Here is a 47,886-nt window from a genome sequence, read left to right on the forward strand (position 1 = left end):
CCAGCTCAACAGCCGCCCTCGACAAACCCTCGGATTCCGTACACCATCAGAAGCACTCGATGAGGTGTTGCGATAACCGCCTGAATCCGCAGGCAGTTCCGGACGTTCCACCAGCCTCGGACCGGCACGGCCACTAGACCTTCCGCGGGCTCCGCGCCGGCCGGTTCGGTCAGCGCGGTATGCGGCAGTAGCGAACATTTCGTTGGTGCTCGACCACGGTCGGCAGCCATGAGCAGCCTTGCGCCCATCGAGGCCCGAGTCATGATTCGAACGACGTCGACGACATCTCGCCAACGCGGAATTGGCACGTCAGTAGGCGAGGTCGGATCGATCGGCGGGCGAGGTACGCGCAGCGAGGGTCCGGAGCCGGGCAAGACCAGCCAGCACCTCAGCACGGTTGCCCGACCGTTTCATCCACTGCGGCAGCCGGGACGCCATCGATATGCTGCGCAGTCTGCGGCTGCGCTCACGCAGTAGCGCACCGGGTCCAAATGCCGGAGCGCGTTAGCGATCTGACTGCATCATCGAAGAATCGCATGTCCCGAGCCTTGACACCAACGGATTCGGAGCGTCGAACTCGCACGGGCGATGCGGGGAAATCAACATGTGCGTGCGCCCGGCCGGCCTCGGATAGACACCGTCAGTTGATCTTCCGCCGCATAGCGCTGGCCGGTTCGGTCAGCGCGGTATGCGGCATACAGTGCGGTGTCGGAGCATGGTCCAGCATCGCGGAGTGCACTCTCATCCTTTGCAGAACGAGCACACGCAACGTGGTCCTCCTGAACAGGACGAGCAAAATACGCCTTCAGGATCCCTGTATGCCTCGACTGCTGCGGCATCATGTTCGAGCAGGCAGGCATCGCACCAGATAGAGATATCGACGGTGTCGGCGGTGACTTCGAGCAGTCGCGCAACATCCACTCGGGCCACTGCTCGCGCCTCCGACACAGTGCGGCCCTGAGTCACGCTGTGCACCCCCTCGGGCAGCCCGTACACCTCTAGAACCCACATGCTCTCGGACAGTGCGGCGGTCGCAGGGTAGGTATTGACGCTCATGCTGGCATTCCCTCCTCTGCGCTCAGCCGAGCCGGAACTCCGATCATCGGCCCTTCGCCGTTTCCCTCGTTCCATACGGTGCGCGAGAAACCATCTTGGCCGAGCGGGATCTCGCCGACGATCGAGAAGAACTCGGCGAGACCGCGCGGGAGTGCGGCCGTGGCGCGGCGAAGTGGTTCGGGGCGTTCGGGTTCCATCATGAGCAAGAACAGCGTGTCCTGAAGAAGTGACGGCACGACCACGAGGATACGACCGGGCGCGATCCCGGTGAGCCCGCAGCATTTCCGCCGGGGATCGTCAGTCGGTGAGCTCGATGACCGCGCGGGGCTGCCACGGGAGCGGGCCGCTGGGGAAGCTGAAGCGCACCAGGCGATGTGCGCCGGACGTCTCGAAATGGCCGATGAACGGGGGTAGCAGACCCGAAATCACCTTGTCCAGCAGGCCGTTCACGTGGCTGAAGCTCGGGCGCATGCGCACCTGCCAGGCATCCACCGAGCCGGCGGGGACGTCGACCCGGACGCGCTTCTCCACCTTGACCTCCAGCGGCCAGTGGATCGAGAACGCCAGCCACAGATCGAGTTTGGTCTTCGCGCCGGGACGGAAGTCGAGCCCGCGCAACAGGGTCAGCCCGCCCAGCAGGGGCATCACCCCGCGCGGGAAGGGCGCGAGTTTGCCGCCGAACTGCATGTGCTGCGTGCCGATGAAGTAGCCCTCCTCACGTGAGACCATCCTGCCTTCGAAATACGAAGCCGCCTGGTAACTTTCGGCATCCATGCGCCCGCCGGACCGGCGGATGCGCTGTTCGACCTTCGCGCTGTACGCATCCGCGGAACCCGCCTCGAGGCAGGACACGTAGGCGTCCCCGTCCTGTTCGACCAGACCGATGATCCGGCCGCCTTCGGGATCATCGCCGAGCCTGATCCGGTAGAGCGACTTCTCACCGTCGGCGATGACGGGATCACGGAAGGGGCTGTTCATGGCATTCCTTGTCGTCGAGACCGATCAGGTCTGAACTTGCTATTCACATAGTAGAGCTATTCGAATAGCGTGACAATTTCCAAGCAGCCAGTCGACGAATCCGCCCAGGTAGGGCATCGAATTCACATCGAATGCTTGACAGCAATCAGCCAGGGAATAGTATAGCTATCCAGATATCGCCCGAATTCATCGGTCGTCCCCCGGCAGCGCGGCGACGACCGCGCCCGCCGAGAACGGGTGCGCGGGACGTCTACGGTCATCGCCCCGGGCACCGCTCCGCGATGGCGATCCCCGCGGGATCCATTCTGTGAACAGGTCATTCGCCCTTCGAGGGAGTGATTCCATGCTGGCAGTTGGTTTCGAACGGTTCGGTGGGCCGGAAGTCATGACCCTGCTGACCCTGCCCGAACCACATGTTGGACCGGGACAGGTCCGGATCAAGGTCGAGGCGGCGGATATCAATATCGCCGACGCCGACGCGCGGTCGGGAGCCATCGCCCGGCAGCTGCCGCAGTGGTATCCGGTGCACACCGGACCCTATGTGGTGGGCTGGGACGCGGCCGGGGTCATCGACGAGGTCGGGCCCGGCGTGGAAGGGCGTCTGCTGTGCGGCGACGCGGTGATCGCGCTCGTGCATCCCCGACTGGCCTGCGGGGCGCAGGCGGAGTTCGTGATCGCCGACGCGGCGTCGGTGGTGCACGCCCCACGTGGCAAGACACCCGTCGCGGCGGCGACGCTGCTGATGAACGCGCTCACCGCGCGCGCGGCGCTGGATTCACTGCGGGTCGGCGAGGGGTCGATCATCGCGGTGACCGGCGCCGCGGGGGCGGTGGGCGGGTTCGCGGTCGAACTCGCGAAAGCGGCCGGCATTCGGGTGATCGCGGACGCGACGCCGGATGACCGCGAACTGGTCACCGCGCTCGGGGCGGACATGATCGTCGAGCGCGGGCCGGGGCTCGCGCGGGCCATTCTCGCCGCGGCCGGGCCGGTGGACGGCGTCATCGACACCGCGATGCTCGACGACGCCATCACCCCGGCGGTTGTTCCCGGCGGATCGATCTTCTCGGCGTGCGGGTTCACCGGCAGGCCGGGTGACGGGATCCGCTGGACGTATCGCCCGGAGTACGAGTTGCTCAGCGCTACAGCGGAACTCGAGAAGCTCCGCGATGCCGCCGAGCGCGACGAACTCACCCTGCGCGTCGCGGCCACCTGCCTGCCCGGACAGGCGAGCGATGCCCATCGGCAGATCGAGGCCGGCGGCACCGGGGGGCGGCTGGTCTTCATCTTCTGAGGCCGTGCCAGATCCGGGCGACCGTGATCACCGGTTCTCGGTGGGAGGGGACAACCGCCATGACCATCCCGAACGCGAGATACCCACCGGCGGTGTCACTTCCGACAACACGGTCCGCCATCGAGCTCGAGCCGAACAGGAGGTGTATTCATGCCCGGACGAAACCGCACCCGGCCGCGCGCCGAGTGGGCGGGCCGGGTGCGGGATCGAGCAGATCGTTCTGCGTCAGTTGACCTTCGAGGCCAACGGGCCCGGTTACGAGTCGAAGTCGATATCGGAGAGGCGGTAGTACGCCGTGGGGACCTCATCCACCTGATGGCGAGGGTCCTGCGCCGCGTCGGTCTCGTTCTTCGTCGGCTCGGTGTTGGCCGGATCTGACATCACACACACCTCTTATTGCTCCGTGTTGCCCGGGAAAAGCTCCTGCCGAGTAGGTTAGCGAGACTCGGTCGCGATGCGGTAGAAATTCGCGGTCCCGTGTTGCGAAGACCGCTCGAGCAGGGGAAATCCGATCACCGTGTCGCGGTAGCCGGTTGCGTGCTGACACCGCGACCCGGGTGTCGGCTCGGAACGGGTTGGTAATGAAGGGCCACGCAGGCCATCACTCCCCCACCTCGTCCCGAGTCAGACTTCCCAGATGCCGCTCCCCAGAAACGCGTCCCACGCCGCCCCGGAGAACCAGAGCTCCGGCCCCGCAGGGTTCTTGGAGTCCCGAACTCCGACCCGGTCGGCCCGGTGACAGACCTCCACGCATTCCTGCACCCCCTGGCTATGGCTGCTCTTGAACCATTCAGCGCCACCTAGGTCCACGTTCACGCCTCGAACTCCTTCGCGATCTTCCTCAGCAACAACCGACTGTCCTCCGGGCTGGACGACGCGCTGTGCAGTGCTGCCGATACCGCACCATAGCGCTCGAGGTCGCTTTCCTTCTGGAGATAGATGTCGGCGGTGAGAACGCTCTCCACGTAGACGACCGGGGGTTCGGCGTTGCGGCCCTTGCTGTCCAGCCCGAAGTAGAGAATCACGAACGGGCCGGACAGCATCCCCAGGGGAATTCCTGCGGAGAACGGGAGCACACGAAGGGTGATGTTCGGGCGGGTGCCCGCATCCGCCAAGTGCCGCAGTTGTTTCGCCATGATCCGGGGACCGCCGACAACTCTCCGCAGGGCGGACTCGTGGAGTACCACATCGAAGTCGATCGGCTCCGTCTTCCGATTGATGATCATCTGTCGACGCAGACGCAGGTCGACGAACCGGTCGATGTCGTGGTCTGCGACGTCCACCAGATGACTGCGCGCCATCGTCCAGGCGTAATCCCGTGTTTGGAGCAGACCGGGGACCAGCTCTTGATACGAAACCAGCTGCCGCGCTGCGGCTTCCAGGCCGACATAGTGGTCGAACCGGCCGGGAATCAGGTCTCCGTATTCCTGATACCACGTCTTGGCGGCCGCCTGATCGGCGAGCCGCTTCATCGCGGCGGTGTCCTCCGCCGATCGCTCGTAGATCTCGCACAGGTGCACGACGATTCGGATGCGGACCTTGTCGGCTGTCCCCTTCTCCAGCCGGTGCAACGTGGAGGTCCCGATCTCGACGATCCGAGCGGCCTGGGCCATGGTCATGCCGATTTCTTCACGGTACTGACGTAGGAACCGCCCGAGTTGTCGGCGCGGCAGCGTGCTGTCTTCCTCGGCCATCGTTGACTACCCCCGGGTACACGGAATGGCTGGACCGCTTCGAACGGAACCAGTGTGACACCGAACCGGAAACGCCCCTGGCGAAATGGCAATTCTCGTTTGGAAATCCATTGAACGCGCACGGTGCGCTTACCAGCGGTGATGTCCTGCTCGGACTCCACTGACGTCCCCAGTCCGATCCGCCTGGAACGGCCTACCGAGGGAGCTTCGCGATGATGTCCGCCGCACTCCAATTTCTGCTTGTCCTCGCCGCCATGATCATCTGCCTCGCCACGATCGTCTGGGGGATCTCCGCCGAAAGTTCCCAAATCCCGCCCGCACCACAGGCTTCGGCTCTGGTCGCGGGCGGGCGGAACTTCCACCGGGTCCCCATGGCCAACACGCACCGGCTGCGCGGCCGGCATCGGGCCCGGTGACGAGGTGTACTCGCGCCTGTCCCACCACCGCATCCCGGCGACCGTCCGGTTGAGCCCGATCACGGTGAAAACGCTGCTGTGGCGGCATCGGAACTGCGTCGCGGGGGACTCGCCCGCGCCCTCCCCCGCCTCGTGCAACGCGCGCCGCCAGCTGCTCGCGATTCGTCGGGAGCGCGGGTGGACCTGGCCGGTGCCGCCGCGCGATCACGAACCGGTTGCGCGGCAGCGGGACTCGCATCGATGAGATCCCGGGCCCGGGCAACCGAGCCAGCGGCCGGAGGCCGGCTGCCGCCATGTTCGGCCCGGCTACCCGCGGGCGGGCTCGATCGTCCTGGATTCCACGATCGAGTCGAGCTCGACGGGGCTGCGGTAGCTGTAGTCGTCGCGGTCGAAGCGCACCGCCTTGCGATAGGTCTTCAGCAGCGACCAGGGGCGGATGTAAGGCGACTTGCCCTGGGAGTTGACGAAGTAGCTGTTGGAGCCCTCGCAGCGCGTTTCCAAGTAGTAGGACAGGTTTCGGCCGCTGCGCAGCATGTCGGCGTGGAAACGTTCCTGCGCCTCGGGCCGTACCTCCACGATCGACGCGCCGCGCCTGCGGGTCTCGTCGATCACCGTCGCGATGTGGCGCATCGCGTTCTCCACGAAATAGTGGAAGGCGGTGCCCGTCCAGGAATACGGGCCGATCATGATGAACCGGTTCGGGATACCGGCGACCGAGGTGCTGTAGTACGCCTTCAACTCCTCGGTGTTGTAGAAGACGCCGAGGTCGAAACCGTCACGGCCGATGACGGTTCCGGGCTTGTAGCTCTCCGGATCGGAGAACACCTCGTAGCCGGTGGACACCACCAGGGCGTCGACCTCGCGTTCGACGCCGTCGGCGTCGCGGATCCCGGTCGGGGTGATCTCGGCGATCCCGGCGGTGACGAGTTCGACGTTCTCCCGGTTCAGGGTGGGCAGGTAGTCCCCGCCCGCTCCCCCGCGAATGCAGACGATCCCGAAGTCGGGACGCAAGTGTTTGCGAATCTCCCTGTCCTTCACCTTGTATCGCACCCACCCGGCATATGCCCCGCGGCCGGCGAAGTCGATGACGCGCGCGCCGCCTCGCCACAGCGGTGCGGGCGTGTAGATCGCGATGCGCAGCCCGGCGTCGATCACGGTCTGCGCGATGCCGTTGGCGACCGCGGACCCGCCGGGCAACCCCAGCAGCTTCTGCATCCACGGGCGCAGCACGAAATCCGGTTTCGGCAGGTACACCTGCGGGGTGCGCTGATAGATGTCCAGCCGTTCGACCTGCGCGGCCAGCTTGGGCGCGATCTGCATGGTGCTCGCGCCGACGCCGATGATGCCGACCCGCTTGCCGGTGAAGTCGTAGTCGTGGTTCCAGTGCGCGGGATGCATGGATACCCCCGCGAACGACTTCAGCCCGGGGATGTTCGGCTCGGTCTTGGCATTGATGTACGCCCCGACCGCGCTGATCACGAACCGCGCGGTAATGATCTCCCCGGTATCCACGTGCAACCGCCACAGCCCGTGGTCCTCGTCCCATTCCTCGCGAACGATGGTGGTGTCGAACCGCATTCGACGGGGCAGATCGTAGTCCGCCGCGACTTCCCGCAGGTACTCCAGGATCTGGTCGCGCTTGGCGAAGAGCCGATCCCAGTCGGGTTTGCGCGCGAAGGAGAACTGATAGGTCGTGCTCGGGATGTCGCAGCCGGCGTCGGGATAGCTGTGGCTGAACCAGGTGCCACCGAGGCCGGCGATGCGGTCGACGATCAGGAAGTCCTCGACCCCGATCTCCTGGAGCTTCACCCCGGCACAGATGCCGCCGATTCCCGCACCGATGACGACGACCTCGTGCTGCGGCTGTTCGAGCGGACTGACGTGCTTCGTTCCGGATCCATTGGTACGGCTCATTTCGCGCCTTCCTCGGCGTGCTGATCGCTCGGCGCTGACGCGCCGATTCCATTGGTGTCGATCGACCGCAGTTGCGGTCGGCTCGTGCGCGCGACCTGGTTCACGCGCCGGGTGAACAGGGGCCCGATCCCCCCGATCCGGTAGGCGGTTCGCCACACGGGCGGGAACCACGTCGAGAACCGCAGCGGCAGCCGCGGGGTGACCGCGACCTTCCACACCACCCGGGTCCGGCCGTTCCCGAGATCGGTGAACGTCTTGTCCTCGCCGTACTGTCGCACCGCCAGGTACTGCATCCAATTGCCGCTCACCACACCGAAAGTGATGCGCTGATTGGGCACGTACCGCCAGAACTTCTCCCGCTCGACCCACAGGACGCGGAACGGCCCGAAGACCGACCCCATCTCGCGGATGACACCGACACCGCGAGCCGGCGAATCGTAGATCACCCCGAGCCCGGGGAACGGCAGCCACTTCCAGGCGTGATCGTCGTCGATGGCCGTCCACACCGCGTGCACCGGTGCGTCGAAATCCCGCTGCACGGTGAAGACCAGCGCCGCGGTGTCGAACAGTGTGTCGTCGACCGCGGGCACCGACGCCGGGTGCTGCGTGTGCAAGAACGAGGTAATGCCCATTGCTCATCCAATCTGTCTGGAAGTCAGTGCTTTTCGGCGAGTCGTCGCTGCATCGGGCCGCGCAGGCTCACCCGGTAGATCGCACGCCAGATCGGCGCGAAGATCGGCAGGGCGCCCACGCGCAGCGGCAGGCGCGGGGTCACGGCCACCGTCCAAACCAGGTCGGTGCCGCCGTCCGCGGTGCCGGCGAGGGTCATCTCCTCGGCGTAGTGCCGCACCAGCAGCACGTAGATCCAGGTGCCGCTGATCGCCCCGTAGCTGATGCGTTTCGCGTGTTCGTGACTCCAGAACTCCTCGCGCTGAATCCACAGGCCACGAAAAGGCGGGGTCACCGAACCCATTTCCCGGACCACCCCGGCACCGCGTTCGGCGGAGTCGTAGCGCACGCCGATACCGGGAAACGGCAGCCATTCGAACATGCGGTCACCGTCGAGGATCGACCACACCCGGTCCGGTGGCGCCGCGAAGGTGTGGGCGGTCCGGAAGACCAGGGAGGCGTTCTCGAAGACCGATTCGTCGATGGGCGGGGACGGTCGTTGTTCGCGCAGTGCCGAGCCGATGCTCATGATCCGGCCTCCTTCTCAGGGGTTGGCCGGGACCGCGGCCGCGCGGGGGTCCGAGCGGACCGGGCGGACAGCGGTGTACCGGTAGTGGTCGAGCGGGAAATGCCGGTTGCTCCAATACATTCCGGCCTGGGTCGTGGCCCGGAACGCCGGGCCGTCGCCCTGGTAGTTGATGTAGTACGTGCGGGACTCCGCACAGCCCTGCTTGAACAGGTAGGTGTTCTTGTTGCGGGCGTACATGCGCGCGAAGTACGCGTCATGGGGCTCATGCCGGATCTCCACGCGGGTCGCGTGGCGGCGCAGGGTCTCCTTGATCGCCCGGGCGCTGTGCGCGGCAGTGGCCTCGATCAGGGGAATCACCGAGCCCGGGGCGTAACCGTAGGGACCGAAGATGTGGAACATGTTGGGAAACGCCGGGACCGAGACACCCTCGTACGCCTGGTACCTGTGCCGGTCCCAGAAGTCGCCCAATTCGATTCCCCCGCAACCGTAGACGGGATAGGGCGGCGTCGCGCCCTTGTCCATGACCTGGAAGCCGGTGGCGGTGACCACCATGTCGAACTCGCGCAGCGTGCCGTCCTCGGTGGCGATCCCGTCGGCGGTGAACTTGGCGATCGGGTCGGTGACCAGATCGACGTGCGGCCGGGTGTAGGTCCGGAAGTAGGTGTTGGAGATCGACGGTCGTTTGCACCCGAGCCGATAACTCGGGGTCAGCGCCCGGCGCAACTCCGGATCCCGAATCTGGGTGAACAGATACGCTTTGAGCGCCCGCTCCCCCGTGGTCAGCGCGGCCGAGGTCACCCGCGGATAGTCCGAGAAGGCCAGGCCGATGCCGAGTCCCGCGTTCACCGCCACATTGCCGATCAGCCGGACGGCCTGCTGCACGGGCGCGAAGTCCAGCGCCCGGTTGCTCAGCGCGCCCATCGGGAAGTCCGGTTTGGGCGCGACCCAGATGGCGGTGCGCTGAAAGACCGTCAGGTGCTCGACCTGATCCGCGAGCTGCGGAATCACCTGCAACGCGGTGGCTCCGGTGCCGATCACCGCGACCCGCTTGCCGGCGAAGTCGTAGGAGTGATCCCACCGCGCGGTGTGCATCAGACGGCCGGCGTAGTCCTCGATGCCCGGAATCGCCGGTGGCTTGGGCTGTTCCAGGGCTCCGACGGCGCTCACCACGAACCGCGCGGTGATCTCGTCACCGTCGGTGGTGCGCACCCGCCACACGTCCTCGGCCTCGTCGAAGCGCGCCTCGGTGGCCCCGCAGCCGAGCCGCAGCCTGCCCCGCAGGCCCTGCTGGTCGACGACTTCCTCGGCGTAGCGCTGAATCTCGCTGCCCGGGGCAAAGAATCGCGACCAGTGCGAGCGCTGCTGGAAGGAGAAGTTGTAGATCGGGGAGGGCACGTCGACGGCGACGCCGGGGTAGGTGTTGGCGTTCCAGGTGCCGCCGACCCGATCCCATTTGTCGATGATCAGGAAGTTCTCGATCCCCGCGCGGCGCAGGGCCGTCCCGGTGCCGATGCCGCCGAAGCCGGCCCCGATGACGAGGACTTCGAAGTCCGGTGTGTTGCGCGAGTTCATGGTGCTGTGCCCCCTGTTCGTCGGTCCGGTCATGCCGCGGTGGTCCGATCCGCGAAGCCGCCCGCGTGGCTGTCGATCACGCCCCGGATGAACGTCCCGATCTCGGCGACCGCCGCCCGCGCGTCGGGCAGCAGGTCCGCGCCCGCCTGGAAGACGTGGATGGCGTTGTTCCACAGCTGCAGGGTGTGCGGGACGCCCGCCTCGGCGCAGCGTTCGGCCAGCGCCTCCGAATCCGGCAGCAGCACTTCGATATCGCTCACCTGGATCAGCGTCGGTGGCATCCCGGTGAAGTCGTGATTGACCGGTGACCACGCCGGATCCAGCACGCCGTCCCGGGCGAAGCCGATCAGTGCCGGAATCGAGAGCGCCCGGGCCGAAAGCATCGAATCGGTGCGGTCGTTGGGATGGGCGAACCGGATCGCGGGATCGAGGTCGGCGAAGGGCGCGATGGCCATGAGCCCGGCGGGCAGCGCCATGCCCCGCGCTCGAGCGGCGAGCGCGGCCATGAAGACCAGGCCGCCGCCGGCCGAATCACCGGCGAACACGATGCGTTCGGGCGCACGACCACCGTCGAGCAGATACCGGTACGCGGTCAGCGCGTCGTCGACGGTGTCGGTGATGTGGCCCTCGGGCAGCTGCCGGTAGTCCACGTTCAGCACCGGCAGGCCCGCCGTGCGGCCGATGCGGGCGGCGTGGCGGCGATGGCTGTTCAGGCCGCCGGCCACGAAACCGCCGCCGTGGAAGTACAGGATCGCGCCGTGCTCGATCTCGCCCGGCCCGGGATCGTCCCGGTGCCACAGCCATTCGGCACGGAAATCGTCGAACCGCACCATCTCCCGCCGGGTGCCGCGCGCCGGGCGCAGCGGCGCCGCGAAGACATCGACCCGGTTGGCGATACGGAAGGCCCGGTCGCCGCGCAGGAGCGGGCTCTCCCCGGCGACACAGACCGCGTGCAGCCCGGGGCGCAGAATCGCGCGCAGCACCGCGTTCGCCGCGCGCAGCCGCAGACTGGCCCGGCTGGAGAATTCGATGTTGACCTGTCCCGGCACGGCCGGATCCACGAAAGACATTGCGCCACCTGTCCTGCCGACGCCGTCGGCGATCCCGGTCATGCCGGCACCGTCGCGTCGGCGCGGGTTCTGTATTCGTAGTCGTCCAGGGGGAACCGGCGATTGCCGCGGCTCGCCTCGAAGAACCCGGACGGGCGCACATAGGTGGTGTCGCCCTGCGAGTTCCGGTAGTAGGTCGGGACGTGGCCGTTGAGATCGGCCAGGTAGTAGCGCAGCGACTCGCCCCGCTGATGCACCTGCCGGTGATAGGCGTCGGCGGCGTCCCGGCGGATCTCGCACCAGCCCGCGCCGCGCCTGCGCGTCTCGCCGATGGCGCGCACCGCGTGATCGGCGGTCATCTCGACGAAGGCGTGCCAGCCCGAGCCGGTCCAGGAGTACGGGCCGACCAGGGTCCAGCGGTTGGGCAGGCCGGGTACCGAAACGCTCTGGTACGCCTGCAATCCCTCCTCGTGATAGAACTTCGCCAGGTCGAATCCGTTGCGCCCCAGCACTGTCCCGGGCCGGTAGGTCTCCGGATCGGAGAACACCTCGTAGCCGGTCGCAAGAATGAGCGCGTCGAACCGGTGCAGGGTCGAATCGCCCGTGCGGACGCCGGTCGGGGTGATCTTCTCGATCGGCGTGGTCACCAACTCGACGTTGTCGCGGTTGTAGGCGCGCAGGTAACCGTTGGACATGGTCGGGCGCTTGGCGACCGGACCGAAGTCCGGGGTCAGGGCGGCGCGGGTGGCCGGATCCTTGATCACGTAGGTCAGGTAGCGCCGGTACAGCGATCGACAGACGGCGTCGAAGCGATCCATCACCGGATGCACGACCGACGACGGCGCGCCGATGGCGAGCCGCAACGCGAGGTCGATGACCACCAGCGCGCTGCCGTGCAGGAACGGCTGCACCCCGGGGACCGCGAGCACGCGGCGCAGCGCCGGCGGAACCGGGAAATCCGGTTTGGGCAGTGACCAGACGGGGGTGCGCTGGAAGACCGTGAGCCGGGCAACCTCCGGTGCGATGGCCGGAATGATCTGCACCGCACTGGCTCCGGTGCCGATGATGCCGACGCGCTTGCCGGTCAGGTCGTAGCCGTCGTCCCAGCTGCTCGGGCGCAGTACCTTGCCCTTGAACGTGCGCGCGCCGGGAATGCCGACGTCGACCTTGGGTCGCACGAACGCGCCGACCGCGCTGATGACGAAGCGAGCCGTCACCACCGACCCGTCCGCGAGGCGCAACTTCCAGTGGTCGGCGTCCTCGTCCCACTCCTCGCGCTCGACCTCGGCGCCGAACCGAACGCGTTCGTGGACGCCGAATCGGTGTGCGACCTCGACGTGGTACTTTTTGACCTCCGCGCCGAGCGGGAAGACCCGGGTCCAGTCCGCCTTGCGCGCGAACGAGTACTGGTAGGCCAGGGCCGGAATATCCACGCCCAGACCGGGATAGTGATTCTCGTGCCAGCTGCCGCCGACCTCGTCGGCGCGTTCGAGCACGATGAAGTCGTCGATACCCGCACGGCGCAGTTTCACCGCGGCCGCGATGCCGCCGGGACCGGCGCCGATCACGGCGACCTCGAACTCCGGCTTCTCGATGGTGTTCATGGCTGTCTCACTTCGTGATCAGGTTCAGCAGCGGCTGAACGCGAGGCAGGAGCCGGTCGGCGAGGTCGAAGGAACCCACGCTGCCCGCGACCCGGACCAGGCTCGGGGACAGGCGGAACATCCCGTAGCCGAACCAGGCTTCGGGATTGACCGGGACCACCGCGCGATTACGGCGAATCGAGCGCTCGATGACGCGGGCGACCTTGTCCGGGGTGGCGTACGCCAGGGACTGGACCCTACCCAGGCTCGCGCGCCAGGCTTCCTGCTCGTCGGCGTCGAGTCCGGCGCGGGTGCCGTGTGCGAGCAGATCGGTGCGGATGGCCCCGGGGCAGATGGCCGTTACCCCGATTCCTTTGGGGCGCAGCTCTACTCGCAGCGCCTGGGTGGCCATGAGCACCGCCGACTTGGCCGCGGCGTAGGCGGGGATGTAGCGAGCGGGGAAGAAGGCCGCGCCGGAGGACAGGTTGACGATGTGCCCGCGGACTCCGGCGTCGATCATCTGCCGGGCGAACACCCGCGAGCCGTAGATGACGCTCATCAGATCGATGTCGATGGTGCGCTGCCATTGCGCCGCACTGGTTTCCACGAAGCCGCCGGTGTCCAGAATCCCGGCGTTGTTGATCAACACGTGCGCGGGGCCGAACTCGCCGTACACCCACTCCGCGATCTTGTCCCACTGCGCTTCACCGGCCACGTCGAGCCGGAAGGCGTGCCCCCGGCCACCGTCGGCGGTGATCTCGTCGGCCGCCGCCAGCGCGGCCTGCTCGTCGATGTCGGCGATCACCACGCGGTATCCGGTCTCCGCCAGCAGGCGGGCGGTCTCGCGGCCGATGCCCGCGCCGCCGCCGGTCACGATCGCCGTCTTCATCGCGCACCGCCCAGCACGCGACCCGACAGGTTGACCGCGGTCTCCGCCAACGGCATTCGTGCCAGCCCGGTGACCCCTCGCATCACTCCGGGTGACAGCCGGGACAGGTACCACCCGGCCCAGGCTTCGATGCCGACCGGCACCGTGGCCAGGTTCCAGCGAATCGCGCGGTCGATGGCGGCGGCTACCCGGTCGGGCGAGCGGCCGAAGACCTGTTGTCCCCGAGCGAGTTTCGCCGCCCAGTCCGCCTCGGCGCCGGCATCCGCGCCCGCCCGGGTGCCGTTGGCCGACAGATCCGTGCGGATCAGGCCCGGGCAGATTGCGCTCACCCGGATGCCCTGGCCCGCGTATTCGGCGCGCAGGGCCTGGGTGCCCATCCAGGCCCCGGCCTTGGCGGTCACGTAGGACGGGCCGAGCGGGGTGGGCAGGAACGCGCCGACCGAGCAGATGTTGACGATCGCACCGCGCTTGCCCGCATCGACCATGCGCTGCACGAACACTCGCGAACCGAACAGCGGTCCCATCATGTTGATGGCGATCATGCGCCGCCAGTCGTCGCCACTCTGCTCCAGGAATCCGCCGGAGATCAGGATTCCGGCGTTGTTGACCACCACGTCGGGGACGCCGTGATCGCGCACGACCTTTTCGGCGAATTCCTCCCACGCGGCCGCGTCGGCCACGTCCAAGCGGCGGAACTCGGCGCGGCCGCCGATCAGCCGCGCCCGGGCCACCGTCGCGTTGCCGCCGGTCTCGTCGATGTCGGCGACGATCACGGTCGCTCCCCGGCGCGCGAAGCGCAGTGCGCTCGCCCGGCCGATTCCGCTGGCGGCCCCGGTCACCACGACCACCGTCATATCCGCCACCCCCGGCGCACGCTCGCGGTCAGATTCGAATGCGTCATGAATCGACTCCTTTGTCGTCAAAGCCGACCGCCCGCGAATGCCGAGTTGACATGCACTCAATTAGCGGACGGCTGTGTCATCAAACTAAACCGTCCCAGACAGTCGCGCAAGGGTGGATTCGAGCGGCGCGGTCGATTCCGCCGGGCGGGGCGGCGCATACGATGAGCTCGATGACCGAATCAGCCAAGCGCAGCCGCGGACCCGGCCGCCCGCGCGACGAACAGAACACCGAGCGGCGCCGGCGCGAATTGATCGCGGCCGCCTACCACGTGTTCACCACCAAGGGGTACGCCGCCGCCTCGGCCGCGGACATCGCCGCCGAGGTGGGCGTCGGCTACGGCACCTTCTACCGCTACTTCGACAGCAAGAGAGCGATTCTCGACCACGTGGTGGACTACGGCATCGACCGGCTGCTCAGCGAAATCGCCGGGGACGTCTTCGAACCCGCGCTGCTCGAGCACGAGTTCACCGTCGAGGAACTGATCGAGACCTGGTCCGGCGCGGTCGAGCGCATGTGCCACATCGCCGAATCCCACCCCGGGCTCATGCAGGCGATGCTGTTCGAACTGCCCGGCATCGACGAGGAGCTCAACACCCGCATCCTCGGACTCGGCGGCATCCTCGCCGCCACCGTCGGCCGATTCCTTTCCCGCGCAGTCGATTCCGGGCTGCTACGCGACGACGTGAACACCGAGGACGTCGGCTGGATGCTGCTCGCGCTCACGATCCCGCCGGTCATGCGGGCGCTACAGGGCGGCGGGGAAGCCGAACGCCGCAGGTACGTCGACACCGCCATGGCCGTGCTGACCCCCGGCCTGCGGAGTATGGCCGCGCCCGACTGAGCAGAGCCGAACCCAAGCCGGCATCGGCCGCGCCCGAGTGAGTGTGGCTGTGCCCGAGCGAGCATGGCCGTGGCCGTGGCCGTGGCCGAGCGAGCATGGCCGTGGCGGTGGCCGAGCGAGCATGGCCGTGGCGGTGCGGGTATGGCCGCGCCCGAGCGGGTATGGCCGCGCCCTGGTGAGCTTTGCCGTGCCGAGCGCTTTGCCGTGCCCGGGTTCGCAGCGTCACGGCCAATTAGCGGACGTGAGCGTCTGCTAACCTCGGTGCAGTCGCCGCGGGGAGGTAGTCGATGGCGAAGGACATTCCCACGTCCCGCGTGGAGCGCGGCGCCATTCTGGGCAAACTCGTTGCCGAGCAGGCGCTTCGGGGGGCGAGCCTGACGGCGTCCGCGCTGCTCGACTCCGAGCAGGAGCGCCTGGCCCGGACCGAGAAGGCGCTGATCGACGCGGCCGAGGACCTGGTCGCCGTGCTCGGCAGCATGAAGGGTCTGGCCATGAAGGCCGGGCAGCTGCTCTCGACCTTCGACGTGCTGGGCGCGGTCGGCGACCGGCTGTCGCCGAAACAGCGGGAACGCTTCCAGGACAGGCTCACCGCGCTCTACGACCAGTCCGCCCCGGTCGGCTTCGAGCGCATGCGCACGGTGCTCGACGGCGATTACGGCCGCCCGCTCGCGGAGGTGTTCGCCGAATTCGACGAGACGCCGCTGGGCGCGGCCTCGATCGGCCAGGTCTATCGCGCCCGCCTGCACGACGGCCGGGCGGTCGCGGTCAAGGTGCAGTATCCCGGGATCGATATCGCCATCCGCGCCGACATCAAGAACCTCGCGCTCATCATGCGCATGATGCGCGGCGTCGCACCCGCCGTCGCCGATCACGCCATTTTGCGCGAGATCAGCACGCATTTCGCCGAGGAAGTGGACTACCGTGCCGAGGCCGAGAACCACGCGGCCATGGCCGAGATGTTCGCCGGACACCCCTTCATTCGCATCCCCGATGTCGTCACCGAACTCTGCACCGCACGGGTTCTGGTCACCGAACTGGTCGAGGGGCTGCGGTTCGCGGAGATCACCGCGCTGCCCGAGGCCGAGCGCGACCGGGTCGGTGAGATCCTGCTGCGCTTCTACATGGGCACGATGATTCGCGAACGTCGTTTCACCGGCGACCCGCACCCGGGCAACATCCTGCTCGCCCCCGACGGGAAGGTCGTCTTCCTCGATTTCGGGCTGTTCAAGCGGATGGACGCGGCCGCCGTCGAGTTCGAGCTCGACTGCGTGCGGCGCGCGGCGGAGTACCGGGGCGACGATCTGCGCGCGCTGCTGGTCGATTACGGCCTGCTGGAACAGGATTCACCGGCGACGGCGGACATGTGCCTGCGCCTGATGCACGAGGTGTCGGGCTGGCTGCTCACCGACGCCGAGATCCGGATCGCGCCCGCGGATGCCGCGAACTCCCTGCTCGCCATCGTCGATCCCCGCCGCGGCTATTTCGAGAGCCTGCGCCGCGAGTACGCCCCCGCCGAGCACGCGATCGCCCGCCGCGTGGAGTACGGCACCCACGCCCTGCTCGGAAAACTCCACGCCACCGGCAACTGGTACCGCATCGGCCGCGAATGGTGCTACGCCGACGGCCCGGCCACCGAACTCGGTGTCCTGGAACATGATTGGCTGAACAACCGCCTCGCCGATCTCCCATGACGGGTGCGGCGACGACGCCGTACCCCGTGCGGGACGCCGTACCCCGTGCGGGACGCCGTACCCCGTGCGGGCAGCCACCGAACCTGAAGCCGGGACCGCCCGCAGCCGGGTACCTACGTCGAAAACGCCTGTGTCAGGCCAGTTTCGCGGTCAGGAGCGGGGCGAGAGTGCGCAGGATCGGGAGGGGGTCGCCGCCCAGGGGCTGGACGGCCACCTGGTCAGCGCCCGCGCGGACGTGAGCCAGGAGGTGGTCGGCCACCTCGTCGGGGGTACCGTGCGCCACCAGGGCGTCGATCAGGCGATCGGAGCCGGGCTGGGCGGTGTCGGCGTCGTCGAAACCGTAGCGGTGCAGGTTGTTCACGTAATTGCTGAGGCCGAGGTAGAAGCCGACCGTGCCGCGGGCCGTCGCGCGGGCGGTCGCGGGATCGGCGTCCAGCACCGCCTTGTGCTCGGTGACGATCAGGGCGTCGGGGCCGAGCTGGGCGCGCAGCGCGGCGGTGTGCTCGGGCACCGTCAGGTACGGCAGTGGACCGGCGGTGCGGTCGGCGGCCAGGCGGGCCACGCGCGGGCCGAGGGCGGCCAGGGCGCGGCGCTCGCGCGGCACACCGTGCTCGTCGAGCTGATCGAGGTAGTTCACCAGTGCGTCATAGGGCTTGGTGTACTCGGTGGCGTGTTCGGGATGGCCGATGCCGACCCCGAGCAGGAAGCGGCCGGGGTACGCCTCGGCCAGCCGGTGATAGGTCGCCGCGATGTCCTTGGCCGGGGTGGCCCAGACGTTGACGATGCTGGTGCCGACGGTGAGGGTTTCGGTGGCCGCCAGCAGCGCCTCGTAGCCCGCCCAGTCGGCGGCGGGCGAGGCGCCCACCCATATCGCCCCGTAACCGAGTGCTTCGAGCTCCCGCGCCAGCTCCGGCGTGGCCTGCGGGTACGCCAGCCAGACGCCGATCTTTCCCAGTTGTTGGTTCGCCATTCGCGGGGTAACACCCGCTGCCCGGCACCCATTCCCGACACGCGCGCGGCACGCCCGCCGGTATTGCGGTCACGGTGATCCCAAGGGTTCAGCCGGGCCGGTTACCGCGTGATACTGCGGATTGGTCCACAAGATCCCCGGGAGAACCATGACACTTGCGATCGGCTGGAAAACAGCCGACCGGCAGGCCGCCGCCACGGGCGCGCCTGCGGCTCGGCGCACGGGTCAGATCTGGCGCAGCCCCTGGCTGCTGCGTTCGCTGACGCCGCTGGCACTGCTGCTCGCCTGGCAGGCCGGCTCCAAGACGGGCGTGCTGTCCGAGGACATCCTGCCCGCGCCATCGGTGATTCTCGATGCCGGTCTGGAGGTGTGGCGCGGCGGCGAATTCGGCGACGCCGTCACGGTTTCCGGTCAGCGCGTCCTGCTCGGCTTCGCACTCGGCGCCACGGTCGCAGTGCTGCTGGCGGTGCTGGCCGCGTCAAGCCGGATCGGCGAATACCTGGTCGATCCGCCCATGCAGATGCTGCGGACGGTGCCGCTGTTCGGCCTGATCCCGGTGTTCATCATCTGGTTCGGCATCGATGAACAGCCCAAGATCTTCCTCATCGCGCTCGGCGTCGCGTTCCCGCTGTACCTCAACACCTACGCGGGCATTCGGCAGCTGGATCCGAAACTCGGTGAACTGTCCCAGGTTCTGGGTCTGACCGCGTGGGAGCGACTGCGGGACATCGTGTTCCCGGGCGCGCTGCCGAGCGTGCTGGTCGGGCTGCGGCAGAGCCTGGGCATCGCATGGCTGTCGCTGATCGTGGCCGAGCAGATCAACGCCAGTGCGGGCCTAGGCTTCATCGTCAACAACGCGCGCGAATTCCTGCGCATCGACATCGTCATCTTCGGCCTGCTGGTCTACGGCACGCTCGGCCTGCTCACCGACGCGCTCGTGCGCGCCATCGAGCACCGCGCGCTGCGCTGGAGCAGGCGATGAGCGCCCCGGCGACCGGACGCCTGGCCCGGATCCACGGTGTCGGAAAGAGTTTCGACGATCGCTCGGTGTTGCACGGGGTCGATCTGAGCCTGCGCCAGGGCGAGATCGTCGCCCTGGTCGGGCGCAGCGGCTCGGGCAAATCCACCCTGCTGCGGGTGCTGGCCGGGCTGGCCGGCGAGCACGAGGGCAGCGTCGAGATCGACGGCCGCGTCGCGGTCGCTTTCCAGGAGGCCCGGCTGGTGCCGTGGCTCTCGGTGGAGCGCAATGTCGCACTCGGACTGCCGGATCGGCGGCGGCGCGCCAAAGGCCAGGATCGGGCGCGCGCGGTGCTCGCGGAAGTGGGACTCGCCGATCGGGGTGCGGCCTGGCCCGTCACGCTCTCCGGCGGCGAGGCCCAGCGAGCCGCGCTGGCCCGCGCGCTCGTGGCCGAACCGGCGCTGCTGCTGCTGGACGAACCCTTCGGCGCGCTGGACGCGCTGACCAAGATCGCCATGCACGATCTGCTGCTGCGGCTGTTCGGCGAGCACGGATTCGGCGTACTGCTGGTGACCCACGATGTCGCCGAGGCGGTGACCCTCGCCGACCGTGTACTCGTCCTGGACGAGGGCCGCATCGCCCACGAGATCGACATCCCCCTGGAACGTCCGCGTCGCCACGCGGGGCCCGAAGGCGCCGTGTACGCGGCTCGCCTGCTCGAACTGCTCGGAGTCGAGCAGTAGTTCTCTCTCTATCCCCTGGAGAATCGCTGTGAAGAAGTTGTTCCGTTCGGCTGCCCTCGTGGTGGCCGCCACCCTGTCGCTCGCGGTCACCGGCTGCGGCAGCGACGACGCGCCGCAGGACACCGGCAAACCGGTCGACCTGAGCGCCGTGACGCTGAAAGTCGGTGACCAGAAGGCGATTTCGATCGAGGTGCTGCTCAAGGCGTCCGGCCAGCTGGAGAACCTGCCGTACAAGATCGAATTCTCGACCTTCACCGCCGGACTGCCGCTGGTGGAAGCGGCCAGCGCGGGCGGCATCGATCTCGCCCAGACCGGCAACACCCCGCCCATCTTCGGCGCGGCGGCCAAGGCCGACGTCAAGGTCATCGGCGCGCTCGCGGCCACCGGCAAGGGCGATGCCATTCTCGTGGGCAAGGATTCGCCGATCACCTCCGTCGCCGACCTGAAGGGCAAGCGCGTCGCGGTGTTCAAGGGCAGCTCGGCCAACGCCCTGCTGCTGCTCTCGCTGGAGAAGGCCGGCCTGGGCCTGAAGGACATCGAGCCGGTGTACCTCGCCCCCGGCGACGGCTACACCGCGTTCAAGCGCGGCGACGTGGCCGCCTGGGCGATCTGGGATCCGTACACCGCCATCGCCGAGCAGGAGGCCGGGGCCAAGCAGATCGTGGCCGCGGACACCGTCGGCAACGGCAACAACTTCTGGGTCAGCGGCGACAAGGCGCTGGCCGACGCGGGCAAGTCCAAGGCCATCGAGGACTTCCTGAAGCGCTACGCCGCCGCCACCACCTGGTCACAGAACAACGTCGCCGAGTGGAGCGCCAAATACGCCGAGCTGACCCAGATCAGCCCCGCCGCGGCGCAGGTCACCTGGACCCGCTCGATCAAGCAGCCCATCACCCTCACCGACGCGGTGATCGCCTCCGAGCAGCAGATCGCCGACGCGTTCACCGAGGCCAAGGCCATCCCCGGCAAGGTCGATTTCGCGAAGTTCGTCGATCGGAGGTTCCAGCAGTGAGCAAGCTTTCCTTCCATTGGTTCCTGCCCACCTACGGTGACTCGCGCGGTCTGGTCGCGGGCGGGCACGGCTCGTTCATGTCCGGCAGCCGGCCCGCGAGTCTGCGCTACCTGAACCAACTCTCGGCCGCGGCCGAGGACAACGGCTTCGAGGCCGTGCTGACCCCGACCGGCGCGTGGTGCGAGGACGCGTGGCTGACCACGGCCATGCTCGTGGAGACCACCGAGACGCTCAAGTTCCTGGTCGCGCTGCGCCCGGGGCTGGTCAGTCCCACGCTCACCGCGCAGATGGCCGCGACCTACCAAAGGCATTCGCGCGGAAGACTTCTGCTCAACGTGGTGACCGGCGGCGAGCCGCGCGAACAGCAGGCCTACGGCGACTTCCTGGACAAGGAGCAGCGCTACGCGCGCACCGGGGAATTCCTCGAGGTGGTGCGCTCGCTGTGGACCAACACCGAGCCGATCGACTTCGAGGGTGAGCACATCCGCGTGCGCCAGGCGCTGCTGAGCAGCCGGCCCGACCCGATCCCGCCGGTGTTCTTCGGCGGGTCCTCCCCCGCCGCGGGACCCGTCGCCGCCCGGTACGCCGACACCTACCTCACCTGGGGTGAGCCGCTGGACGCGGTAGGCAAGAAGATCGACTGGATTCGCACCCTGGCCGCGCTCGAGGGCCGCACCCTCGACTACGGCCTGCGCATCCACGTGATCAGCCGCGACACCGCCGCCGAAGCCTGGGCCGAGGCGGGCAAGCTGCTCGCGGGCATCGCGCCGGGTGAGATCGAGCGCGTGCAGGCCTCGCTCGCGCAGAGCGAATCCGAGGGGCAGCGCCGCATGGCCGCGCTGCACGGCGGCAGCACCGACGGCCTCGAGATCGCACCCAACCTGTGGGCCGGGGTCGGACTGGTCCGCGGCGGCGCGGGCACGGCGCTGGTGGGCTCGCACGAGGAAGTGGCCGACCGGCTCACCGAGTACGCCGAGATCGGCATCGACCACTTCGTACTCTCGGGCTATCCGCATCTGGAGGAGGCGTACTGGTTCGGTGAGGGCGTGCTGCCGATCCTGGAACGCCGCGGTCTGTGGTCCCATCCGAATCGGGGCGCCGTCGTGGCCGCGGGAACACCCTTCGCCGCCACGAGCTGATCCACGCACTCCGCACGCGCCGCCCGGGAAGCACTACCGGGCGGCGCCGTTCGTCGCGGGCCCGTCCGTCACCGCGGCTACCGGCGGCCTGCCAGGGGTGTCCGGCGCGGCACGGACGACAGCGCCGGAAATCCTCGCGCGGATGCCCCGAGTTGGCTCGTTCGGCACGCCGCGCGGGCGCGCACACCGGGCACGTGTGCCGAGCGTTTGCCCAAAGGCCCTCGCAGCCAGCGGAAAGCGCCGCAATCACCCTCAAAGATCTTGCGGCGCGGCCGGATCGAGCACGCCCGCCGGTCGCCGGAGCATCACATCGCACAGCGTTCACCCCGCGTTCGCGAAGGACAACGGCAGCCGTCACGGCGGTTACCGGGGCGGGCGGTAACAACTTCTTGATCTTATTAACCGTATTTCGCGGACCCGATGTGTTCGAATACCGTTGTGCTCTTCACTGTTTCATCCGGCCAACCGCCGGCAACCCGTTCGCCCACCCCGCGCCGAACCGGTCGGCGATGTCCCGGGCCGGGTCGTTACCGCTTCGAAAACCCAGTTATTTTCTCGAGGTGAACGCACGTGAGGGACAATGGATTTCTCGGGCGAATGATGCGGGAAGTGCGGTCCAGCGACTCAGCGCGTTGCTGTGAGTGCACCGTCGGGGCCGGATCGAACGCCGGAGCAGATCCGCCTATGCCTGGAGCCGTCATATAGTCCGACGTTCTCGTACCTCTCTTCCACGCCTCTCCCCCTCCTCGGTTGCCGGTCATCCCCGTCCTGCCACGCGAACCGCAAGCGCCGCAGCAGGTGATGGCCCGATCCGATAGCTGACGTGCCGGCCGATCGGCTGCGCACGCCGGTGCGATTCGAGCCCTCGAGCCGACCAGGAAATTCGCTCGAGGACAGTGAGGAACCACCATGAAGTCACACACCCAGATGAAGGAAATTCTGGCGGCTGTCGAGTGCCTGCCGCACGAGAGAGTTTTCCCGAGCCCCCACATGGAACAGGTCCACACCTCGGTCCTGCGCTGGGCCCGCCGGCACGGCATCGACGGGGGCGGGCACTTCGAACAGACCTGCTGCTGGAGTTGCGCGGCCTACGCGCTGCCGGACGCACCCGCGCAGGTGGTCGAGATCGCCGCCAAGCTGATCGGCTGGATGTTCGTCTTCGACGACGAGTACGGCGAGGGCGCGGACCCGACCGCGGCCATCGAGATCTTCGACGCCTGCGAGCGCGTCCTGCGTGGCGGGCAGGCGCCCATCGATAATCCATACCTATTGGCGCTCAGTGATTTACGTGAGCAGTGCGCACGCCTGGCCAGCGACGCCTGGCTGGATCGCTTCGCGACCAGTATGACGCTGTTCTTCCACGGCTGCCTCTTCGAGATGCCGTACCGGCAGATGGCGCTGATGCCCTCGCCCGAGGCCTACTGGTATCTGCGAACTCTCAGCATCGGGCTGTTCCCGCCCTTCGATCTGCTCGATCTGGCCTGGGGCGAGATCGAGGACACGCATCTGCGCCGCTTCCGCGAGGTCCGCCAGACCAGCGCCATGCTGTGCGCGATAGTGAACGATCTCTACTCCGTGGTCAAGGAAGACGACTCGCTCAACGCCGTCACCGTGCTGCGCGCGGAGACGAATCTGACCGGCGCGCTGGCCGAGATCGTGGCGCTGTACACGAAGTTGCTGGAGCGCCAGCGCGAGCAGATCGCGACGCTGGCCGCGTTGCCGGAACTGAGCGCGGGCGAGCGGCGAATCGCGCGCAGTCTGCGCGGGTGGGTGCACGGCAACTACGCGTGGACCAAACTCTGCGCGCGATACAAACTTCCGGCCACCGCCTGACGCGCGATACCCGAAACACCGCCGGCGCGCGCCCGCCGGCGCTCAGCGCACGCGGGCGCGGTTCTCGCTCAGGCGCACCTCCGTCGCCACCGCGATGGCGGGTACCGCGAGTGCCTGGCGCAGGCGAGCCACGGCCTCGTCGTCGATGCGCCCGCGCAGTTCGGTGACGTCGGCATCCGGAGCGACGGTCAGGATCAGGTGCAGTTCCGGGGCGCGGGTGGGGCCGGTGAGCCAGGCGGCGGCGGATTCGACCCCCGCCAGCGATTCGATGTCCGCGGCCACGGCAGCGGCGGCCACGGCCGAGGACAGTGTCGTGGCATCCGGGGAATCGGCTTCGGTCAGTTGCCATTCCACGGCGGTCGGCATGCGGAAGAACTGAGCGGCGAGCCAGCGCAGGCAGAGCAGGGCGAGTACGGCGGCCCCGACGATGGTGAGGTAGAAGACCCAGCGCCGCGGCGCGGCGTCGCCGGGGGTGAGCGCGTCCGAGCGGTGCACCCAGCCAAGCCAACCGCGCTGCGCCGCAATCAGATACGCACCGGCCGCCACCAGAAGGACGCCGATGACCGCGAGCAGGGTGCGATTGAGACGGGCCGGGCGGTTCACGGCGGTCATCGGGAGCCTCCGGTGTTCGCGGGACGGAACCGAGCGCGCACGTCGGGCGCGGACACCGCGCCCACGCGCTCGAAAGCATCGGCGACCGCACGGTCGACCGTGTCCGGCAGATCGGCCACCTCGGTTCGATCCGAGACACCGGAGACACGAATAGTGTTGCCGTGCATCTTTATTCGAGCGGAACCCACCCCGGGCACCGAAGTGACCGACCGCCGCACCGCCGTCCGCAGGCTGCGGCGCTCGATGCCCGCGCCGCCACCGTGATCCAGCGTGCGCAACGGCACGACCACCGCACGGCCGGGGGCCGCGGCGACGGCGATCAAGGCCAGACCGGCCAGCACGAGGACGATGCCGACCGCGAGCACCACCGGATCACCCCAGTCGGTGCCGTGCAGGCGGGTGGCGACGCTGTCGTAGGACAGATACTGCCCCGAACCTGAAAGGCGCTGCGCGAGTGAGACGATCACCGCCACGCACAGTGCCAGCAGGACCAGCGCCACCAGCACGGCCGCGCCCGCGCGGCGTGACCGGCGGATCACAGCACCCGCCGGCGCGGCTCCGGCGCGGCGGACTCGACCGCCGCGGACTCGACCACCATGGCGGACACCGCGATGTCGACGCCGGTGACCCGTAGGCCGGCCAGCTCCGCCACCCGTTCGACCAGGTGCGCGCGGCACGACTCGGCGACCCGCGCCACCGGCAGCGGATAGCGCACCGGCAACCGCACCCGCAGCGCGGTGGTGTCCGCGGTGACCAGCGCGTCGACGCTGACCGCGGCCGCCACCCCGTCGACCTCGGTGGCGGCGCGCTCGGCTATGCGGCGCACCGCGCGGTCGCTCACGGTGGTGGATCCCGGCAGCTCCACCGCCACCGTCATCGCCTGCCCCGGTCCTGCACCGACCGCAGCATTCCGGCGACGTCGATCGCGCCGTCGAGCCAGCGGCCCACCAGCAGGCCGAGGCCCGCGAACACCAGCACGATGGCGAACGCGCCGAAACCGCCGAAGGCCATGGCGAATCCGAGCGCGAGACCCACGGCCAGACAGGTCGTTGTGGCGTTCATCTGCGACTCCTGACGGGGAACGGATGATTACTGAACGCGATTGGAGCCGGACTCGGGGGCGTCGTCATCGTCCTCGGGGATGTAGACGTCATTGATGTTGATGTTGACCTCGACGACCTCGAGGCCGGTCATCTGCTCGATGGCGTTGATGACGTTGCGGCGCACGACCTTCGCCAGTTCGGTGATCGACACGCCGTACTCGATGACCAGTTCCAGATCCACGGCGGCCTGTTTCTCGCCGACCTCGACCGAAACACCCTGCCCCACACTGGCGGACGCGCCCGGGATGCGATCCCGGATCGCGCCGAACGCACGGGCGGCGCCGCCGCCGAGCGCGTGCACGCCGCGCACCTCGCGGGCGGCCAGACCGGCGATCTTCTGCACCACGATGTCCGCGATGCTGGTGGTGCCCTGATCGGTCACCAACTCGGTGGAGTTCGTGCCCTTGCGCGTCGCGCCCTCGTGCTCGGCGGGCGCGGTCTTCGCAGCGGGCTTCTCGGTGCTGGTTCCGGTCATGTCGTCCTCCTGATCTCGTTGGTGTCGTTGAAAGCCGCCGGATCGAGTTCGACGATCCGCAGGCGCACCGTCGCGGTCGCGAAATCGGTGCCGGCCAGCAGCGGGCGGACCGCGCCGGTGAGCGAGGCCAACAGCGGCGGCAACGGCAAAACGCTTGCCGCCAGCCGAATCTCGACCACATCCCGGTTCAGATCCACCGCGTACGCCTTGCCGCCGCCGCGTGGCAGCCAGCTGACGGCCTCGATTCCGAACGGTGTCGCCGGTCGTAAGCCCTGCACCTCCTCTATCGCGCCGACTATCGCCTCGATCAGCTCCGCGGTCACACGCCCCCCGGTTCGATATCGATGATCACGACCGACACCTGCTCGATCCGGACACCGGTGTGCTCGAGCACCGCGCCGGTGACCGCGCGCTGAATCGCCGCGCCCACCTCCGCCGCCCGGCCGTCACCGCCGAGCGAGACATCCACCCGGATGGCGCGGCCGCCATCGGTCGTCTTCTCCACGCGGACACCGTCACCCGCGAGCGACTCCTGCCCGCGCAACAGCTGTTTGCCCGAACGCGCCCAGCCCGCGACCATGCCGCGCAGACCCGGTTCGAGGCGGACCACGCCCGGCACCGCGGCGGCCGCGCGCGCCGCCACACCGGCGATGACCGCGTCCGAGACGACGATTTCGTGTTCGGCGCTCAGAGCCGTCACCGATCCCTCTCCTGGTAGACATCCGCGACGGTCACATCGAGCCGGCCGAGCAGCAGCCCGGCGCGCGCCGCGACGGCGGTCGCGACCCGCCCGCGCACCTGCGGCACGATGCCCTCGACGCTGCCGCCGCGCATCCGGACCGCGATCGCGATGCTGATCTCGACGATGTTCTCGCCGTCCGGCGCGGTGCCGACACTGCGAATCCGGCAGCGCCGCGCGCGGACACCGGGCACGGTGTCGGCGGCGAAGCGTACGACCGCCGCGACCGCCTGCTCGCTGACCTGCACGCTGCCCGCGTGCGCGGTGGGCAGTTCGAGTGTCTGCCCGCGGCGCACCTCGGCGCGCACGACGGACATGATGCGGCCGAACAGGTCCGGGGGCGGCGGGTCCGGTTCGGTGATGAGTTCCTGGGTCGCCGTACGCAACGCGAGCAGACTCTCGCGCGCAGCCCGGCAGTCCGCGCACCGCGACTCGTGTGCGTCGGCGTTGCCCAGGCGCACGGCGTCCAGGCGTCGCCACACCTGTTCCATACCGCGGCCACAGGGCAGCAGATAGTCCTCGTCCGTGTCGGTCGCGTTCGTCATCGCCACGCCTTCATCACCTCCGCCAATTGCGCACGGGCCCGGGCGATGCGCCCGCGCACCGCGGTGACGTTCGCGCCGACGATCTCACCGATCTCCTCGTACGAGCGGCCGTGCACCTCGCGCAGCAGCCAGCACGCCCGCTGCTCGGGGGTGAGCTGCTGCAGTGCCACGGTCAGGGCCTCCATTTGGCTGTTCACCTGCACCGCGTGTTCCGGGCGCAGTTCGCGCTGCGGGGACACGGTGGTGTCGGGGTCGATATCGGTGGTCGGTTGCCGCTTGCGCAGCACGTTCAGGCAACGGTTCGTGGTGGCGCGGTAGAGCCAGCCGACGAAGGCGGAGTCGTCCTCGAGCTGGCCCAGGCGTCGCCAGGCGGTGAGGAAGACGTCCTGGACGACGTCCTGCGCCTCGGTCTGATCGGCGAGCATCTTGGCCGCGAGCCGGAACATTGCCCCTTGGTAGCGGAGCACCAGCTGCTCGTAGCTTCGAATATCACCGTCGCGCACTCGGCTGACCAGGGTCGCATCATCGAGTTCCGCCTCGACTCCGGCATCGGTAGTGCTCACGCCGCCTCCTAACCGTTCATCGAATAGACCCGGGCGAGGAAGAACTCTCACGCAGCATTATCTGTGACCGTTGTCTCAGAAGTTGCTGAGTGACATACCGCCAAGTCTGCTGTCTTAAGGAATGTGCCCCGTCCCGGGCACAGCCAATCGACAACGGAGGTTCCGATGTCTCTGAGCGACAAGATCGATAACAAGGCCGAGGAGCTGGGCGGCAAGGCCAAGGAAGCCGCCGGCAAGATCACCGACGACAAGGACCTGGAGGCCGAGGGCAAGGGTGATCAGCTCACCGCCGGACTCAAGGACGCGGCCGAGGACGTCAAGGACGCCGTCAGCGGCGCGGTCGGCAAGGTGAAGAAGGCACTCGGCAACGACTGACGAGGACCGAGCCGGATCGGGAGGCGCGGATCGCGCCTCCCGATCGGCGTCTCGGCCGGCTCAGCAGTGCGAGGACAGATGGCGGGCCGGAGCCGCACCCAGAAAACGCACCGTGTCGGTGCGATCCCACAGTTCCATGCCCGCGGTCGCGGACTGGCAGTCGCGAACACAGCGCAGGACGGCGTTGCGCACCTGGGGGGACAGTTGCAACTCGTCCATTTCCGGGCGGATCGCTGCGACGGCGGCGAGGTTGTCCGCGACGCGGTCGGCGATCATCGCCCGGACCGCGTCGACGGCCTCGGGCAGGGACAGCCGGCGGTGGCTGCGCAGAACCGTGACGAGGTTGATGGGGTCGGCGGTCTCGGTTTCGACGGCCAAGGAGTGCAGGTCGTTGATCCAGCACATGAGGTCCGCGGTCGTCGCGATGATCTCCTGGTAGGCCGGGCCGAAGTAGAGGGCGTCGGGGACGATCGCGCGCTCGGCGATCTCGGCGAGATCGACGGTCGGCAGCACCGTGCAGGCGTCGCGGCGCAGGCGGGGGTATTCGGCGGGGCCGGGGACGGTCGAGCTGGCACGGAAGGCGTTCTCGCGGGCGTGGCCCATCAGCCAGATTTCCAAGTTCAGGGCGAATCGTCTTGCGGCAGATGGTGTTTGGCGCGGATAGGTGCGATCGCACAGGTTTTCCAGTGCTGCGATGACCGGGGATTCGGCCGCGCCGGAGCCGGGGCGGCGGTGGATGACGTCCAGGGCGCGGTAGCGCAGGCTGTCGTACTCGCCGGCGCGCTGTTCCGAGACGGCGGCATCCTGAAGATCATCGAAAATGAAGAAGAGCGTTATCCATTCGGCCAGCAGGACCAGATCCGCAAAACTCGCACCGGAGCACCAGTACGAAGCGAAGCGGCCGTAACCGAGCGATTCGAAGCGCCGGTGTGCGCGTTCGTCGGCGAGCAACCCGAATCGGGTGGCCCAGTGCTGGGCGTGACGTTGCGCGCGTGCGCCGGAAAGATGTGGTCGCGGCGGGAAGGGGAGCGTGATCTCCAACTGCCGCAGGTCGCATTCGTTCATATCCAAGACCGATCCGCTCTCGGAGCGGGTCCTCCCCCATCGGATTACCGGACCCTCGGTGTACGACCGTGCGGCTGCGTGCGGACGGCTTGTCCTCCAGCATAACGACATTCGTAATGATCAAGACATTCTTTGCGAATACCCTGTCCGCAAGTGTCCGCCCCGAAGCGCGCCGAACAAACCGCTTGGTCGGCACCTGGCGAACACCCAACTGCCCGAAACATGGTTGCTGGCACAGGCGCGGTGAGAAAATGCCAGCGTGGAGCAAACCGTCGTCGGCGCCGTAGAGGTCTCGTCGTCACCGACCACCCCGCCGCAGCAGGCCTTCGAACAGTGGGAGGCGGTGATGGCGGACGCCGTCGCGCCCTCGGTGCTCGAACCGCTGAACAAGGGGCCCTGGCGTGGGCAGTTGAGCAGTGCGCAGTTCGACAACTTCGCGGTCTCGCGCATGCGGGCGGGCGCGCAGCGCGCATTGCGAACACCGAAGCACGTCGCGCGGTCGTCCGAGGAGTTCCTGCTGGTGAACATCGTGCTCGAGGGCACGAACTGGACCGAACAGGCCGGTCGGGTCGCGGTGTCGACGCCCGGCACCATCGCGTTCTTCGACAGCGGGCTGCCGCTAGAGAGCCACACCAGCAACAACAACGTCTCGGCCATGGTGCGCGCGCCGATGCAGCTGGTGCTCGATCACGCGGGGCTCAATCGCGAGCAATTGCCCACCGCCGCAGCGATTGCCGCCACCGGCGGGCTGGGCGTGATCGCGGGCTTCTTCCGCAGTCTGGCCGAACTGCCGACCGGAGAAGTAGACAGGGCGGTCACGGTGCTGGCGAGTGACGCGCCCGGCATGCTCGCCTCGGCGGTGCTGCTGGCCTCGGGCAGCGCCGCCCCCACCCACACCGAGGCCCAGCACATGCGGCAGCAAATCCTCGCTCACATCCGCAAACACTTCGCCAACCCCGATCTGACGGTCGACGACATCGCCCGTGCCTGCCTGATCTCGCGCCGCACCCTCTACCGGGTGTGCGCCGGCTTCGGCGAGCCCGGCGCCATCATCCGCCGGATGCGGATAGAACACGCCCGCCGCCTCCTGCGCGCCGACCCGACCCGCGCGATGTCCGGCACCGCCGCCGCCTGCGGCTTCGCCAACGACCGCCACTTCTACCGCGCCTTCAAGGAGGAGACCGGCCTGACCCCCGGCCAGTTCCGCGAACAGATCCACTGCGGCATAGCCCAACTCGACTGAGCCACAGGGCAGCTCGGCGCACACCGCCGCGGGCTCCAGGGTGAGACGACTGCGTGCGACCGTTCGGCGTGTCACGACGAATCGAGTGCGATCGCGGCCGAGTCAGCCCGCCGTGAGAGACCAGGGCGGAAGTGGCTCGCGGGCGCCGAGCCACGCGGGCGGTATGGCGGAGACGCCGGTGTTGGCCGCGACGATGCCGCCGACGATCGCGGCCGTGGTGTCCGCGTCACCGCCCGCCTCGATGCAGGCGGTGATGGCCGCCGGATAGTCGGTCAGGTGGGTGGCGGCGACCCAGAGGGTGAAGGGAACAGTGTCCTGGGCGGAGACCTGGGCGCCGTTGCCCAGTTCGTAGGCCGCCTCCGGAAGCGATCTGCCCAGCAGGGTGCGGGCTCGGCGGATACCGGCGGCTACGCGGCCGTCGATCAGATAGGGCTCGACCGCGTCGAAGAGTTCGGCTGGGGCGCAAGGTTTCCCGCGCGTCGCGGCTGCGTGGGCGGCGGCCACCGCGACGGCCATCGCGCCGAGGATGGCTTCCGGGTGGGCGTGGGTCAGCTCGGCGGACAGGGCCGCCTCTGCCGCCGCCCGGTCCGGGGAATCGGCGAAGTACGCGCCGAGCGGGGCGACCCGCATGGCCGCGCCGTTGCCCCAGGAGCCGCGGCCCGCGAAGGCGGCGGCAGCGGCTTCACGCCAGTGGCGGCCGTCGCGGATCTCGTGCAGGACGACGACCGTGCCCGCGCCGTAGCCGCGATACGGTTCGCAGCGGTCGGCGAAACCGGCGGCCAGGCGGTCTCGGTCGACGCGGCCGTGGGTGCGGAGTTCGCGGTAGACCGAGCAGGCCATCTCGGTGTCGTCGGTCCAGGGCCAGGGGCCGGCGGGTGGACGGCCCGCGCGCAGATCGGGGAAAGAGGTTCCGGGGACGAAGAATTGGGCGCCGAGGGCGTCGCCGACGGACAGACCCTCGAGGCTGTCCCGGGCGGGATCGATGGTGGTCCGGACGGGATCGGTGGTGGAGTGCATACGGGCGACATACTGTCAGAAGTAGCGGGCCCAGAGGTAGAGCCAGGCCAGGACGCTCGAGACCACGGTTACTATCACGCCGTACTTCGTGAAGTGCCAGAAGGTTATTCGGTGGCCCGCACGTTTCGCTATGTCCAGGGCCACCACGTTGGCGCTGGCGGCCACGGCGGTGCCGTTGCCGCTGAAGTCGGCGCCGAAGGCGAAGGACCACCACAGGGCCTGGCCGGTCGCGGGGTCGGGGGCCTGGGCCGCCAGCTCCTCGACCACGGGGGCCATGGTGGTGGTGTAGGGGATGTTGTCGATGAAGGCGGCCACCACGGCGGAGCCGAAGACCAGGATCGTCGCGGCCAGGAAAGGGTTGTGGCCGAACGCATCCGCGGCGGCGGTGCCGAGACGGTCGATGACGCCGGTGTGGACCAGGCCCGCGACCATCACGAACAGGCCCATGAAGAACACCAGGGTGCCCCACTCCACCTCGCGCAGCACATCACCGATGTCCAGGTCACAGACCAGCAGCATCGCGCCCGCGCCGAGCAGGGCGATGATCGAGGGCGCCACGTGCAGCACCGAATGCAGGCCGAAACCGATCACGACGCCGGTCAGCACCAGCAGCGAGCGGGTCAGCAGCTTCGTATCGGTGATCGCCCGCCGCTCCTGCAGCGCCATCACCGCCTCGATCTGCGGATCCAACTCCCGGAAGACGTTGCGGAACAACAGCTTCGTGCACGCGACGAAGATAACGAAGATCACCGCGACCGCCGGGGCCATATGAATCAGGAAGTCGTTGAAGGTCAGCCCGGCCCGGCTGCCGATGATGATGTTGGGCGGATCGCCGATCAGCGTCGCCGCGCCGCCGATGTTGGCGGCCAGCACCTCCGCGATCAGAAACGGCTGCGCGGGAATGCTCAGCCGGTTGCACACCACCACGGTGACGGGCGCGACCAGCAGGATGATCGTGACGTTGTCCAGGATCGGCGAGGCGATGCCGGTGATCACCATCAGCATCACCATGAGCCGGAAAGGGTTGCCGCGCGAGCGTTTCGCGGCCCAGATGGCCAGATAGTCGAACAGCCCGGTGTGCCGGACCACCCCCACGATGATCATCATCCCGAGCAGCAGGAAGATGACGTTCCAATCGATGCCCGCGTGCGGGTCGTAGAAGATCCGCTCCCCCGGCACCAGTCCGAGCACCGCCATGAGCGCGGCCGCCACCAGCACGGTCTTGACCTTGTTGGCGCGCTCGGTGGCGATGAACCAGAACGCACCGACGAAAATCGTCAGTGCCAGAATCTGATTCATCGCCGACCTCGCCGGGGAGCCGGAGCCAGGATCACTCGTCCGGCCCGGCCACGGCCAGGCTGATGAGCAGTCGTTCCAACGTGATGGCCCCGACCAGGCGGCGACCGCGATCCACCACCGCCACCAGCGGACTGTGCTTGCGCGCCATCACCGCCGCGACCTCGAGCAGCGTCGCGTCCGGCTGCACCGTCGCGGGCCGCACCGCCGGCGCGGGCAGGCAATCCCCCACGCTGGACCCACCGGGCTCGAGCCAGAACAGCTCCGCGTGCACCTCGTCGATCGTTCGGGCCAGCGCCGGATCGTTCTGATAGGAACTGGGAATCGCCAGCTTCAGCACCTGGGTCCCCGGCAGCACCGCGACCGGATGGTCCTGCTCGTCCACCACGATCATGCCGGGCAGCCGGTGCACGACCATCAGCCGAATGGCCTTGACCACCGGATCACCCATCCGGACCGTCGGGAGTTGAATCGCGATATCGCGTGCTTGCATGGCGGGACCCTTTTGGGCGTACAGCGCGGTGAACGTGGTGGTCATGGTCTGCTCCGGCGCTGAGTGAGCAGATCCAGGCGCTGTTCGAGCCGGGCCAGCCGGTCCGGCAGCGAGAAGCTGTGCAGCAGATCGGCGACCTGATCCGCCTCGTCGACCTCGAGCGCGATGGCATGCGCGGGTTCCTCGTAGCGGGGGTCGTAGACCAGCAGATGCCGGTCCCCGTCCGTCTCGGCCAGTACCGCGAATCGGTCGCCGCCACGCGTGACGCAGTGGTGCAGCACGCCCCTGCCGGGGACCGTCGAGCGGTCGATGTCCATACCCAGCTCACCTCCCGCTGAAATCAGTTTTCGCTGATCAGTCTGTGTTGCAGAGGGTTCGCGGGGCTATCGGCGGAAGTAGCCAAATGGCGTGGGGAAAACTATGTAGGCCGGGCTCGCGCCGGTTGGGTGCGCGGCCTGATGGACACCGCGCACCGCCATGACCAGACTGAGGGGTATGGATCGCCCCGCCCGAGGTCTCGGCCTCTTCCGGCGGCACACCCGCACCCCGGCCGGTGCGCTGTTCCGGCGGATATTCCTCATCAACGGCCTGGTGTTCACCCTGGGCACGCTGGTGCTGGCGGTATCGCCGGCGACCGTGTCCGCGCGCGTGCGACTGACCGAGGTCCCGGTGCTGCTGATCGGGCTGGCCGTCATCCTCGCCGCCAACGCCGTGCTGCTGCGCACCAGCCTGGCGCCGCTGGACGCCCTGATCGCGTCCATGCGCCGGGTCGATCCGCTGCGGCGCGGGGAACGGGTCGACAGTCCGCCCAACGGCGATCTCGCCCATCTCATCGACACCTTCAACGCCATGGTCGAGCGGCTCGAATCCGAACGCACCGCCGCCAGCGCCTCGGCCCTGGCCGCCCAGGAGGGCGAGCGCCGGCGCATCGCCCGCGAACTCCACGACGAGATCGGCCAAAGTCTCACCGTCGCTTTGCTTTCCATGAAGCGGGTGATAGACCGCGCCCCGGCAGAGATGGCAGACGACCTGCACGGGGTGCAGGAGACCGTGCGCGGCTGCCTGGACGAGGTGCGCGGCATCGCCCGCCGCCTGCGCCCCGACGTTCTCGAGGATCTGGGCCTGCACTCGGCCCTGGCCGCGCTGTGCGGGGAGGTCACCGCCGCCGGGCTCGAGGTCACCCGCGACATCGACCGGCAGCTGCCGCGGCTGTCGCCGGATGTGGAGCTGGTCTGCTACCGCGTCGCGCAGGAGGGCCTGACCAATATCGTCCGGCACGCCGGCGCCCGCCAGGTACACATCGGCCTGCATGCCCGGGACGATCACCTCGTGCTGCGGGTGCGTGACGACGGTCGCGGCGGCGTCATCGGTGAGGGCGCGGGTATTCGCGGCATGCGCGAGCGCGCCCTGCTGATCGACGCCGTGCTGTCCATCGAGTCACCGCCCGGCCACGGCACGGTCCTGCGACTCGCCATCCCCCGCAACGACTTCGAGAGCCGACCATGACCGCACCCAGCGCCGCCCCAGCCCGCGTCCTGCTCGCCGACGATCACGCGCTCGTGCGCTCGGGCCTGCGGCTCATCCTCGACGCCGAACCCGATCTCACCGTGGTCGCCGAGGCGGCCAACGGTTTCGACGCCGTGCAGCGCCTCGGCGAAGTGCCCGTCGATCTGGCCATCCTGGACATCGCCATGCCGCGCATGACCGGCATACAGGCGGCCCGCGAGATCGCGCGGGACCATCCCGAGGTCCGCATCCTCATGCTGTCGATGTACGACAACGAGCAGTACTTCTTCGAATCGCTCAAGGCCGGTGCGTCGGGCTACGTGCTGAAATCGGTCGCCGACCGCGATCTGCTCGAAGCCTGCCGCGCGACCATGCGCGGCGAGCCGTTCCTGTACCCGGGCGCGATGACCTCGCTGATCCGCGATTGGCTGCAGCGCGCGCGGGAGGGCTCGGCCCCGCCGGAGAACGTGCTGACCCCGCGCGAGGAGGAGATCCTCAAGCTCGTCGCCGAGGGCCATTCCTCCCGCGAGATCGCCGCGACCCTGGTGATCAGCGCCAAGACCGTGGACCGGCATCGCGCCAACATCCTGGCCAAACTCGGCCTGCGCGATCGGCTCGCGCTGACCCGCTACGCGATTCGCGCGGGCCTGGTCGAACCCTGAACCGCGCGGCCGGGAATCGGCCCGCGCCACCGGGTCCGCACGACCGGGCGAGATCGCGTTCGCGGAATTGGATGGTTGGGCTCGGCACTCGCGGCGGTGTCGTATAGGTTGGCAGGTGTGTCGATGATGAAGGGCGCCAACGTTCCGGTGTCGGCGGGGGCGGTTCGGATCGAGTTGGGCTGGCAGTCCGGGCCGGGTGTGCCCGACGCGGATGCGTCCGCGCTGCTGCTGGTCAGCGGAAAGGTCCGTTCCGACAACGACTTCGTGTTCTACAACCAGCCGGTGCATCCCTCCGGCGCGGTGCGGCACGAGGGTAAACAGCACGGGCAGACCGTGCTGGATCTGTTGTCGGTGAACCTGTCCCAGGTCGAACCGCAGATCGAGACCATCGTGATCGCGGCCTCCGCGACCGGTGGCACCTTCCGCCAATTCCAAGGTCTCTACGTCCGCGTGCTGGACGCGGCCAATGGCGCCGAACTGGCGCGATTCGCCAGCGGCGACGCCACCACCGAGACCGCCTTCGTGCTGGGCGAGCTGTACCGCCGCCAGGGCAGCTGGAAGTTCCGCGCGGTCGGGCAGGGCTACAACACCGGGTTGGAGGGACTGGCAACCGATTTCGGCATCTCCGTCGACAGCGAGCCCGCCCCGACCCAGCAGTACACCCCGCCTCCGCCGCAGCAGCAGCAACAGTTCACGCCGCCGCCTCCGCAGCAGCAGTACGCGCCACCGCCCCCGCAGCCGTACACCCAACCGGCACAGCCGCAGTACGCGCCGCCGCCGCCTCCGCCGCAGCAGCAGCAGTACGCACCCCCGCCGCAGCAGTACACCCAGCCGCCGCAGCCGCAGTACGCGCCGCCGCCCCCGCCGCAACAGCAGTACGCACCCCCGCCACCTCAGCAGGGGTACGCACCGCCGCCGCAGCAGGGCGCACCGGTCAATCTGTCCAAGATCTCCCTGACCAAGGACGCGCCGACCGTCTCGCTGACCAAGTCCGGCGCGACCGGCGGCACCATGCGGGTGAACCTGAACTGGACCACCAGTCGCGGCACCGGCCTGTTCGGCCGCAAGGCGAGCAATCTCGACCTGGACCTGTGCTGCTTCTACGAGCTGGCGAACGGCTCGATCGGTTCGGTGCGCGCCCTGGACCGCCGGTTCGGCGACCTGCAGAACCCGCCGTTCATCCGGCTCGATCAGGACGACCGCACCGGCTCGAGCGCCACCGGCGAGAACCTCGACATCAACCTCGATTTCACCCGGTTCTTCCGCCGCATCCTGGTGTTCACCTCGCTGTACGAGGGCGCGCGTGACTTCCGGGGCGTCCAGGCAACCGCGACGCTCTACCCGGTCAACAGCGTGCCGATCGAGATGACCCTCGACGGCTGCGTCGACGACTCCCGGGACGCGGTGCTCGCGATCATCGAGAACGTCAACGGCGAACTGGTGGTCAGGCGCGAGTGCACCTTCATTCGCCCGCCGGCCGGGCAGCCCGGCGGCGGCATCACCGAAATCGTGCGCCGGTACAACTGGGCCTTCGACATTCGGGCCGGACGCGGCAAGGACTGAGTTCCCCCGACCGGTGCGCACCGCTGGTGCGCACCGGTTTTCGCGATCAGGGCCCGGCGCAGATCGCGGTGTCGAACACCGATTGCAGGGCGGCCGCGGCGGCGGCGTTCGCGGGGCGCTCGTTCGCCAGCACCGAGACCGCGCGCCCGTCCGCGGTCACCCCGTCGTAGGTCCGGAAGCCGGGGATGGAACCGCCGTGACCCCACACCTGCCTGTCGCAGGGCACCGTGAGCAGCGCCAGGCCCAGCCCGTAGTCGATGCCGGCCGGGCGATTGGTCAGCGGCCGGGGATCGCGCCGCATCTCGGTCACCTGCGCGGGCTCGAGCAGCGATCCCGAGAGCAGCGCGGTGAAGAAGCGGTTGAGGTCCGCGCCGGTGGAGACGAGCGCGCCCGCCGCGCCCGCGAAAGACGGGTCGTATCGCGTCATATCCGTGCGTTTCCCGTCGACGACCTCGTAGCCGAGCGGATGCGGATCGCGCAGCCCGAGCTCGCCGGGCGCGGGAATGTAGGTGCCGCCCAGGCCGAGTGGCTCGGTGATGCGGGTGGCGACCTCCGCGGCGAAGGTGCGACCGGTCACCCGTTCGATGAGCAGACCGAGGATCAGATAGTTGGTGTTGCTGTACTCGGCCTTCTCCCCGGGCGGGAAGTGCGCGGGCATGGTCCGCACGGCGCTGCGCACCAGTTCGGCGGCGTCGAAACGCGTGTCGAGCAGATCCGCGTAATCCCGGTCCAGCTCCGGCAATTCGAGGTACTCGGGCAGTCCGCTGGTGTGCTGCATGAGGTTTCGCACGGTGATCCGATTCCCGTCGATGCCCTCGCCCTGCACCAGACCCGGTAGGTAGCGCTCGATCGGCGCGTCGAGTTGCACCGATCCCGCCGACACCAGCTGCATGATGACGGTGGCGGCGAAAGCCTTGGTGTTGCTGCCGGCCCGGACGTGCGCGTCCGCCGGAAAGCCCGACCCCGTCCCCGCGTCCCCGACACCCGCGGTGGCCTGCCAGTCCCGCCCGCCCTCGGTGACGACCACCTGCACCCCGGCGGTTCCCGCGGCGACCGCGGCGTCCAGCGCCCGCTGAACCTGCGCGCGGGCGGAATCGGAGAGCACCTGTGGCGCATCGGAATCCGCGCTCGTTCCGCACGCGGTCAGCGCGCAAGCCAACACCAACGCGCCCACCGCGGTCCGCACGATCCGTCGCCTGGAAGTCATAGCAGCAGACTCACACGCGGGGCCCGGTGCGCGCATCGTCCCCAGGTCCCACGCGCACCCTGAGATACCCCCGGCCGGCGGCGGGCCGGGGGCGGAGCAGCGCCTCTCCGCTCCCGGCCCGCGGCCGGTCAGATCACGCCGGCCAGATCCGAGAGCAGGCGGCGCTTGGCGCGCGCGCCGACCATCGTCTTCACCGGCTGCCCGCCCCGGAACACCATGAGCGTGGGCGTGGACATGATGCCGTAGGTGGCCTGGACGCCGGGGTTCGCGCCCACGTCGATCTTCACGATCCGGATGCGCCCGGCCTCCTCGGTGGCGATCTCCGCGAGCACGGGGACGAGCATGCGGCAGGGACCGCACTGTTCGGCGAAGAAGTCGACGAGGACCGGCAGTTCGGAGTCGAGAACCACGGCCGCGAAATCGGCGTCCGTCACCGGAACGACCGCGTCGGCGCCGGTCATAGCCGTATCGGTGTTGGTCATAGCACTGCTCTCCTCGTGAATAGTGCCGAGCGCGCGGCATGGATGCCGGGTGGCTCCCATTCGCAGTTCGGCGGCTCGCCACGGTCGGTGGCGTCGGAATCGTTCCGGGTCAGCTGATCGCGAATCCAGTTCCGCACGCCCTCGAGCTGTGCGATGCATTCCTCGATCTCGGCGAGCTTGTTGCGATAGACCTCGGACGATGCCGGACACGAGTCGCCCGTGGGATTGCCCTCGCGCAGACACTCCACGAAGGGGCGGATCTCCTCGAGATCGAACCCGATGTCCTGCAGGGTCCGGATCTGCCGCAGCACGTGTAGATCGTGCTCGCCGTACACCCGGTAACCGGCGTCATCACGCTGGGCGGACAGCAATCCGCGCGACTCGTAATAGCGCAGCGCGCGGGTCGTGGTGGCTGCGCGCCTGGCCAACTCGCCTATTCGCATAGCCGGTTCCTCCTGCGTGTGATGCTCGAATTCCGATGCTAAACATTGACGCCGACGTCAAGGCAACCCCACGATCACACGGCGGAATTCCCGCGGTTTCGTCGATTCGCCGGCGCGGCGGGCGTCGATCGGGCATGAGCACAAGATCGCCGAACCGCGTTCGTGCACTTGACCAGCGGTTACGAGTGGCGCTGCGCACATCTCCGAGAATCGGCACGGAAGCCGTAACAGCGAATGTTCAGCTATCTATAAGCGGACGTACATCACCACGGTGGCCGCGCTCGCCGCGACCACGAATCCCGAGGGTGCCCAAGCAAGTTCGACCACGAAGTGAGGTATCGATATGCGCAAGCTGCTCGCCACCACCGGCATCGCCGGCGTCCTGACCACCGGTGCGCTGATCACCGGCGCCGCGACCGCGCAGGCGACCCCACCGCCGCCGTCCCCGGTCTGCTCGATCGTGGCCTACCCCCTCGTGTTCCTGATCGAGGCGACCGGCGGCAAGGCGAGCCCCATCGCCCCGGTCGCCCAGCAGATCGTCGACGTCGTCTGCCGCTGAGCAGGCCCGCTCACCGATAGGCACATCACTCGCCCCGCCACGTCCGATCACCGCAGGCGGGGTAAGTGTGTGACGCACCGCCCGCGCGGCTCGCAACCGGTCACGTTTCCGGGCCCGGCCCCGTGCGATGCAGCAGGTGGTCCGCGATTCGCGAAGCCGTCGGTGTCGAAGGTGAGCTGCATCGACGGGCTGCTCGTCGTGGGCGGCGCGAACGGGCCCGCGACCGGCAAGCCTGTCGGTCCCGCCTCGCGCGGGCGCTACGGCGGGATGGCGGTGGTGGTCGCTGCGCCACCGGCTGGGACCGTGCGCGGCGGCACCGGCCGATCAGGCAGCGCGGGCCGTGCGACAGGGGGCCGGCGTGCGGATCAGGAAGCCCGGCCTCAGCCGGAGACAGGCGCTGGCTCGGCCACGAGACCGGCGATCAACTCCGGGTGTGTGATGTGGGGATTGTGCCCTGCGCCCGGCACGGCCACGACGGGGTGCATGGTGGAAACCAGGAGGGGCTCCTGGGCGCCGTGGATGATCAGCACCGGGACCCGCAGGCGGGACAGGCGGGTCGCCATATCGGTGCGGTAGGCCGGGGCGCTCACCGCCGACAAGGCGGAAACCACGCGCGCGGCCGCACCGGGGCGGCGCAGCGCCGCATGCGCGCTCGCGGTTGCGGAGCCGTTCGAGATGTCCAGTTGCGCTGCCAGTTTCGAGGCGGGCAGGCGTTTCAGGACCCGGGCCGTCAGGGGGTTGCGCAGCGTCCAGGGGGCGCGTTTCTGGAGGAAGAACGGGGAGATAAGGACCACGCGGGAGACCCGATCGGGGTGGCGCTCGGCGTAGTCGACCGCGGCCGCCGCGCCGAGGGAGTGGCCGACCAGGACCGGGCGGGTGCGGACCGGGGCCATCAGCTCGCCGAGCCAGTCGCCGAGGGAGCCGGGACGGGGAGCCGAGCGGCCGAAGCCGGGCAGGTCCGCCGAAAGCGTCCGGGCGGCAAGAGCTTTCGTCACTCCATCCCAGGAGTCGCTGTCCAGCGGAAGTCCGTGCAAGAGAACGTACTCCGGATCGGCAGCGTCGCCGGACACCCAGGTTCCGTCCCGGAACCCGGACCCGGTTCGCTCGGGGATCACCCCGTTACGGGTGGCGACCACGCCGTCCGCCCAGTCGCGCAGGACATCCGCGAACGGCCGGTGCTCGATGCCCAGGGTTCGGGCCACCGCGTCGGCGGCGCTCGTGTCGTATCGATCGCCGGAGATGAACCCCAGCGATTCCGGTTCGGCCCCGGTCAGCACGCGCGGCAGTGCGCGCAGCACCGGCACCGGGATCCGCAGGCGTGGAGCCCGCACGCCCAGGTGCGCGGCGATGAGGCGGATCAGGTCCGGCAGGTCGGGGGTGGCGGGGTCGAGCAGGGTGTAGGCCCGGTCCGCGGTCTCGGGCAGCGTGGCAACGCGGGCCAGAAACCGTGCCACATAGTCGATTCCGACTATGGGAACGAAGGAATCGCGACGTCCCGGCAGGGCGGGCAACTGTCCCCGCCAGAGTTGATCCACCAGATCGGAGAGGCCGAAGTACTGCCCGGGCCCGAGCACCGACGCCGGGTTGGCCACGGTCAGCGGTACGCCCAGCTGCCGAGCGAGTTCGCGTAAGGCCCGGTCGGCCTCGGTTTTCGACGCCTCGTACGCCCCGGCGCGATAGTCGGCCTCGGCGCCGCCTTCGGCGGTGACCCGGTAGCCGCTGATGTGGATGAGGCGGCGCAGTTCCGGCTGCCTGCTCGCCCAGCGCGCCACGTCCAGCGCACCGGTGAGGTTGACCCGTTGCGCGCGTTCGGCATCGAGGCCGAACTTCATGAGCGCGGCGGTGTTGTAGACGTCGCGGATGCCGTGAAAGTCCGCGGTGAGGCCGAGATTCGGTGCGGTGATGTCGGCCGTGGCCACGAGAAGTGCGCGCTGGTCGGCGCCCTGCTCGGCGAGCCAGGAAGTGAGCCGGTCCCCGCTGCCCGCGCGCACCGCGGCCACGACGGTGTGACCGTCGCGCAGCAGTTCGGCGACCAGGGAGCGGCCGATGAATCCGGCGGCGCCGAAGACGATGGAGTCGGCGTGGGTCATGGCAATCACTTTCAGTAGACCGATTTACATATTCTTGGGTCGAAGAAATGGCCGCGCGTCGGCGGCCGAGATGGAAGTAGGTCAGACGAGGGTGTCGAGGGTCCCCGCGATACGGCGCAGCGGTCCCCGGTCGCGATGGGCTCGGCTCAGAATGAGCCCGCCCTCCATGAGCGCCAGCGCGGCGGTGGCCAGGCGCTCGGGTTCGGGGTGCCCGTAGTCGGTCAGGCGGTCACGCAGCAGCTTCTCCCATTCGGAGTACGCGGCCGAACACGACTGCTGCACAGCACCATTGGCGGGTGTCACATCCAGGGCGACACCGGCCACCGGGCAGCCCGCCGTCCAGCCCGAGGATTCCAGGCGCTCCCCGAGCAACTCGACCAGCAGCTCGAGATACCCCCGCGCGTCCGCGGCCTCGGCGGTCTCGATGACCGCCGATATCTCGGCCGCCGACTCCGCGATGGCCTCGGAAATGATCTGGTCCTTGCCGCCGGGAAAGTGGAAGTACAGCGAACCACGCGGCGCGCCACTGATTTCCAGGATCTGATTGAGACCCGTTCCGTAGTAGCCGTGCGATTCGACGAGCGAGCGCGCCGCCGCCAGGAGCCGGCAGCGCGTCTCGGCGCCCTTCTTTCCCATGCCGAAAACAGTAGACCGGTCATCATATTTCTGCAACCGGACCCCACCCCCGGGTGTGAATTCGCCACCCCTCGGAGGACACACCCCACCACTCGGGCCCCTCGAGCCGGGACCGAATCCGATGGACAGTGGAGACACCACCGAGCAGACCGGAGAACCCCGATGTCGAAGTCCAGCACGATCGCCGCGACGGCGGAACGTCGTGTCCCGGTCTCGACCGCGGACGGCGTGGAACTGGCCGTACACGAGTACGGCCCGGCGCACGCGGAACTCACGGTCGTGCTGCTGCACGGGCACTGCCAGCGCGCTCAGACCTGGACCCGCGTCCGCGACGAGCTGCTGCGGCAGTACCCGGGCGCCCGGGTCATCTGCTACGACCACCGCGGGCACGGCGCGTCCGGTGCGGCCGCCCATCGCACCTACAACCTCGAACAACTCGGCGCGGACCTGCGCACGGTGCTCGAGACCGTCGCGCCCACCGGGCCGATCGTGCTGGTGGGCCATTCCATGGGCGGCATGACGGTGCTGACCTACCTGAGCCAGCACGCGCACGAGATCGGCGACCGGATCGCCGGCGTCGCGCTCATCGCGACCGCGGCGAACGGGCTGGCCGAGTCCGGCTTCGGCAGACTGCTGCGCCACCCGCTCATCACCCTGTTCCAGGCCGCCGTGCGCTGGGCGCCGCACCCCATGCAGTACGCGAAACATCTGGCGCGCAAGGCTTTCGCGCCGATCGTGCGCGGCGCCGCCGACGGGCGTGCGGTGGGCCCGCGGCTGCTGAGTCTGGCCAACGCCATGCACAACGAGACCTCGGTGGTCACGATGGCGAGCTTCCTGCGCGCGTTCACCGACTACGACCGCACCCACGTCCTGGCCGCCCTGTCGCGGATCCCGACCCTGGTGCTGTGCGGGTCCGCCGACCCGATGACCCCGCCGTCGCATTCGGTCGCCATGGCCGCCGCGGTCGACTACTCGGACCTGGTGCTCATCCCGGGCGCGGGCCACTCGGTGATCCTCGAACAGCCCGCCCGGGTGGCCGAGGCGCTGACCCGGCTGCTGACCCGGGCGGGCGGGCCGACCACCCCGGCCCGCGCCCACCTGCGTCTGGTCGCCTGACAACCACCGGCTCGGCGGCCCACCGGCTCGGCGGCCCTGAGCCGGTCAGTTGGGGGGCATCGCCCACCACTCGTTGGCCGCCGCCCGTCGGCCCCCGCCCGTCGGCCACCGCCCGTCAGCCCCCGTCCGTCAGCTCATCAGCCCGTTGGCCGCCGCCCGTCAGCTCAGCAGCCCGTTGGCCCGTCAGCTCATCGGCCCGTCAGCCCGTCAGCCCGTACCCGGACCGCCAAGCGGTACGGCAGGACCCAGCCACAGCGGCCCGGCTCTAGTCGCAGACCGCACCGAACGACGCCGAACCGACCAACCGCGCGTACTTCGACAGCACGCCCCGGGTGTAGCGGGGCGGCAGCGGGTTCCAGCCCTCGGCGCGCCGGTCGAGTTCCTCCTTGTCGACCAGCAGGTCGAGGGTGCCCGCGCCCACGTCCAGGCGGATCTGATCGCCGTCGCGCACGAAGGCGATGGGCCCGGCGTCGACCGCCTCCGGGGCCACGTGCCCGACGCACAGGCCGGTGGTGCCGCCGGAGAAGCGACCGTCGGTCAGCAGCAGCACGTCCTTGCCCAGGCCCGCGCCCTTGATGGCGGCGGTGATGGCGAGCATCTCGCGCATGCCCGGACCGCCCTTGGGGCCCTCGTACCGGATGACCACCACGTCGCCCGCGGTGATCGTGCCGTCCTCGAGGGCATCCATGGCGGCGCGCTCACGATCGAAAACCCGTGCGGTGCCGGTGAATACGTCCGAATCGAATCCGGCGGACTTGACCACCGCGCCGCCGGGGGCGAGCGAGCCGTGCAGGATGGTGATGCCGCCGGTGGGATGAATCGGGGAGTTCATCGCCCGCACCACCTTGCCGTCCGGATCCGGCGGCGCGATGTCGGCGAGGTTCTGCGCCACGGTGCGACCGGTCACGGTGAGGCAATCACCGTGCAGCAGACCCGCATCCAGCAGCGCCTTCATCATCACCGGCACGCCGCCGATGCGATCCACGTCGGTCATCACGTGCTTGCCGAAGGGCTTCACGTCCGCCAGGTGCGGCACGCGCCTGCCGACCCGGGCGAAATCGTCCAGTGTCAGATCGACGTTCGCGTCGTGCGCGATGGCCAGCAGATGCAGCACCGCGTTGGTGGAACCGCCGAAGGCCATCACCACCGCGATCGCGTTCTCGAACGCCTCCTTGGTCAGGATGTCCGAGGTGGTGATGCCGCGGCGCAGCAATTCCACGACCGCCTCGCCGCTGCGGCGGGCGTAGCCGTCCCGGCGGCGGTCGGTCGCGGGCGGGGCGGCGCTGCCCGGCAGCGACATGCCCATGGCCTCGGCCGCGCTGGCCATGGTGTTGGCGGTGTACATGCCGCCGCACGCGCCCTCACCGGGGCAGATGGCGCGTTCGATGGCGTCGACGTCCGCGCGGCTCATGAGCCCGCGCGAGCACGCCCCGACCGCCTCGAAGGCGTCGATGATGGTCACTTCACGCTCGGTGCCGTCGGTCATCTTCGCGATGCCCGGCAGGATCGAGCCCGCGTACAGGAACACGCTCGCCAGGTTCAGCCGGGCCGCGGCCATCAGCATGCCGGGCAGGGATTTGTCGCAGCCCGCGAGCAGGACCGAACCGTCCAGGCGCTCGGCCTGCATGACCGTCTCCACGCTGTCGGCGATCACCTCGCGCGACACCAGGGAGAAGTGCATGCCCTCGTGGCCCATGGAGATGCCGTCGGACACCGAGATGGTGCCGAACTGCATGGGATAGCCGCCCGCGCTGAACACACCCTCCTTGCCGGCGGTGGCCAGGCGGTCCAGCGAGAGGTTGCAGGGTGTGATCTCGTTCCACGAGGACGCCACCCCGATCTGCGATTTCCCCCAGTCGGCATCACCCATGCCGACCGCGCGCAGCATGCCGCGCGCGGCGGTCTTCTCCAGTCCGTCGGTGACGTCGCGACTGCGGGGCTTGATATCGGGGCCGCTCGAATCATTGGACACGGTGCCGATCATCCCTCGAGCCGATCCGATTTCCGGCGAATCTCCGTTTCGCGCGTCTCCGGCCGGTCGGCGGCGCTCCCGCGCGCACCGGACCGATCACCTGGTGGCGATGACGAATTGTCCCTGGCCGCTGATGAATTGGTTCACCTCGGCGAACCCGGCCCGCCGCAGCCGCGCGGTGATCTCGTCCCGGCCGAAGATGTGAATGCCACTCGCCGCGGCCAGGACGGGCTTCACCAGCGGGATCCGGGTCAGTTTCTCGTCCACCGTCGTGAAGATCGCCAGCTTGCCGCCGGGTTTGAGCACCCGGATCATTTCCTCGATCACCTCGTGCGGCGCGGGGATCAGATACAGCGCGGCCAGGCAGCTCACCGAGTCGAACGTCTTGTCCGCGAACGGAATCGCGTGGGCATCGGCGCGCAGGAAGGCGACCCGCTCGGCACGCGAATCGCGCACCGCCTGGGTCAGCATGGGCACGGAGACGTCGAGCCCGACCGCCAGCCCGTCCGAGCCGAGGTTCGCCGCGAATGCGCGGGTGTGCAGCCCCGGCCCGCAGGCCACGTCCAGCACCAGGCCGGCACCGGATGGGGACAGCTCGGCCAGGACCCGGTCGGTGTACCGCTTGGTGCCCGGGCCGCCGAAACTGAAGGCCCGGGTGAACATGGGCCGCCACAGCCCCTCGTAGATCCGGGCGAGCACCGGATTCTCCATGGCGACCTGGGCCAGAGATCGCTCGGCCGACCCCTGCGCGGCCAAGAGATCCAGGTACCCGGCGCTGTCGTCGACGCTCGCGGGCAGGCGGCCGGGATCCAGGAGGTCCGACAGGAACTCCAGCGGGGATCGTTCACGAACGCGTTTCCTGGCCAACCCGACTCCTCGATCCGTACCGGTTCGCCCGATACTTCCCTTTATTGTCTGGGACAGTACAGGCCGATGGGGTCGAACGGAATACGACCGGAGCAATCTTGCCGCTGGGAGATAGCCCGGCGCTCTAGAATTCCCCTGCACGATCGCACTACCCCAGAGTTGTTCAGCGAACCGGCCACGGGACGGAGCGGACGATGACGATGACGGCGAATCCGGTGGATGTCGGCACCGCCCACCGAGCCGGGACGCTCGTCCGCAGTGCGGAACTCCCGCCCCGCATGTGGCCCGCGCACACCGCCGCCGGATACCGGGTCTGGTACCAGGGCGTCGGCTACGACGGGGCCGGGCGCATCATGACCGGCTCGGTTTTCGCACCCGAGGGCGAGCCGCCCGGCGGCGGCTGGCCGGTCATCGGCTACGCGCACGGCACCACCGGGCTGTCCGACGGCACCGCGCCCTCGGTCGCCGGGCTGTCCCGGCCCGAGAGCCGCCACGTCGCCGCCTGGCTGCAGGCCGGATACTTCGTCACCGTCACCGATTACGAGGGCTTGGCCTCTCCCGGCCCGCATCCGTACTTCAACGGCGAGGCCGTCGCGGACGACGTGGTCGACATCGTGCGCGCGGCAAGGCAACTCGATCACCCGCTGAGCCCGCGGTGGATGGCGGTCGGGTTCTCCCAGGGCGGGCACGCCGCGCTGTTCACCGGGCTCATGGCCACCAAATACGCTCCGGAACTGGACTTCCGGGGCACGGTGGCGCTGGCCCCGCCGGTCGAGGTGCCGATGATCGTCGGGCTGCAGACCGCGGCCGACTCCGCACCGGTGACCCTGTTCCTGCCGTATCTGCTGGCCGGGCTGCGCACCACGCGCGGGCTCGCCACCCAGGACTTCATGACCGGCCTCGGGCAGCGGCTCATCGCGCTGGCCGAAACCGCGCCCGTGCGCGATATCCATTACGCCGTAGCGGTTCTCACCAATCAGGACATCGGCACCACCGGTTTGACCGGTCGCCCAGGGCTGGACGCCATGCTGCACGCCTGCCGGGTGCCCACCGCCCGCTTCGACCGCCCGGTGCTGCTGGCCGCCGGCACCGAGGACGCGGTGCTGCCCATGGCGGTGGTGGAACAGTTCGCCGCGGAACTGCTCCGCGCGGGCACCACCTTGGAATTCGTGACGTGCATCGGGGCCGATCACACGCGCATGCTGGCCGCTCCCACCGGGGAAATGCTCGCCTGGGCGAACGCGCACATGGCCGCCGCACCGCATACCGTCGCGCAAACCTACGGCGCCCGAAGCGGTTTCGACCTGCTCGACGTCACCGGCGACGGCTACCTGACCGCAGACGACTACGAGGCCTTCGGCCTGCGGCTGGTGCAGGCGTACGGTGAGGCCCCCGGCTCGCGGCGCGCCGCGGCGGTGCGCGCGGGGGTTGGGGGGCGGTTGGGGTCCCGGGCGGGGGGGGGGGGCCCCGCGCACGAACGCCCGGTCAGGCCCGCCGAGTTGGGGGGGGGGGTCGTGTTGTATTAGT

53 protein-coding genes are annotated in these 47,886 nt (G+C 68.9%); 17 read left to right on the top strand and 36 right to left on the bottom strand.

Going from position 1 to position 47,886, the window contains the following annotated elements; genetic code table 11:
• Positions 1–741 precede the first annotated feature (741 nt).
• The 3 genes from ABZ319_RS24925 to ABZ319_RS24935 all read right to left on the bottom strand — a co-directional run bounded on the left by ABZ319_RS24925 (position 742) and on the right by ABZ319_RS24935 (position 2,034).
• Positions 742–1,056: a hypothetical protein gene (locus ABZ319_RS24925; protein ID WP_354988891.1), complete on the bottom strand. Its 315-nt coding sequence runs from the start codon at positions 1,054–1,056 to the stop codon at positions 742–744.
• Positions 1,053–1,292: a hypothetical protein gene (locus ABZ319_RS24930; protein ID WP_354988892.1), complete on the bottom strand. Its 240-nt coding sequence runs from the start codon at positions 1,290–1,292 to the stop codon at positions 1,053–1,055. Before ABZ319_RS24930 ends, ABZ319_RS24925 begins: the two co-directional genes overlap by 4 nt.
• 61 nt (positions 1,293–1,353) lie before the next feature.
• Positions 1,354–2,034 (bottom strand): hypothetical protein, encoded by a 681-nt coding sequence (locus tag ABZ319_RS24935; protein WP_354988893.1) that lies wholly within the window; start codon positions 2,032–2,034, stop codon positions 1,354–1,356.
• 343 nt (positions 2,035–2,377) lie between these two features.
• On the opposite strand from ABZ319_RS24935, the gene ABZ319_RS24940 reads away from it, so the two are divergent.
• On the top strand, positions 2,378–3,325 hold the full coding sequence (locus tag ABZ319_RS24940; protein ID WP_354988894.1) for an NADP-dependent oxidoreductase: 948 nt from the start codon (positions 2,378–2,380) through the stop codon (positions 3,323–3,325).
• Positions 3,326–3,580: 255 nt separating this feature from the next.
• Here ABZ319_RS24940 and ABZ319_RS24945 read toward each other — a convergent pair whose 3' ends face one another.
• The 3 genes from ABZ319_RS24945 to ABZ319_RS24955 all read right to left on the bottom strand — a co-directional run bounded on the left by ABZ319_RS24945 (position 3,581) and on the right by ABZ319_RS24955 (position 5,019).
• Complete coding sequence (locus ABZ319_RS24945) at positions 3,581–3,706, bottom strand: hypothetical protein (RefSeq protein ID WP_354988895.1); 126 nt, start codon at positions 3,704–3,706, stop codon at positions 3,581–3,583.
• A gap of 243 nt (positions 3,707–3,949) precedes the next feature.
• Positions 3,950–4,141, bottom strand: a complete 192-nt coding sequence (locus ABZ319_RS24950; RefSeq protein ID WP_354988896.1) for a DUF397 domain-containing protein — start codon at positions 4,139–4,141, stop codon at positions 3,950–3,952.
• Positions 4,138–5,019 carry a helix-turn-helix transcriptional regulator gene (locus ABZ319_RS24955; RefSeq protein ID WP_354988897.1) on the bottom strand — a complete coding sequence of 294 codons (882 nt, stop codon included), beginning with the start codon at positions 5,017–5,019 and terminating at the stop codon, positions 4,138–4,140. The genes ABZ319_RS24950 and ABZ319_RS24955 overlap by 4 nt, the downstream gene beginning before the upstream one ends.
• 212 nt (positions 5,020–5,231) lie before the next feature.
• On the opposite strand from ABZ319_RS24955, the gene ABZ319_RS24960 reads away from it, so the two are divergent.
• Positions 5,232–5,435, top strand: a complete 204-nt coding sequence (locus ABZ319_RS24960; RefSeq protein ID WP_354988898.1) for a hypothetical protein — start codon at positions 5,232–5,234, stop codon at positions 5,433–5,435.
• Positions 5,436–5,741: 306 nt separating this feature from the next.
• Here the strand turns inward: ABZ319_RS24960 and ABZ319_RS24965 are convergent, their stop codons facing one another.
• Genes ABZ319_RS24965 through ABZ319_RS25000 form a run of 8 tightly spaced genes read right to left on the bottom strand, consistent with a single transcriptional unit; the run spans position 5,742 to position 14,494 of the window.
• Positions 5,742–7,349 (bottom strand): NAD(P)/FAD-dependent oxidoreductase, encoded by a 1,608-nt coding sequence (locus tag ABZ319_RS24965; protein WP_354988899.1) that lies wholly within the window; start codon positions 7,347–7,349, stop codon positions 5,742–5,744.
• On the bottom strand, positions 7,346–7,981 hold the full coding sequence (locus ABZ319_RS24970; protein ID WP_354988900.1) for an SRPBCC family protein: 636 nt from the start codon (positions 7,979–7,981) through the stop codon (positions 7,346–7,348). The genes ABZ319_RS24965 and ABZ319_RS24970 overlap by 4 nt, the downstream gene beginning before the upstream one ends.
• A gap of 23 nt (positions 7,982–8,004) precedes the next feature.
• Positions 8,005–8,547: an SRPBCC family protein gene (locus tag ABZ319_RS24975; protein WP_354988901.1), complete on the bottom strand. Its 543-nt coding sequence runs from the start codon at positions 8,545–8,547 to the stop codon at positions 8,005–8,007.
• Between the two features lie 15 nt (positions 8,548–8,562).
• Positions 8,563–10,152 carry an NAD(P)/FAD-dependent oxidoreductase gene (locus ABZ319_RS24980; protein ID WP_354988902.1) on the bottom strand — a complete coding sequence of 530 codons (1,590 nt, stop codon included), beginning with the start codon at positions 10,150–10,152 and terminating at the stop codon, positions 8,563–8,565.
• Entirely contained in the window at positions 10,149–11,231 is a 1,083-nt protein-coding gene (locus ABZ319_RS24985; RefSeq protein ID WP_354988903.1) for an alpha/beta hydrolase, read from the bottom strand. The genes ABZ319_RS24980 and ABZ319_RS24985 overlap by 4 nt, the downstream gene beginning before the upstream one ends.
• Positions 11,228–12,772, bottom strand: coding sequence for an NAD(P)/FAD-dependent oxidoreductase (locus ABZ319_RS24990; RefSeq protein WP_354988904.1), 1,545 nt, complete (start codon positions 12,770–12,772; stop codon positions 11,228–11,230). The genes ABZ319_RS24985 and ABZ319_RS24990 overlap by 4 nt, the downstream gene beginning before the upstream one ends.
• 7 nt (positions 12,773–12,779) lie before the next feature.
• Positions 12,780–13,640: an SDR family NAD(P)-dependent oxidoreductase gene (locus ABZ319_RS24995; RefSeq protein WP_354988905.1), complete on the bottom strand. Its 861-nt coding sequence runs from the start codon at positions 13,638–13,640 to the stop codon at positions 12,780–12,782.
• Positions 13,637–14,494 carry an SDR family NAD(P)-dependent oxidoreductase gene (locus ABZ319_RS25000; protein ID WP_354988906.1) on the bottom strand — a complete coding sequence of 286 codons (858 nt, stop codon included), beginning with the start codon at positions 14,492–14,494 and terminating at the stop codon, positions 13,637–13,639. The genes ABZ319_RS24995 and ABZ319_RS25000 overlap by 4 nt, the downstream gene beginning before the upstream one ends.
• A 218-nt stretch (positions 14,495–14,712) precedes the next feature.
• Here ABZ319_RS25000 and ABZ319_RS25005 point away from each other — a divergent pair, with 218 nt between their 5' ends.
• Both ABZ319_RS25005 and ABZ319_RS25010 read left to right on the top strand, forming a co-directional pair.
• Complete coding sequence (locus ABZ319_RS25005) at positions 14,713–15,384, top strand: TetR/AcrR family transcriptional regulator (RefSeq protein ID WP_354988907.1); 672 nt, start codon at positions 14,713–14,715, stop codon at positions 15,382–15,384.
• Between the two features lie 287 nt (positions 15,385–15,671).
• Positions 15,672–17,075, top strand: coding sequence for an AarF/ABC1/UbiB kinase family protein (locus tag ABZ319_RS25010; protein ID WP_354988908.1), 1,404 nt, complete (start codon positions 15,672–15,674; stop codon positions 17,073–17,075).
• A 133-nt stretch (positions 17,076–17,208) separates the two neighbouring features.
• Here ABZ319_RS25010 and ABZ319_RS25015 read toward each other — a convergent pair whose 3' ends face one another.
• Positions 17,209–18,045 carry an LLM class F420-dependent oxidoreductase gene (locus tag ABZ319_RS25015; protein WP_354988909.1) on the bottom strand — a complete coding sequence of 279 codons (837 nt, stop codon included), beginning with the start codon at positions 18,043–18,045 and terminating at the stop codon, positions 17,209–17,211.
• Between the two features lie 148 nt (positions 18,046–18,193).
• Between ABZ319_RS25015 and ABZ319_RS25020 the strand changes: the two genes are divergently transcribed.
• The 5 genes from ABZ319_RS25020 (at position 18,194) to ABZ319_RS25040 (ending at position 23,730) form a co-directional block, all read left to right on the top strand.
• A complete protein-coding gene (locus ABZ319_RS25020) occupies positions 18,194–19,027 on the top strand; it encodes an ABC transporter permease (protein WP_354988910.1) in 834 nt (277 codons plus the stop codon).
• On the top strand, positions 19,024–19,746 hold the full coding sequence (locus ABZ319_RS25025; RefSeq protein WP_354988911.1) for an ABC transporter ATP-binding protein: 723 nt from the start codon (positions 19,024–19,026) through the stop codon (positions 19,744–19,746). Before ABZ319_RS25020 ends, ABZ319_RS25025 begins: the two co-directional genes overlap by 4 nt.
• Positions 19,747–19,819: 73 nt before the next feature.
• Positions 19,820–20,758, top strand: a complete 939-nt coding sequence (locus tag ABZ319_RS25030; RefSeq protein ID WP_354988942.1) for an ABC transporter substrate-binding protein — start codon at positions 19,820–19,822, stop codon at positions 20,756–20,758.
• Positions 20,755–21,897: an LLM class flavin-dependent oxidoreductase gene (locus ABZ319_RS25035; RefSeq protein ID WP_354988912.1), complete on the top strand. Its 1,143-nt coding sequence runs from the start codon at positions 20,755–20,757 to the stop codon at positions 21,895–21,897. Before ABZ319_RS25030 ends, ABZ319_RS25035 begins: the two co-directional genes overlap by 4 nt.
• Positions 21,898–22,806: 909 nt before the next feature.
• On the top strand, positions 22,807–23,730 hold the full coding sequence (locus tag ABZ319_RS25040; RefSeq protein WP_354988913.1) for a terpene synthase family protein: 924 nt from the start codon (positions 22,807–22,809) through the stop codon (positions 23,728–23,730).
• A gap of 42 nt (positions 23,731–23,772) precedes the next feature.
• On the opposite strand, the gene ABZ319_RS25045 is transcribed toward ABZ319_RS25040, so the two are convergent.
• From ABZ319_RS25045 to ABZ319_RS25085, 9 genes are read right to left on the bottom strand one after another with little or no spacing between them, the layout of a single operon-like run.
• Complete coding sequence (locus ABZ319_RS25045; protein ID WP_354988914.1) at positions 23,773–24,342, bottom strand: alkaline shock response membrane anchor protein AmaP; 570 nt, start codon at positions 24,340–24,342, stop codon at positions 23,773–23,775.
• Positions 24,339–24,881 (bottom strand): DUF6286 domain-containing protein, encoded by a 543-nt coding sequence (locus tag ABZ319_RS25050; RefSeq protein ID WP_354988915.1) that lies wholly within the window; start codon positions 24,879–24,881, stop codon positions 24,339–24,341. Before ABZ319_RS25050 ends, ABZ319_RS25045 begins: the two co-directional genes overlap by 4 nt.
• Entirely contained in the window at positions 24,878–25,219 is a 342-nt protein-coding gene (locus ABZ319_RS25055; RefSeq protein ID WP_354988916.1) for an Asp23/Gls24 family envelope stress response protein, read from the bottom strand. The genes ABZ319_RS25050 and ABZ319_RS25055 overlap by 4 nt, the downstream gene beginning before the upstream one ends.
• Entirely contained in the window at positions 25,216–25,404 is a 189-nt protein-coding gene (locus ABZ319_RS25060) for a hypothetical protein (RefSeq protein ID WP_354988917.1), read from the bottom strand. The genes ABZ319_RS25055 and ABZ319_RS25060 overlap by 4 nt, the downstream gene beginning before the upstream one ends.
• A 27-nt stretch (positions 25,405–25,431) precedes the next feature.
• Positions 25,432–25,920 carry an Asp23/Gls24 family envelope stress response protein gene (locus ABZ319_RS25065; RefSeq protein WP_354988918.1) on the bottom strand — a complete coding sequence of 163 codons (489 nt, stop codon included), beginning with the start codon at positions 25,918–25,920 and terminating at the stop codon, positions 25,432–25,434.
• The gene (locus tag ABZ319_RS25070) at positions 25,917–26,243 is read right to left on the bottom strand and encodes a hypothetical protein (protein ID WP_354988919.1); all 327 of its coding nucleotides are present in this window, start codon (positions 26,241–26,243) and stop codon (positions 25,917–25,919) included. Before ABZ319_RS25070 ends, ABZ319_RS25065 begins: the two co-directional genes overlap by 4 nt.
• The gene (locus tag ABZ319_RS25075) at positions 26,240–26,620 is read right to left on the bottom strand and encodes an Asp23/Gls24 family envelope stress response protein (protein ID WP_354988920.1); all 381 of its coding nucleotides are present in this window, start codon (positions 26,618–26,620) and stop codon (positions 26,240–26,242) included. Before ABZ319_RS25075 ends, ABZ319_RS25070 begins: the two co-directional genes overlap by 4 nt.
• Positions 26,617–27,204 carry an Asp23/Gls24 family envelope stress response protein gene (locus ABZ319_RS25080; RefSeq protein WP_354988921.1) on the bottom strand — a complete coding sequence of 196 codons (588 nt, stop codon included), beginning with the start codon at positions 27,202–27,204 and terminating at the stop codon, positions 26,617–26,619. Before ABZ319_RS25080 ends, ABZ319_RS25075 begins: the two co-directional genes overlap by 4 nt.
• On the bottom strand, positions 27,201–27,767 hold the full coding sequence (locus ABZ319_RS25085; RefSeq protein WP_354988922.1) for a sigma-70 family RNA polymerase sigma factor: 567 nt from the start codon (positions 27,765–27,767) through the stop codon (positions 27,201–27,203). Before ABZ319_RS25085 ends, ABZ319_RS25080 begins: the two co-directional genes overlap by 4 nt.
• A 165-nt stretch (positions 27,768–27,932) precedes the next feature.
• On the opposite strand from ABZ319_RS25085, the gene ABZ319_RS25090 reads away from it, so the two are divergent.
• On the top strand, positions 27,933–28,142 hold the full coding sequence (locus tag ABZ319_RS25090) for a CsbD family protein (RefSeq protein WP_354988923.1): 210 nt from the start codon (positions 27,933–27,935) through the stop codon (positions 28,140–28,142).
• A gap of 60 nt (positions 28,143–28,202) precedes the next feature.
• Here ABZ319_RS25090 and ABZ319_RS25095 read toward each other — a convergent pair whose 3' ends face one another.
• Positions 28,203–29,207, bottom strand: coding sequence for a hypothetical protein (locus ABZ319_RS25095; protein ID WP_354988924.1), 1,005 nt, complete (start codon positions 29,205–29,207; stop codon positions 28,203–28,205).
• Between the two features lie 259 nt (positions 29,208–29,466).
• Here ABZ319_RS25095 and ABZ319_RS25100 point away from each other — a divergent pair, with 259 nt between their 5' ends.
• Positions 29,467–30,450: an AraC family transcriptional regulator gene (locus ABZ319_RS25100; RefSeq protein ID WP_354988925.1), complete on the top strand. Its 984-nt coding sequence runs from the start codon at positions 29,467–29,469 to the stop codon at positions 30,448–30,450.
• A gap of 102 nt (positions 30,451–30,552) precedes the next feature.
• On the opposite strand, the gene ABZ319_RS25105 is transcribed toward ABZ319_RS25100, so the two are convergent.
• The 4 genes from ABZ319_RS25105 to ABZ319_RS25120 are packed head-to-tail and all read right to left on the bottom strand — an operon-like array spanning position 30,553 to position 33,573.
• Positions 30,553–31,467, bottom strand: a complete 915-nt coding sequence (locus ABZ319_RS25105; protein ID WP_354988926.1) for an ADP-ribosylglycohydrolase family protein — start codon at positions 31,465–31,467, stop codon at positions 30,553–30,555.
• Positions 31,468–31,482: 15 nt separating this feature from the next.
• Entirely contained in the window at positions 31,483–32,766 is a 1,284-nt protein-coding gene (locus ABZ319_RS25110) for an ArsB/NhaD family transporter (protein ID WP_354988927.1), read from the bottom strand.
• Between the two features lie 31 nt (positions 32,767–32,797).
• Positions 32,798–33,301: a CBS domain-containing protein gene (locus ABZ319_RS25115; protein WP_354988928.1), complete on the bottom strand. Its 504-nt coding sequence runs from the start codon at positions 33,299–33,301 to the stop codon at positions 32,798–32,800.
• Positions 33,298–33,573 carry a hypothetical protein gene (locus ABZ319_RS25120; RefSeq protein WP_354988929.1) on the bottom strand — a complete coding sequence of 92 codons (276 nt, stop codon included), beginning with the start codon at positions 33,571–33,573 and terminating at the stop codon, positions 33,298–33,300. The genes ABZ319_RS25115 and ABZ319_RS25120 overlap by 4 nt, the downstream gene beginning before the upstream one ends.
• Positions 33,574–33,751: 178 nt before the next feature.
• Between ABZ319_RS25120 and ABZ319_RS25125 the strand changes: the two genes are divergently transcribed.
• The 3 genes from ABZ319_RS25125 (at position 33,752) to ABZ319_RS25135 (ending at position 36,987) form a co-directional block, all read left to right on the top strand.
• Positions 33,752–34,762, top strand: coding sequence for a histidine kinase (locus tag ABZ319_RS25125; protein ID WP_354988930.1), 1,011 nt, complete (start codon positions 33,752–33,754; stop codon positions 34,760–34,762).
• Positions 34,759–35,424, top strand: a complete 666-nt coding sequence (locus ABZ319_RS25130) for a response regulator transcription factor (RefSeq protein WP_354988931.1) — start codon at positions 34,759–34,761, stop codon at positions 35,422–35,424. The genes ABZ319_RS25125 and ABZ319_RS25130 overlap by 4 nt, the downstream gene beginning before the upstream one ends.
• Positions 35,425–35,547: 123 nt before the next feature.
• On the top strand, positions 35,548–36,987 hold the full coding sequence (locus tag ABZ319_RS25135; protein WP_354988943.1) for a TerD family protein: 1,440 nt from the start codon (positions 35,548–35,550) through the stop codon (positions 36,985–36,987).
• Positions 36,988–37,033: 46 nt separating this feature from the next.
• Here ABZ319_RS25135 and ABZ319_RS25140 read toward each other — a convergent pair whose 3' ends face one another.
• The 3 genes from ABZ319_RS25140 to ABZ319_RS25150 all read right to left on the bottom strand — a co-directional run bounded on the left by ABZ319_RS25140 (position 37,034) and on the right by ABZ319_RS25150 (position 39,119).
• The gene (locus ABZ319_RS25140) at positions 37,034–38,194 is read right to left on the bottom strand and encodes a serine hydrolase domain-containing protein (RefSeq protein ID WP_354988932.1); all 1,161 of its coding nucleotides are present in this window, start codon (positions 38,192–38,194) and stop codon (positions 37,034–37,036) included.
• A 128-nt stretch (positions 38,195–38,322) separates the two neighbouring features.
• Positions 38,323–38,676 carry a thioredoxin gene (trxA, locus tag ABZ319_RS25145; RefSeq protein WP_354988933.1) on the bottom strand — a complete coding sequence of 118 codons (354 nt, stop codon included), beginning with the start codon at positions 38,674–38,676 and terminating at the stop codon, positions 38,323–38,325.
• Positions 38,673–39,119, bottom strand: coding sequence for a MerR family transcriptional regulator (locus ABZ319_RS25150; protein WP_354988934.1), 447 nt, complete (start codon positions 39,117–39,119; stop codon positions 38,673–38,675). The genes trxA and ABZ319_RS25150 overlap by 4 nt, the downstream gene beginning before the upstream one ends.
• Before the next feature lie 343 nt (positions 39,120–39,462).
• On the opposite strand from ABZ319_RS25150, the gene ABZ319_RS25155 reads away from it, so the two are divergent.
• Positions 39,463–39,678 (top strand): hypothetical protein, encoded by a 216-nt coding sequence (locus ABZ319_RS25155; protein WP_354988935.1) that lies wholly within the window; start codon positions 39,463–39,465, stop codon positions 39,676–39,678.
• Between the two features lie 380 nt (positions 39,679–40,058).
• Here the strand turns inward: ABZ319_RS25155 and ABZ319_RS25160 are convergent, their stop codons facing one another.
• A complete protein-coding gene (locus tag ABZ319_RS25160; protein ID WP_354988936.1) occupies positions 40,059–41,768 on the bottom strand; it encodes an alpha/beta fold hydrolase in 1,710 nt (569 codons plus the stop codon).
• A gap of 81 nt (positions 41,769–41,849) precedes the next feature.
• On the bottom strand, positions 41,850–42,404 hold the full coding sequence (locus ABZ319_RS25165; protein ID WP_354988937.1) for a TetR/AcrR family transcriptional regulator: 555 nt from the start codon (positions 42,402–42,404) through the stop codon (positions 41,850–41,852).
• A gap of 162 nt (positions 42,405–42,566) precedes the next feature.
• Between ABZ319_RS25165 and ABZ319_RS25170 the strand changes: the two genes are divergently transcribed.
• A complete protein-coding gene (locus ABZ319_RS25170; RefSeq protein WP_354988938.1) occupies positions 42,567–43,520 on the top strand; it encodes an alpha/beta hydrolase in 954 nt (317 codons plus the stop codon).
• A gap of 265 nt (positions 43,521–43,785) precedes the next feature.
• Here the strand turns inward: ABZ319_RS25170 and ilvD are convergent, their stop codons facing one another.
• A complete protein-coding gene (gene ilvD / locus ABZ319_RS25175) occupies positions 43,786–45,504 on the bottom strand; it encodes a dihydroxy-acid dehydratase (protein WP_354988939.1) in 1,719 nt (572 codons plus the stop codon).
• Positions 45,505–45,588: 84 nt separating this feature from the next.
• Positions 45,589–46,359 (bottom strand): methyltransferase domain-containing protein, encoded by a 771-nt coding sequence (locus tag ABZ319_RS25180; protein ID WP_354988940.1) that lies wholly within the window; start codon positions 46,357–46,359, stop codon positions 45,589–45,591.
• 194 nt (positions 46,360–46,553) lie between these two features.
• Here ABZ319_RS25180 and ABZ319_RS25185 point away from each other — a divergent pair, with 194 nt between their 5' ends.
• A complete protein-coding gene (locus ABZ319_RS25185; RefSeq protein ID WP_354988941.1) occupies positions 46,554–47,885 on the top strand; it encodes a lipase family protein in 1,332 nt (443 codons plus the stop codon).
• Position 47,886 lies beyond the last annotated feature (1 nt).

The sequence above is a fragment of the Nocardia sp. NPDC005978 genome (assembly GCF_040614455.1).
In the GTDB taxonomy this organism is placed as follows: Bacteria; Actinomycetota; Actinomycetes; order Mycobacteriales; family Mycobacteriaceae; genus Nocardia.

Excerpts from the sequence above, each read along its gene's own strand:
- ABZ319_RS24925 (WP_354988891.1), bottom strand. The coding sequence starts at position 1,056 with ATGAGCGTCAATACCTACCCTGCGACCGCCGCACTGTCCGAGAGCATG.
- ABZ319_RS24935 (WP_354988893.1), bottom strand. The coding sequence starts at position 2,034 with ATGAACAGCCCCTTCCGTGATCCCGTCATCGCCGACGGTGAGAAGTCG.
- ABZ319_RS24940 (WP_354988894.1), top strand. The coding sequence starts at position 2,378 with ATGCTGGCAGTTGGTTTCGAACGGTTCGGTGGGCCGGAAGTCATGACC.
- ABZ319_RS24945 (WP_354988895.1), bottom strand. The coding sequence starts at position 3,706 with ATGTCAGATCCGGCCAACACCGAGCCGACGAAGAACGAGACCGACGCG.
- ABZ319_RS24955 (WP_354988897.1), bottom strand. The coding sequence starts at position 5,019 with ATGGCCGAGGAAGACAGCACGCTGCCGCGCCGACAACTCGGGCGGTTC.
- ABZ319_RS24960 (WP_354988898.1), top strand. The coding sequence starts at position 5,232 with ATGATGTCCGCCGCACTCCAATTTCTGCTTGTCCTCGCCGCCATGATC.
- ABZ319_RS24965 (WP_354988899.1), bottom strand. The coding sequence starts at position 7,349 with ATGAGCCGTACCAATGGATCCGGAACGAAGCACGTCAGTCCGCTCGAA.
- ABZ319_RS24970 (WP_354988900.1), bottom strand. The coding sequence starts at position 7,981 with ATGGGCATTACCTCGTTCTTGCACACGCAGCACCCGGCGTCGGTGCCC.
- ABZ319_RS24975 (WP_354988901.1), bottom strand. The coding sequence starts at position 8,547 with ATGAGCATCGGCTCGGCACTGCGCGAACAACGACCGTCCCCGCCCATC.
- ABZ319_RS24980 (WP_354988902.1), bottom strand. The coding sequence starts at position 10,152 with ATGACCGGACCGACGAACAGGGGGCACAGCACCATGAACTCGCGCAAC.
- ABZ319_RS24985 (WP_354988903.1), bottom strand. The coding sequence starts at position 11,231 with ATGACCGGGATCGCCGACGGCGTCGGCAGGACAGGTGGCGCAATGTCT.
- ABZ319_RS24990 (WP_354988904.1), bottom strand. The coding sequence starts at position 12,772 with ATGAACACCATCGAGAAGCCGGAGTTCGAGGTCGCCGTGATCGGCGCC.
- ABZ319_RS24995 (WP_354988905.1), bottom strand. The coding sequence starts at position 13,640 with ATGAAGACGGCGATCGTGACCGGCGGCGGCGCGGGCATCGGCCGCGAG.
- ABZ319_RS25000 (WP_354988906.1), bottom strand. The coding sequence starts at position 14,494 with ATGACGGTGGTCGTGGTGACCGGGGCCGCCAGCGGAATCGGCCGGGCG.
- ABZ319_RS25005 (WP_354988907.1), top strand. The coding sequence starts at position 14,713 with ATGACCGAATCAGCCAAGCGCAGCCGCGGACCCGGCCGCCCGCGCGAC.
- ABZ319_RS25010 (WP_354988908.1), top strand. The coding sequence starts at position 15,672 with ATGGCGAAGGACATTCCCACGTCCCGCGTGGAGCGCGGCGCCATTCTG.
- ABZ319_RS25015 (WP_354988909.1), bottom strand. The coding sequence starts at position 18,045 with ATGGCGAACCAACAACTGGGAAAGATCGGCGTCTGGCTGGCGTACCCG.
- ABZ319_RS25020 (WP_354988910.1), top strand. The coding sequence starts at position 18,194 with ATGACACTTGCGATCGGCTGGAAAACAGCCGACCGGCAGGCCGCCGCC.
- ABZ319_RS25025 (WP_354988911.1), top strand. The coding sequence starts at position 19,024 with ATGAGCGCCCCGGCGACCGGACGCCTGGCCCGGATCCACGGTGTCGGA.
- ABZ319_RS25040 (WP_354988913.1), top strand. The coding sequence starts at position 22,807 with ATGAAGTCACACACCCAGATGAAGGAAATTCTGGCGGCTGTCGAGTGC.
- ABZ319_RS25045 (WP_354988914.1), bottom strand. The coding sequence starts at position 24,342 with ATGACCGCCGTGAACCGCCCGGCCCGTCTCAATCGCACCCTGCTCGCG.
- ABZ319_RS25055 (WP_354988916.1), bottom strand. The coding sequence starts at position 25,219 with ATGACGGTGGCGGTGGAGCTGCCGGGATCCACCACCGTGAGCGACCGC.
- ABZ319_RS25060 (WP_354988917.1), bottom strand. The coding sequence starts at position 25,404 with ATGAACGCCACAACGACCTGTCTGGCCGTGGGTCTCGCGCTCGGATTC.
- ABZ319_RS25065 (WP_354988918.1), bottom strand. The coding sequence starts at position 25,920 with ATGACCGGAACCAGCACCGAGAAGCCCGCTGCGAAGACCGCGCCCGCC.
- ABZ319_RS25080 (WP_354988921.1), bottom strand. The coding sequence starts at position 27,204 with ATGACGAACGCGACCGACACGGACGAGGACTATCTGCTGCCCTGTGGC.
- ABZ319_RS25090 (WP_354988923.1), top strand. The coding sequence starts at position 27,933 with ATGTCTCTGAGCGACAAGATCGATAACAAGGCCGAGGAGCTGGGCGGC.
- ABZ319_RS25095 (WP_354988924.1), bottom strand. The coding sequence starts at position 29,207 with ATGAACGAATGCGACCTGCGGCAGTTGGAGATCACGCTCCCCTTCCCG.
- ABZ319_RS25105 (WP_354988926.1), bottom strand. The coding sequence starts at position 31,467 with ATGCACTCCACCACCGATCCCGTCCGGACCACCATCGATCCCGCCCGG.
- ABZ319_RS25110 (WP_354988927.1), bottom strand. The coding sequence starts at position 32,766 with ATGAATCAGATTCTGGCACTGACGATTTTCGTCGGTGCGTTCTGGTTC.
- ABZ319_RS25115 (WP_354988928.1), bottom strand. The coding sequence starts at position 33,301 with ATGACCACCACGTTCACCGCGCTGTACGCCCAAAAGGGTCCCGCCATG.
- ABZ319_RS25120 (WP_354988929.1), bottom strand. The coding sequence starts at position 33,573 with ATGGACATCGACCGCTCGACGGTCCCCGGCAGGGGCGTGCTGCACCAC.
- ABZ319_RS25125 (WP_354988930.1), top strand. The coding sequence starts at position 33,752 with ATGGATCGCCCCGCCCGAGGTCTCGGCCTCTTCCGGCGGCACACCCGC.
- ABZ319_RS25130 (WP_354988931.1), top strand. The coding sequence starts at position 34,759 with ATGACCGCACCCAGCGCCGCCCCAGCCCGCGTCCTGCTCGCCGACGAT.
- ABZ319_RS25135 (WP_354988943.1), top strand. The coding sequence starts at position 35,548 with ATGATGAAGGGCGCCAACGTTCCGGTGTCGGCGGGGGCGGTTCGGATC.
- ABZ319_RS25140 (WP_354988932.1), bottom strand. The coding sequence starts at position 38,194 with ATGACTTCCAGGCGACGGATCGTGCGGACCGCGGTGGGCGCGTTGGTG.
- trxA (WP_354988933.1), bottom strand. The coding sequence starts at position 38,676 with ATGACCAACACCGATACGGCTATGACCGGCGCCGACGCGGTCGTTCCG.
- ABZ319_RS25150 (WP_354988934.1), bottom strand. The coding sequence starts at position 39,119 with ATGCGAATAGGCGAGTTGGCCAGGCGCGCAGCCACCACGACCCGCGCG.
- ABZ319_RS25155 (WP_354988935.1), top strand. The coding sequence starts at position 39,463 with ATGCGCAAGCTGCTCGCCACCACCGGCATCGCCGGCGTCCTGACCACC.
- ABZ319_RS25160 (WP_354988936.1), bottom strand. The coding sequence starts at position 41,768 with ATGACCCACGCCGACTCCATCGTCTTCGGCGCCGCCGGATTCATCGGC.
- ABZ319_RS25165 (WP_354988937.1), bottom strand. The coding sequence starts at position 42,404 with ATGGGAAAGAAGGGCGCCGAGACGCGCTGCCGGCTCCTGGCGGCGGCG.
- ABZ319_RS25170 (WP_354988938.1), top strand. The coding sequence starts at position 42,567 with ATGTCGAAGTCCAGCACGATCGCCGCGACGGCGGAACGTCGTGTCCCG.
- ilvD (WP_354988939.1), bottom strand. The coding sequence starts at position 45,504 with ATGATCGGCACCGTGTCCAATGATTCGAGCGGCCCCGATATCAAGCCC.
- ABZ319_RS25185 (WP_354988941.1), top strand. The coding sequence starts at position 46,554 with ATGACGATGACGGCGAATCCGGTGGATGTCGGCACCGCCCACCGAGCC.